Annotated in this window: 47 protein-coding genes (2 of these 47 cut by a window edge); 20 read left to right on the forward strand and 27 right to left on the reverse strand. The window is 65.2% G+C overall.

Going from position 1 to position 57,671, the window contains the following annotated elements; translation table 11 throughout:
• Positions 1-463 carry the 5' portion of a CHRD domain-containing protein gene (locus AC1D02_RS18635; RefSeq protein WP_477319587.1) on the reverse strand. 155 nt of this gene lie to the left of the window's left edge, so only the first 463 of its 618 coding nucleotides appear in the window; the start codon lies at positions 461-463; its stop codon lies off the left edge, out of view.
• A gap of 406 nt (positions 464-869) precedes the next feature.
• Positions 870-2,225, reverse strand: a complete 1,356-nt coding sequence (locus AC1D02_RS18640) for a M20/M25/M40 family metallo-hydrolase (RefSeq protein WP_477319589.1) — start codon at positions 2,223-2,225, stop codon at positions 870-872.
• Between the two features lie 69 nt (positions 2,226-2,294).
• On the opposite strand from AC1D02_RS18640, the gene AC1D02_RS18645 reads away from it, so the two are divergent.
• The 4 genes from AC1D02_RS18645 to AC1D02_RS18660 all read left to right on the forward strand — a co-directional run bounded on the left by AC1D02_RS18645 (position 2,295) and on the right by AC1D02_RS18660 (position 6,377).
• Complete coding sequence (locus tag AC1D02_RS18645; RefSeq protein WP_477319591.1) at positions 2,295-4,088, forward strand: DUF4153 domain-containing protein; 1,794 nt, start codon at positions 2,295-2,297, stop codon at positions 4,086-4,088.
• Positions 4,089-4,221: 133 nt separating this feature from the next.
• Positions 4,222-5,304 (forward strand): DNA topoisomerase IB, encoded by a 1,083-nt coding sequence (locus tag AC1D02_RS18650; protein WP_477319593.1) that lies wholly within the window; start codon positions 4,222-4,224, stop codon positions 5,302-5,304.
• 145 nt (positions 5,305-5,449) lie between these two features.
• Positions 5,450-5,929 (forward strand): VOC family protein, encoded by a 480-nt coding sequence (locus tag AC1D02_RS18655; protein ID WP_477319595.1) that lies wholly within the window; start codon positions 5,450-5,452, stop codon positions 5,927-5,929.
• A gap of 85 nt (positions 5,930-6,014) precedes the next feature.
• Positions 6,015-6,377, forward strand: coding sequence for a hypothetical protein (locus AC1D02_RS18660; RefSeq protein ID WP_477319597.1), 363 nt, complete (start codon positions 6,015-6,017; stop codon positions 6,375-6,377).
• A 7-nt stretch (positions 6,378-6,384) separates the two neighbouring features.
• On the opposite strand, the gene AC1D02_RS18665 is transcribed toward AC1D02_RS18660, so the two are convergent.
• Both AC1D02_RS18665 and AC1D02_RS18670 read right to left on the reverse strand, forming a co-directional pair.
• Entirely contained in the window at positions 6,385-7,056 is a 672-nt protein-coding gene (locus AC1D02_RS18665; RefSeq protein ID WP_477319599.1) for a thiol:disulfide interchange protein DsbA/DsbL, read from the reverse strand.
• Between the two features lie 86 nt (positions 7,057-7,142).
• Complete coding sequence (locus tag AC1D02_RS18670) at positions 7,143-8,321, reverse strand: GAF domain-containing sensor histidine kinase (RefSeq protein ID WP_477319601.1); 1,179 nt, start codon at positions 8,319-8,321, stop codon at positions 7,143-7,145.
• Between the two features lie 148 nt (positions 8,322-8,469).
• Here AC1D02_RS18670 and AC1D02_RS18675 point away from each other — a divergent pair, with 148 nt between their 5' ends.
• Genes AC1D02_RS18675 through AC1D02_RS18700 form a run of 6 tightly spaced genes read left to right on the forward strand, consistent with a single transcriptional unit; the run spans position 8,470 to position 12,691 of the window.
• Positions 8,470-9,516, forward strand: a complete 1,047-nt coding sequence (locus AC1D02_RS18675) for an ABC transporter substrate-binding protein (RefSeq protein WP_477319604.1) — start codon at positions 8,470-8,472, stop codon at positions 9,514-9,516.
• 2 nt (positions 9,517-9,518) lie between these two features.
• Positions 9,519-10,079 (forward strand): SCO family protein, encoded by a 561-nt coding sequence (locus tag AC1D02_RS18680; protein ID WP_477319606.1) that lies wholly within the window; start codon positions 9,519-9,521, stop codon positions 10,077-10,079.
• The gene (locus AC1D02_RS18685) at positions 10,079-10,531 is read left to right on the forward strand and encodes a cupredoxin domain-containing protein (protein WP_477319608.1); all 453 of its coding nucleotides are present in this window, start codon (positions 10,079-10,081) and stop codon (positions 10,529-10,531) included. Before AC1D02_RS18680 ends, AC1D02_RS18685 begins: the two co-directional genes overlap by 1 nt.
• 1 nt (position 10,532) lies before the next feature.
• Complete coding sequence (locus AC1D02_RS18690) at positions 10,533-11,291, forward strand: ABC transporter permease (protein ID WP_477319610.1); 759 nt, start codon at positions 10,533-10,535, stop codon at positions 11,289-11,291.
• Positions 11,281-12,021, forward strand: a complete 741-nt coding sequence (locus AC1D02_RS18695) for an ABC transporter ATP-binding protein (RefSeq protein WP_477319612.1) — start codon at positions 11,281-11,283, stop codon at positions 12,019-12,021. Before AC1D02_RS18690 ends, AC1D02_RS18695 begins: the two co-directional genes overlap by 11 nt.
• A gap of 52 nt (positions 12,022-12,073) precedes the next feature.
• Complete coding sequence (locus AC1D02_RS18700; protein WP_477319614.1) at positions 12,074-12,691, forward strand: LON peptidase substrate-binding domain-containing protein; 618 nt, start codon at positions 12,074-12,076, stop codon at positions 12,689-12,691.
• A 48-nt stretch (positions 12,692-12,739) separates the two neighbouring features.
• Here AC1D02_RS18700 and AC1D02_RS18705 read toward each other — a convergent pair whose 3' ends face one another.
• A complete protein-coding gene (locus AC1D02_RS18705) occupies positions 12,740-13,564 on the reverse strand; it encodes a hypothetical protein (RefSeq protein WP_477319616.1) in 825 nt (274 codons plus the stop codon).
• 106 nt (positions 13,565-13,670) lie between these two features.
• On the reverse strand, positions 13,671-14,945 hold the full coding sequence (locus AC1D02_RS18710) for a S8 family serine peptidase (RefSeq protein ID WP_477319618.1): 1,275 nt from the start codon (positions 14,943-14,945) through the stop codon (positions 13,671-13,673).
• Between the two features lie 145 nt (positions 14,946-15,090).
• On the opposite strand from AC1D02_RS18710, the gene AC1D02_RS18715 reads away from it, so the two are divergent.
• Positions 15,091-15,597, forward strand: coding sequence for an RNA polymerase sigma factor (locus AC1D02_RS18715; protein WP_477319620.1), 507 nt, complete (start codon positions 15,091-15,093; stop codon positions 15,595-15,597).
• Positions 15,594-16,334, forward strand: a complete 741-nt coding sequence (locus AC1D02_RS18720; protein ID WP_477319622.1) for a hypothetical protein — start codon at positions 15,594-15,596, stop codon at positions 16,332-16,334. The genes AC1D02_RS18715 and AC1D02_RS18720 overlap by 4 nt, the downstream gene beginning before the upstream one ends.
• Before the next feature lie 58 nt (positions 16,335-16,392).
• Here the strand turns inward: AC1D02_RS18720 and AC1D02_RS18725 are convergent, their stop codons facing one another.
• Positions 16,393-19,512 (reverse strand): ligand-binding sensor domain-containing diguanylate cyclase, encoded by a 3,120-nt coding sequence (locus AC1D02_RS18725; protein WP_477319624.1) that lies wholly within the window; start codon positions 19,510-19,512, stop codon positions 16,393-16,395.
• A gap of 380 nt (positions 19,513-19,892) precedes the next feature.
• Between AC1D02_RS18725 and AC1D02_RS18730 the strand changes: the two genes are divergently transcribed.
• Complete coding sequence (locus AC1D02_RS18730; protein WP_477319760.1) at positions 19,893-21,371, forward strand: DEAD/DEAH box helicase; 1,479 nt, start codon at positions 19,893-19,895, stop codon at positions 21,369-21,371.
• Positions 21,372-21,375: 4 nt separating this feature from the next.
• On the opposite strand, the gene AC1D02_RS18735 is transcribed toward AC1D02_RS18730, so the two are convergent.
• Both AC1D02_RS18735 and AC1D02_RS18740 read right to left on the reverse strand, forming a co-directional pair.
• Positions 21,376-22,488 carry a glycosyltransferase family 4 protein gene (locus AC1D02_RS18735; RefSeq protein ID WP_477319626.1) on the reverse strand — a complete coding sequence of 371 codons (1,113 nt, stop codon included), beginning with the start codon at positions 22,486-22,488 and terminating at the stop codon, positions 21,376-21,378.
• Positions 22,485-24,710: a glycosyltransferase gene (locus AC1D02_RS18740; protein ID WP_477319628.1), complete on the reverse strand. Its 2,226-nt coding sequence runs from the start codon at positions 24,708-24,710 to the stop codon at positions 22,485-22,487. Before AC1D02_RS18740 ends, AC1D02_RS18735 begins: the two co-directional genes overlap by 4 nt.
• Before the next feature lie 264 nt (positions 24,711-24,974).
• Between AC1D02_RS18740 and AC1D02_RS18745 the strand changes: the two genes are divergently transcribed.
• From AC1D02_RS18745 to AC1D02_RS18755, 3 genes are all read left to right on the forward strand, one after another.
• The gene (locus AC1D02_RS18745; protein ID WP_477319630.1) at positions 24,975-26,093 is read left to right on the forward strand and encodes a class I SAM-dependent methyltransferase; all 1,119 of its coding nucleotides are present in this window, start codon (positions 24,975-24,977) and stop codon (positions 26,091-26,093) included.
• 78 nt (positions 26,094-26,171) lie between these two features.
• Positions 26,172-26,975 (forward strand): ABC transporter permease, encoded by an 804-nt coding sequence (locus tag AC1D02_RS18750; protein ID WP_477319632.1) that lies wholly within the window; start codon positions 26,172-26,174, stop codon positions 26,973-26,975.
• 16 nt (positions 26,976-26,991) lie between these two features.
• A complete protein-coding gene (locus tag AC1D02_RS18755; protein WP_477319634.1) occupies positions 26,992-28,362 on the forward strand; it encodes an ABC transporter ATP-binding protein in 1,371 nt (456 codons plus the stop codon).
• Here AC1D02_RS18755 and AC1D02_RS18760 read toward each other — a convergent pair.
• Genes AC1D02_RS18760 through AC1D02_RS18780 form a run of 5 tightly spaced genes read right to left on the reverse strand, consistent with a single transcriptional unit; the run spans position 28,359 to position 34,629 of the window.
• Positions 28,359-32,054 carry a glycosyltransferase gene (locus AC1D02_RS18760; RefSeq protein ID WP_477319636.1) on the reverse strand — a complete coding sequence of 1,232 codons (3,696 nt, stop codon included), beginning with the start codon at positions 32,052-32,054 and terminating at the stop codon, positions 28,359-28,361. The two genes, AC1D02_RS18755 and AC1D02_RS18760, sit on opposite strands and share 4 nt — an antisense overlap.
• Positions 32,054-32,308 carry a hypothetical protein gene (locus AC1D02_RS18765; RefSeq protein WP_477319638.1) on the reverse strand — a complete coding sequence of 85 codons (255 nt, stop codon included), beginning with the start codon at positions 32,306-32,308 and terminating at the stop codon, positions 32,054-32,056. Before AC1D02_RS18765 ends, AC1D02_RS18760 begins: the two co-directional genes overlap by 1 nt.
• The gene (locus AC1D02_RS18770; RefSeq protein WP_477319640.1) at positions 32,305-33,258 is read right to left on the reverse strand and encodes a hypothetical protein; all 954 of its coding nucleotides are present in this window, start codon (positions 33,256-33,258) and stop codon (positions 32,305-32,307) included. Before AC1D02_RS18770 ends, AC1D02_RS18765 begins: the two co-directional genes overlap by 4 nt.
• Positions 33,255-33,650 carry a GtrA family protein gene (locus AC1D02_RS18775; RefSeq protein WP_477319642.1) on the reverse strand — a complete coding sequence of 132 codons (396 nt, stop codon included), beginning with the start codon at positions 33,648-33,650 and terminating at the stop codon, positions 33,255-33,257. Before AC1D02_RS18775 ends, AC1D02_RS18770 begins: the two co-directional genes overlap by 4 nt.
• Complete coding sequence (locus AC1D02_RS18780) at positions 33,643-34,629, reverse strand: glycosyltransferase family 2 protein (protein ID WP_477319644.1); 987 nt, start codon at positions 34,627-34,629, stop codon at positions 33,643-33,645. The genes AC1D02_RS18775 and AC1D02_RS18780 overlap by 8 nt, the downstream gene beginning before the upstream one ends.
• A gap of 164 nt (positions 34,630-34,793) precedes the next feature.
• Between AC1D02_RS18780 and AC1D02_RS18785 the strand changes: the two genes are divergently transcribed.
• Complete coding sequence (locus AC1D02_RS18785; RefSeq protein ID WP_477319646.1) at positions 34,794-35,759, forward strand: formylglycine-generating enzyme family protein; 966 nt, start codon at positions 34,794-34,796, stop codon at positions 35,757-35,759.
• 70 nt (positions 35,760-35,829) lie between these two features.
• On the opposite strand, the gene AC1D02_RS18790 is transcribed toward AC1D02_RS18785, so the two are convergent.
• The 4 genes from AC1D02_RS18790 to AC1D02_RS18805 all read right to left on the reverse strand — a co-directional run bounded on the left by AC1D02_RS18790 (position 35,830) and on the right by AC1D02_RS18805 (position 42,477).
• Positions 35,830-38,004 (reverse strand): hypothetical protein, encoded by a 2,175-nt coding sequence (locus tag AC1D02_RS18790; RefSeq protein ID WP_477319648.1) that lies wholly within the window; start codon positions 38,002-38,004, stop codon positions 35,830-35,832.
• A 32-nt stretch (positions 38,005-38,036) separates the two neighbouring features.
• A complete protein-coding gene (locus AC1D02_RS18795) occupies positions 38,037-40,877 on the reverse strand; it encodes a type VI secretion system Vgr family protein (RefSeq protein ID WP_477319650.1) in 2,841 nt (946 codons plus the stop codon).
• 110 nt (positions 40,878-40,987) lie between these two features.
• The gene (locus AC1D02_RS18800) at positions 40,988-41,878 is read right to left on the reverse strand and encodes a sulfurtransferase (RefSeq protein ID WP_477319652.1); all 891 of its coding nucleotides are present in this window, start codon (positions 41,876-41,878) and stop codon (positions 40,988-40,990) included.
• A 143-nt stretch (positions 41,879-42,021) separates the two neighbouring features.
• Positions 42,022-42,477 carry a hypothetical protein gene (locus AC1D02_RS18805; RefSeq protein ID WP_477319654.1) on the reverse strand — a complete coding sequence of 152 codons (456 nt, stop codon included), beginning with the start codon at positions 42,475-42,477 and terminating at the stop codon, positions 42,022-42,024.
• 134 nt (positions 42,478-42,611) lie between these two features.
• Between AC1D02_RS18805 and dnaE the strand changes: the two genes are divergently transcribed.
• Entirely contained in the window at positions 42,612-46,148 is a 3,537-nt protein-coding gene (gene dnaE, locus AC1D02_RS18810; RefSeq protein WP_477319656.1) for a DNA polymerase III subunit alpha, read from the forward strand.
• Positions 46,149-46,195: 47 nt separating this feature from the next.
• Here dnaE and AC1D02_RS18815 read toward each other — a convergent pair whose 3' ends face one another.
• Both AC1D02_RS18815 and AC1D02_RS18820 read right to left on the reverse strand, forming a co-directional pair.
• Positions 46,196-47,011 carry a glycosyltransferase family 2 protein gene (locus AC1D02_RS18815; RefSeq protein ID WP_477319658.1) on the reverse strand — a complete coding sequence of 272 codons (816 nt, stop codon included), beginning with the start codon at positions 47,009-47,011 and terminating at the stop codon, positions 46,196-46,198.
• Positions 47,011-48,261: an O-antigen ligase family protein gene (locus AC1D02_RS18820; RefSeq protein WP_477319660.1), complete on the reverse strand. Its 1,251-nt coding sequence runs from the start codon at positions 48,259-48,261 to the stop codon at positions 47,011-47,013. The genes AC1D02_RS18815 and AC1D02_RS18820 overlap by 1 nt, the downstream gene beginning before the upstream one ends.
• A 149-nt stretch (positions 48,262-48,410) precedes the next feature.
• Here AC1D02_RS18820 and msbA point away from each other — a divergent pair, with 149 nt between their 5' ends.
• Together msbA and waaF are read left to right on the forward strand one after the other, a co-directional pair.
• Positions 48,411-50,138 carry a lipid A export permease/ATP-binding protein MsbA gene (gene msbA, locus AC1D02_RS18825; RefSeq protein ID WP_477319662.1) on the forward strand — a complete coding sequence of 576 codons (1,728 nt, stop codon included), beginning with the start codon at positions 48,411-48,413 and terminating at the stop codon, positions 50,136-50,138.
• Positions 50,138-51,154, forward strand: a complete 1,017-nt coding sequence (waaF, locus tag AC1D02_RS18830) for a lipopolysaccharide heptosyltransferase II (protein ID WP_477319762.1) — start codon at positions 50,138-50,140, stop codon at positions 51,152-51,154. Before msbA ends, waaF begins: the two co-directional genes overlap by 1 nt.
• Positions 51,155-51,177: 23 nt before the next feature.
• Here the strand turns inward: waaF and AC1D02_RS18835 are convergent, their stop codons facing one another.
• The 7 genes in view from AC1D02_RS18835 to AC1D02_RS18865 are tightly spaced (at most 6 nt apart) and all read right to left on the reverse strand, a layout consistent with a single transcriptional unit that may run on beyond the window.
• Positions 51,178-51,879 (reverse strand): ABC transporter ATP-binding protein, encoded by a 702-nt coding sequence (locus AC1D02_RS18835; RefSeq protein ID WP_477319664.1) that lies wholly within the window; start codon positions 51,877-51,879, stop codon positions 51,178-51,180.
• Entirely contained in the window at positions 51,872-52,585 is a 714-nt protein-coding gene (locus AC1D02_RS18840; protein ID WP_477319666.1) for an ABC transporter ATP-binding protein, read from the reverse strand. The genes AC1D02_RS18835 and AC1D02_RS18840 overlap by 8 nt, the downstream gene beginning before the upstream one ends.
• Positions 52,578-53,519, reverse strand: a complete 942-nt coding sequence (locus AC1D02_RS18845; RefSeq protein WP_477319668.1) for a branched-chain amino acid ABC transporter permease — start codon at positions 53,517-53,519, stop codon at positions 52,578-52,580. Before AC1D02_RS18845 ends, AC1D02_RS18840 begins: the two co-directional genes overlap by 8 nt.
• Entirely contained in the window at positions 53,516-54,388 is an 873-nt protein-coding gene (locus AC1D02_RS18850) for a branched-chain amino acid ABC transporter permease (RefSeq protein WP_477319670.1), read from the reverse strand. The genes AC1D02_RS18845 and AC1D02_RS18850 overlap by 4 nt, the downstream gene beginning before the upstream one ends.
• Positions 54,389-54,394: 6 nt before the next feature.
• The gene (locus AC1D02_RS18855) at positions 54,395-55,561 is read right to left on the reverse strand and encodes an ABC transporter substrate-binding protein (protein WP_477319672.1); all 1,167 of its coding nucleotides are present in this window, start codon (positions 55,559-55,561) and stop codon (positions 54,395-54,397) included.
• Positions 55,562-57,103, reverse strand: coding sequence for a class I adenylate-forming enzyme family protein (locus AC1D02_RS18860; RefSeq protein ID WP_477319674.1), 1,542 nt, complete (start codon positions 57,101-57,103; stop codon positions 55,562-55,564).
• Positions 57,103-57,671, reverse strand: the final stretch of a protein-coding gene (locus tag AC1D02_RS18865; protein ID WP_477319676.1) for an acyl-CoA dehydrogenase family protein. 586 nt of this gene lie beyond the right edge of the window; 569 of the gene's 1,155 nt are visible here — the last part of the coding sequence; the start codon falls outside the window, past its right edge; it ends in the stop codon at positions 57,103-57,105. The genes AC1D02_RS18860 and AC1D02_RS18865 overlap by 1 nt, the downstream gene beginning before the upstream one ends.

A 57,671-nucleotide genomic window follows, 5' to 3' on the forward strand; every position in this document is an offset into this window, starting at 1 on the left:
GAATATTGAGGTAACTCCCGCCTTGCGCTATCCCGCTCAACAGCGCCGCTTCGGCCGACGCCGTTGTCCCGCCATTGGCCGTGATATAGGCGGGGTTGTACGAGCTCGCCAGCAATAAGTTAAGAGTGTTGTCGTAGGTTCCGGCCGTGACGCCTGTCGGAAATCCGGCAAACGTTGGCGTCGTCGTTGCCACGCCCACGGTGCCTGCGAGCGGTACTGCCGTGCAGCAATGGATATGCGCGGCAGTCGTCGGTCCGGTCAATCCGCTAAAGTCAACTTGCAAGCGCATCGTATTGGCGATGTCATCGATCGTGATCGTCGCCATTCCGGTCGCAGGCGACGCGTTCGGCGGGAATTCGTTGGCGCCGTTCAGCGTAGCGATGTAACTGATGATCGCCGCATCTGCTGCGCCAGCCGTTGCTAGCAAGACGCTCGCAAGGATGGGAGAAAGAAAATTTTTCATGATGTTTCCTCCTTTTTTATCGCGAGCCTGGCGCCCCCGACTCAGAATTAGCAAGCATACGGCATGCCACCCGCCGCTTGCCGGGCATGCGCCCGTGCCGGTCACGTAGTGCGCGCAGAGATGTAAGAAAAGTCGACAGCGCCTGCAGGTCAGCAGGAGCTGCCCCCTTCCGCCGGGCAGCTACTCGCGCAGCGGCAGGCCATTACGCACATAGAACGTGGCGACCGCGTCGATTTTTCCGTTGTCATCGGGGGCGGCCGCATTGCGCATTCGAAGTAGGCCATCGTTGCGGCGTGCAGCAGCGCCGGCAGCGAGTCGGAGTCAGGTCCGGCGGAGCGACCGGGGACGCCGAGTCCCCGTGGTTGTCGCCGGCGCGAAACAGAGCCGCGAACTCACCAATTCCAATTTACCGTCCCGGAATCGGATACGTAGCCGGGCTGACGTTGCCGTCCTTGTCCACCGCCTGCACGCCGAAGAACACGTTGTCCTTCGACAGCGGCATGTTCACCGACGTGACCTTGCCGACGAACTGGCTGCCCTGCCACTGCGCCGCGGTGGTGTCGCGCCACACCACGCGGTAGCCGGCCAGGTCCGGCTCGGTGTTCGCCGTCCAGGCCAGGTCGGTGTGGTTATCCAGCTTGGCGGTGATGATCTTGACGCCCTGCGGCGAGGCCGGCGCCAGCGCCAGCGAGGCCAGCGACGCCGCATTCACGCGCGCCACCTGCGCGATGTATGCCGGATCGACGAACTCCGGCAGGTCGCCGATCTGCAGCGCGCCTTCCTTGCGCACGTTCTGGTGCTGGTGGTTGTAGTTCTCGGCCGGCTCGGTGAAGCGCAGCGCCGCGAAGCCGCGGTCGAGGAAGGGCGCATGGTCGCCGCCGCGCAGGTAGCGGTCGCGCCGGTTCACGATCGTTACCTTGAAGTCGGGGACGTAGCGCTCGCCGACTTCCTTGACGTGGCGCGCCAGCTGGCGCGGCAGCGAGTCGTTTTCGCCGCCGGTCTGGATCAGCGTGCGCAGGTGGTCCGGCATCTCCTTGACCGCCGGGATGCCCTCGGCGAACAGGCGCACCTGGCGGTTGTCGCGCTCGCCCTTTTCGTTGTACGAGCTGCCGATGATGTCGTTGGTGAACATGCCGGCGATGTTGAGCTTTTTCTGCTTTGCCTTCTCGGCGAAATCGGTCGCGCCGTACAGGCCCTGTTCTTCGGCCGCCACGGCCATGAACACCAGAGTCGCGTCGAACTTGTAGCGCGCCATCACGCACGCCATTTCCATTACCGCCGCCGTGCCCGACGCGTCGTCGTTGGCGCCCGGCGCATCGTTGACGGCGTCCGCGTCGTCGGTGTTGCGCGAGTCGTAGTGGCCGCTGACGACGTACATGCGCTCGCGCGACTCGGCCTGCATCCCCGGCAGCGTGGCGACCACGTTGACGATCTCGGTCGGGCGCGACAGGCGCCGGTCGACCGGGTGCAGGTGGCCATCGAACGCGACCTGCAGCTTGCCGGCGCCGCAGCGTTCCAGCTCCGCCTTGATCCAGCGCCGCGCCGCGCCGATGCCGCGCGTTTCGGAGACCGTGTCGGACATCGTGTGGCGCGTGCCGAAGCCGACCAGCTTGTCGATGTAGGCCTGAATGCGCTGCGGCGAGATCTCGCGCACCATCGCGTCAATCTGCGCCTGGCGGGCCGCGGTGTTCGGCTCGGCGGCCGATGCCAGGCCGGCGGCGGCTGTCAATACGGCGATCAGGGCCTTCTGTGAAACGTTCATTGAGCTTCCTTGAAATTAGTTTTCGGCAAGTGTACCCTGCCGTAAGCCTGTTTTCCATATGGAGCATTCATGCAGACGTCTTCCCCTGAAGCGCTGGTTCGTCCCGAGGTCGGCGCGCGCCGGCTGATGATTGGCCTGCTGCAGGGGGCGCTGCTGTACTGGCTGTACCGCGCGTCGCAGGACCAGGTGTGGCCGGCGACGGTGCCGATGCTGTTCATCCCGCTGGTGCTGGTGTCGGTGATGGTGCCGGTGCTGCTGATTTCGAGCCTGGGCCACATGGCCGGCCGGGGCGTGGCGCAATGGGTCGGCGTCGCGACGGTCATCATCGCGGCGCTCGGCGTCTACGATGCCTGGCGCGCGGTGCCGATTGCGGGGCGGGCACCGCCGCCGCTGGCGCCGTCGCATCTGCTGGGCATGTTCCTGGTGGCCGGCTTCTTCATCGCGCACGCGCTGGTGATGACGGGTTCCAACGAACGGCGCCGCATCGCATCCTATTCAGGCTACTTCGAAACGGCGTGGAAGCTGGGCGTGCAGCTGGCGTTCAGCGCGTTTTTTGTCGGCGTGATCTGGGCGGTGCTGAACATGGGCGCCGAGCTGTTCTCCCTGGTGAAGCTGACCTTCCTGCGCGAGCTGCTGCGCGAATCCTGGTTCAATATTCCGGTCATCGCATTCGCCTTCAGCTGCGCCATGCACATCACCGACGTGCGTCCGGCGATCGTGCGCGGCATCCGCACGCTGCTGCTGGTGCTGCTGTCGTGGATCCTGCCGGTGGCGGTGCTGATCGTCGGCGGCTTCCTGGGCAGCCTGCTGTTCACCGGCCTGGCGCCGTTGTGGGCGACGCGCCACGCCAGCGCGGTGCTGCTCGGCGCCGCGGCGCTGCTGGTGGTGCTGGTCAACGCTGCCTGGCAGAACGGCGCTGCGCTCGCGACTACGGCGCTGCCGATCCGCCTCAGCGCGCGCATCGCGGCGCTACTGCTGGCGCCGATCGTGCTGATCGCAATCTGGGCGCTGACCCTGCGCGTCGCCGATTATGGCTGGACCAACGACCGCATCATCGCCGCCGCGTGCGAACTGGTGGCGGCGTGCTATGCCGCCGGCTATGCGCAGGCCGCGCTGCGCAAAGGCTGGCTCGAGCGCATCGGCACGGTGAACATCATCACGGCGTTCGTGGTGCTGGCCGTTTTGCTGGCGCTGTTCTCGCCGATCGCCGATCCGGCGCGGGTGTCGATCAACAACCAGCTCGCGCGGCTGTCCGGCGGCAAAGTCACGGCGGACAAATTCGATTTCGCCTACCTGCGTTTCGAGGGCGCGCGCTACGGCAAGGACGCGCTGGAAAGGCTCAGGCAAAGCGGCGACGTCGCGGTGCGCGGCGGAGTGGATCGGGCCCTGGCTATGCAGGGTCAGGCGCCGCGCTTTCCGCTGGCGGCCCCCGTCACGCAGGCCGACATCGCGGCCAACATCACGGTGTGGCCGAAAGGCGCCTCCTTGCCGCCATCGTTCCTGACGACCGACTGGCGCGAGTGGAACGGGCTGATCACTTCCCCGGCGTGCCTGGTGCGGTCTGGCGCCAAGTGCGACGCTTTTCTGGTCGATGTGACCGACGACGGCAAGCCCGAGGTGCTGGTGGTGGGAGCGGAGGGCGGGGGCGGCGCGGGGATATTCGGCGAGACGGCCGCCGGCCGCTGGACGATGCTGGACCGGCTGCCATTCAGGCTGGCCGGTTGCGCATCGTACCGACAGCGTCTGATCGAGGGGCGCGTGCGCGCGGTGGCGCCTGTGCGCAAGGTGCTCGAAATCGACGGCAAACGGATTGCCAGCGTCGCGGTGGACGAGGGCGGCCCGCAGCTCGCCTGCCCGAACTGACGCCGCGGCCCAAGGGCTGGGTCAGGTCCGACGGACCTGACCCCGGAGTGGCCGACGCCGCTGGCCGAAGCTGCGCGCCCCGAAATTGCCGATTCGAATAGTATCGGGCTGAAATAAACTCTCAGCCCGACCCATGAAAAACGACCAACCATCGGCAGTCTCGCCGGTGCCCAACAGCGAGCCGACCGCCGCGGCCAAATCGGCCGGCCTGCGCTACGTCACCGACAGCATGCGCGGCATCGCGCGCGAGCCGAAGGGCGACGGCTTCCGCTACATCGACAAGGACGGCAAGGAGGTCGACGACGAGGCGACGCTCGCGCGCATCAAGTCGCTGGTGATTCCGCCGGCGTGGACCGACGTGTGGATCTGCCCTAGCGCCAACGGCCACCTGCAGGCCACCGGGCGCGACGCGCGCAAGCGCAAGCAGTACCGCTATCATCCGAAGTGGCGCAGCGTGCGCGACGAAGTGAAGTACGAGCGCATGCTCAACTTCGGCAAGGCGCTGCCGCAGATCCGCGCCGCGGTCGACGAGGCGCTCAAGCTGCCTGGCCTGCCGCGCGAGAAGGTGCTGGCGACCATCGTGCATCTGCTCGAGGTGACCATGATGCGGATCGGGAACGAGGAGTACGCGCGCACCAACAAGTCGTTCGGGCTGACCACGCTGCGCTCGCGCCACGTCAAGGTCGACGGCAAGGAGGTCGAATTCCGCTTCCGCGGCAAGAGCGGCGTCTTCCACACCATCAAGCTGGAAGACCGGCGCCTGGCGAAGATCATCGCGCGCACCCGCGACCTGCCGGGGCAGGAGCTGTTCCAGTACGTCGACGACGACGGCGAGCAGCATACGGTCGATTCGGCCGACGTCAACGAGTACCTGCGCGCGATCACCGGCGAGGACTACACGGCCAAGGACTTCCGCACCTGGTCGGGCACCGTGCTGGCCGCGCTGGCGCTGCAGGAGTTCGAGAAGTTCGATTCGGAGGCGCAGGCCAAGAAGAACATCGTGCAGGCGATCGAGTCGGTGGCGCAAAAGCTGGGCAACACGCCGACCATCTGCCGCAAGTGCTACGTGCATCCGGCCATCCTCGACGCCTACCTGGACGGCACCATCATGGAGGCGCTGCGCGACCGCGCCACGCAGCAGCTGGTCGACGATTTGCACACGCTGTCGCCCGAAGAAGCGGCGGTGCTGGCGCTGCTGCAAAAGCGCCTGCAGTAGCGGGTTTGGGGTCTGGTCCTGCGGACCTGCCCCCGTCTTTTTCGCTGCCGCGTGCCCCCCTCACAACGCCCGAAAAACACGCCCAAAACATGACGCGATTGCGCTATCCTGATCGTCCGTCCACTTATCGACCAGGAGAATAACCATGGCAACAAACGTCAAGCCTATCCCTGAAGGAATGCACACGATCACCCCGCACCTGACCTGCGCCGGCGCGGCGGAGGCCATCGAGTTCTACAAGAAAGCGTTCAACGCCGTCGAAGGCGGGCGCATGCCCGGCCCCGACGGCAAGCTGATGCACGCTCAGATGAAGATTGGCGATTCGCACATCATGCTGGTCGACGAATTTCCCGAGTGGGGCGGCAAAGGGCCGAAGCTACTGGGCGGCACCCCGGTGGCGATCCACATGTACGTGGACGACGCCGACGCCATCTTCAAGCAGGCGGTCGACGCCGGCGCCACCGTCAAGATGCCGATGGCCGACATGTTCTGGGGCGACCGCTACGGCGTCGTGATCGATCCGTTCGGCCACATGTGGTCGATCGCCACGCACATCAAGGACATGACGCCGGAAGAGATGGCGAAGGCCGGCAAGGAAGCGATGAGCGGACGGAACTGCGACTAAACGGCAGGAAAGGCGCGGGCGCGTTCGGGCCCGCGTCTTGATGTATCCGGTTGACTCTCTCCCTTTTACGGACAATGATGGAGAGATGAATACCGACCGCAATGGGCTTGCAAAAGAGTACGACTTGGCGAATGTCCGGTCGGATATTGCCGCAGTCAATTCAGTGCTCGCTGTGCATTCGTCGCAGTTTGAGGATCTAAAAGCTGGCCTTAAAGCTGTAAACTCCAAATTCGACGTGTTGCAAGACGAGGTCACGGTGTTGAAAATCGACGTCGCGGTTATCCGCTCAAATTACGTCACTAACGCGGATCTCGCGAATCTCGAAGCGCGCATGGCGAGTCTTGAAGTATCGCTGCTGAAATGGTTTATCGCCACGTGGCTCGCGATGGCGGGATCGATGCTCACCGCTGTCGGCACCACATTCGTCATCGTCAAGTTCGTCCACTAGGCGCGCCTTATTTGCCGGCGTTCTCGGCCTGCGCTTTCGCCACCAGCGCATCCAGCACCGCGATCGTCGCCGTGTTGGCCGCCTCCACCGAATGATCGACCGACCGGCTGCCGGCCAGCGTCGGCGAGGTCATGTAGCGGCCGTTGACCACCAGCGCCGGCGCGCTTTCCACGCGATACTCTTCGATCGTGCGCGGCAGGCGCTTCATCGCCGTCATGATCCCGAACGAATTCCACACGTTCATGAACTCGTTCTTGTCGACGCCGTTCTTGCCCACCCAGTCGATGATCGCTTCGTCCTTCATCAGGCGAATGCGCTCGACGTGCACCGCGTGCTCGATCTTCGGGAACATCGTCTCACCCTTGCCCATCGCTTCGAGCGTCAGGAACAGGTGCGCTTCGGGATCGGCGGCGCCGGTGTACGGGATGTGCACGCGCCGGAACGAAATCGCATTGCCCTGCTTCTTCACCCATGCCGCCAGTTCCGGCTCGAGCTGATTGCAGTAGGGGCAGTGGTACATGAAGAACTCGATGACTTCGACCTTGCCGGCCGGCGCCTTGACCTCCAGCTTTTGCGGCAGCGTGGCATATTCGGCGCCGTTGCGCGGGTCGCTGGGCGAAGCGAAGGCAAGGGTGGAGACGAGGCCGATCGCGGCCAGGGCAAGGCGCAGCACGAGCATGAAGATTTCCTTTGGGATAAAAACGATCCCGTGAGGGTATTCAAAATTTGCGCGCTTGCCAAGGGAATCGTTGCTGCGACGGACTATCAGGCTGCGGCCGGCATCCGGAACGTGAACGTGGTGGCGGCCGGCGTGGAGACGACCTCGATCCCACCATGATGCGAACGCGCGATTTCGGCGACGATATACAGTCCCAGTCCGAGGCCGCCGGCGACGGTGGCGTTGGCGCCGCGCCAGAACGGCTGGAACAGCGCGGCCATCGTCTCCGCGGCGATCGGCGTGCCGCGATTCGACACGGTCAGGTGCAAATCGCCATCCTGCTTGCGCGCTTCCACCCGCACCGGCTGGTCCGCCGCGCCGTAGAGCAGGGCGTTGACCAGCAGGTTGGACAGCAGCTGCGCGACGCGCCGCGGATCGCAATACACCGTGCCGTCGATCGCGATGTCGCACTCGATCGTGCGGCCAGGATGGATGTCGCGCAGTTCGTCGACCACATGGCGCAGGTGCGGCTGCAGGTCCGGTGTCACCATCGCCTGCAGCGGAATGCCGCCCCCCATGCGTCCGCGCGTGAAATCGACGACGTCGTCGACCAGGCTGGAAATGCGCTTGCCGCTGCGCTCGATGCGGTCGATCACGCGCAGCGCATTCTCGTTCAGGCCGAGATGGCGCAGCAGCGTGACGCCGGTGAGGATGGAGGTCAGCGGGGTGCGCACGTCGTGGCCCAGCACGGCGATGAACTGCTCGCGCAGCTCGGACGTTTCGCGCACGCGCGTCAGCGCCGTCTCGCTTTGCAGCAGGCGCTGTTCGTCGGCGAGCTGGCGCGAGATCAGCTCGGCGAACAGCACCAGCGAATCGACCACCTTGGGCGCCGACACCGCTTTCGGCTCGGGATCGAGGGCGCACAGCGTACCGAAAAATTCGCCCCCGGGACGGTAGACCGGCACCGAGATGTAGCTCTCGAACCCATATATCTTCGGCGTATGGTGGGTCTTGTAGACCGGGTCTTCGCTGGCCTTGTCCATCAGGATCAGCTTGTTGCCGGCGCGCACCTCGTTGCACAAGGTCGTGGCCAGGTCCAGGGTGTCGCCCGGCTTCAGGCCGAGACCGAGCTGGTCATGCACGGCGCAGGTGGTCCAGGTTTCCTCGTCGACGCGCGCGATGCACGCAAAGCGCATGCCGGTGGTCTCGGCCACCACGCGCAACATGGTCGGCACCGCGCTGATCGATTGCACGGCATGAACGTCGGCGGCGGTCATGGATGTCATGCCGACCATTTTACAGCGGATTAATTCGCCCCGGATTATGCAATATTTTGCATAATTGGCCGGGTGTAGATTTACTACACGCAATACGCGCTGATGTACAATGAGCGCCACCGTATTGAACCTGCCGCGACCGACGTTTCCGCCCTCCATGTCCCCTGAAAATCCCGTCACCGAGCCCGCCCCGCGCCGGCGCCAGGTCCTGCGCGCCGCGCTCGCCGGCGCGCTGCCGCTGCCGCTGGCGCTGCCGGGACTGGCGCGCGCGGCGCCGGAGCCGCTGGTGGTCGGCGGCCTGCCGGTCACGTGCAACCTGACCTTGCCCGTCGCCTGTACCGCCAAAGCCGTCGCGCTGAAGCAGGGCGGCGGCCAGCCGGTCGGCTTCGAATACGCCAAGTACAGCGGCTGGGCCGAGATCAAGGAATCGCTGATGACGGGCCGGATCCAGGCGGCCTATATGCTGGCGCCGCTGGTCATGGGCCTGGCCGACCACCGGATCCCGCTGAAGATCGTCTCGCTCGGCCACCGCTCGGGCGCCGTGATCATGGTGCGCACCGATTCGGCCTACCGCAAGTTCGGCGACCTGCGCGGCAAGCTGATCGCGATCCCGAGCCGCTTCGCGGTCGACTACCTTTTCCTGCGCAAGATGCTGGCCGCCGCCGGCATGGGCGCGGCCGACATCGAGATCATCGAGATGCCGCCGCCCGACATGCCGGCCGCGCTGTACACCCGGACCATCGACGCCTACTGCACCGGCGAGCCGTTCGGCGCCGCCGCGCAGCGCGCCGGCTACGCGCGCCCGCTGGCGATGACGCGCGACGAATGGCGCAACTACATCTGCTGCGTGCTGACGGTGCGCGAAGACCTGATCCGCGACCAGCGCCCCCTGGTGCAGGACCTGGTCAACCACGTGCAGTCGGCCGGCAGCTGGCTCGATGGCGGCCCGGTCAACCGCGAGAAGGCGGTGCAGATCGCCGCCGGCCGCAACTTCTTCAACCAGTCGCCGAAGATCATTCGCTTCGTGATGGACAACCCGTCCGACCGCGTCACCTACGGCGACCTGCGCATGCTGCGCACCGAGTTCGACGACCTGATGAAGCTGTCGCTCGAAGCGCGCACCCTGAAGCGCCCGGTCGCCTACGAGCGCTACGTCGACGAGAGCTTCGTCAAGAACTTCAAACCCGTGCCGATCGCGCTGTGACCATGAAACGACTCGCCGCCATCCTGTTGTTTGCATGCGCCGCCGCCGGCGCCACGCCGATCGCCGGCATGAAATCCGGCCTGTTCGAGCCGCCGCGCGTGGCGCCGGCGCTGGGCCTGAACGTCGACCTGGCCGCCTACCGCGGCAAGGTGGTGGTGCTCGAATTCGGCTTCACCCGTTGCGCCGAAGTGTGCCCGGTGTCGCTGGCGTCGCTGGCGCAGGCGCGCAAGCTGCTAGGCGCCGACGCGGACAAGCTGCAGGTGGTGTTCGTCAGCGTCGATCCGGCGCGCGACACCGCCGCGGTCCTTCGCCCCTACCTGGCGCAGTTCGATCCGTCCTTCGCCGGCGCCACCGGCACCCAGAAGCAGGTCGACGCCGCGCTCAAGGCCTACGGTATTTCGGCGACCAAGAAAACGGCCGGGGGCGGCAAGACCGACTACACGATGCACCATTCGTCCTACCTGTATTTCGTCGACCGGCGCGGCATGCTGCGCGCGCTGATGCCGTTCGGCCGCCCCGCGGCCGAAATCGCCAACGACGTGCAACTCCTGCTGCGCAACTGATGGAGAGCTTGCGCCGCCATCCGGTCGCCTGGCCGCTGTGGACCGCCATCGCGCTGGCGCTGGTGTGGGCCGCGCTCGCGCCGTTCTCGCATGCGACGCGCGACCAGCTGTTCGAGATCCCGAAAGGCACCCATGCGCGCCGCATGGCCGGCGAACAGGTCGACATCCTGCCGAAGGTGGTGACGCTGACGCTGGGCGTGCAGGACGTGCTACTGCTGCGCAACAGCGACACCGTGCCGCAGCTGTTCGGCCCCGTGCTGATCATGCCGGGCCAGGACTTCCGGCTGCCGTTCGAGCAGGCGTCCGATTACCAGTTCGCCTGCACCGCGCACGCCAGCGGGCAGATGACGGTGTCGGTGGTGCCGACGCCCGACCCGGGCCTGGAGCGCCTGCGCTGGCGCTTCGCCGCGCTGGTTCACGCGATTCGTTATTTGGAAAAGACAGTAGGCTAATGTGGAAAAACTGAAGCAGATAATCGCGCCTGTGGCGCTGATATGCGCGGTGCTGGCGCTGTGGACCGTCATCGTGGTGCAGTCGGCCAGCGTGATTTTCCCGACCCCGATGCAGGTCCTGAGCGGCACGATGGAGCTGGTCGAAGACGGCAGCCTGTGGAAGCACATCGGCAATTCGCTGTTCCGGGTCGGCACCGGCTTCCTGGTCGCGGTGCTGGTGGCGCTGCCGATGGGCCTGTGGATGGGCCGCGTCGACGGCGTGTTCCGCACCTTCAATCCTATCTTCCAGATCCTGCGCCCGATCTCGCCGATCGCGTGGATCCCGCTGTCGATCCTGTGGTTCGGCGTCGGCAACGTGTCGCCGATTTTCCTGATCTTTATCGCCGCCGTGTTCCCGCTGATCGTGCAGACCGCCGCCGGCGTGCACACCATCGAGAAGCGCTACCTCGACGCCGCCGAAAACTTCGGCGTCTCGCGCGCCACGCTGTTCCGCCGCGTGGTGATCCCGGCGGTGCTGCCGGAAGTGGTGACCGGCATGCGCATCACGCTCGGCGTCGCGTGGCTGGTGGTGGTTGCGGCCGAGATGATCGCGCCGCGCTCCGGTCTCGGCTACCTGATCATCGATTCGCGCAACGCCGGCAACCGCTACGACCTGGTCATCGCCGGCATGATCATCATCGGCCTGATCGGCCTCCTGCTCGATGGCGCCATGCGCCTGCTCGAGGGACTCGACTCGGTAAGGTGGCGTTATGGCCGATAAGATCGCCGTCGTTGGCGTCAAGAAGAATTTCGTCTCCGGCAAGCAGGTGCTGTCGGTGGTGGGCGGCGTGTCGCTGCGGGTGGCCGACGGCGAATTCGTCGCCATCGTCGGGCCGTCCGGCTGCGGCAAGTCGACCCTGATGAAGATCCTGTCCGGCTTCGTGCCGGCCGACGAGGGCCAGGTGCTGGTCGACGGCGCGCCGCTGCGGCGCCCCAGCCCGAAGGGCATCGTCATCTCGCAGCACGGCTCGGTGTTCCCGTGGCTGACGGTGCAGGAAAACCTGATGTTCGGCCTGAACGGCGACGACCATGGCGACAAGGCGGCGCTGGCCGACCACTACGCCGCGATGGTGGGGCTGAAGGGCTTCGAGAGCAGCTATCCGCGCGAGCTGTCGGGCGGGATGCTCAAGCGCGTCGAGATCGCGCGCGCGCTGGTGGTCAAGCCCGAGATCCTCTACATGGACGAGCCGTTTTCGGCGCTCGACGCGCTGATGAACCTGCGCATGCGCACCGAGCTGCTGCGCATCCTGCAGGAGGAGCGCCACACGGTGCTGTTGATTACCCACGACGTCGAGGAAGCGCTGTACCTGGCCGACCGCATCATCGTGCTGTCGCCGCGGCCGACCACGATCCAGGCGACGTTCATGGTGCCGCAGCCGCATCCGCGCAAGCTGTCGAGCCCCGAGCTGCAGACGCTGAAGGACGCGATCCTGGCGGAACTGGGGCTGTAGCGCGTCCGCCTCGCGTGCGCCGAGCCGGCTCGCGATTTGTCATCATGTATCCATGACGCATATCTCGATCCCCTTGTTTCCGCTGAGTACAGTGTTGTACCCGGAGGGCGTGCTGCCCCTGCAGATCTTCGAAGTCCGCTACCTCGACATGATCCACAAATGCATCGCCGACGGCACGCCGTTCGGCGTCGTCATGCTGCTGAAAGGACGCGAAGTGCGCACGCCGGAGACGCTGGAAAAATTCTCCGACGCCGGCACGCTGGCGACGGTCTCGACCAGCCATGCGCCGTCGCCGGGGCTGATCCAGGTGGTGTGCCGCGGCGGGGCGCGCTTCAAGGTGCTGTCGTCGCAGCGGCGCGCGAACGGACTGTGGGTGGGCGAGGTGGAATTGCTGCCGGCCGACCTGCCGGTGAGGATACCGTCGGAGCTGCGCGGCGCCGCCGATGCGCTCGAGCGGGTGCTCGAATCGCTCAACGACGTGCCCGAGGAACGCTGGCCGGTGAAGCTGCCGTTCCGGCTCGACGACTGCGGCTGGGTGTCGAACCGCTGGTGCGAACTGCTGCCGCTGCCCCCGTCGCAGAAGCACGGCATGCTCATGCTGGACAATCCGCTGATCCGGCTGGAACTGATGCACGACCTGCTCGACGAACACGGGCTGATTACGTCGTGAACGTCGCAGCATGGGTGTCAGGTCCCGCGGACCTGACACCATGCTGGATTAGCGCGATACGCCGCCCTGCGCATCGGCATTGCCGTTCGCCGATCCGCTCGCGCTGGCATTCGCCGCCGGCAGGTTCACTGACTTCGCCGCGTGCGCCGACCGCTGCGCCGCGCCCTTGGCCGAAGCGGCTGAGCTGACCGCGGCTCCGCGTGCATTCGCCGCCGTGCCCTGCGCATAAGCGCGCGTCATGTCAGCCTGCGAGTTCGCCGCCGCGCCGGCCGGCTGCGCCGCATCGCGCGCCGAGCCGGCGATCGAGCGGGCGCCGCTGCCGATACCGCTTGGCGCAGTGATGCCGCCCGAAGCGTTTGCGCCGCCGTCGCCGGATGCCGAACCGCTGGCGCTGGAGCCGCCATTCAGCGCGCCGCCCAAAGCGCCCGAGCCGCTGCCGCCGGCGTTGGAGCCGCCACCCAGAGCGCCGCGCAAACCGCCCGAGCCGCTGCCGCCGGCGTTCGAACCGCCGCCCAGCGCGCCGCTCAATCCGCCCGCGCCGCTGCCGCCGGCCTGGCCCTGCGTCGATGGCGCGGCTGGCGGCGCAACGCGGCCCAGCAGCGAACCTTCAGCATTGCCGTTGCCTTGCGCGCTGCCCGATGCGTTGGCCGAACGGGTCACGTTGCGGGTGCTTTCCAGCTGGCTGCGGCCGGCCATCGAACCGAGGGTATTCATCTGCATCATCGGGCCCATCGAGCCGCCGCCGAGCGAGCCGGCGCCGCCGATCATGCCGCCGACGCCGCCGCGTCCGCCGAGCAGTTGAGCGTTGGCCGATGCGGCCACGCCGAGGGAAACAACGAGAGCGATATGGGAAACGATTTGTTTGGTTTTCATGGTGGATCTCCTCAGTTTGGCGCGGCTGATTCCGCTGCCGTTACTGGGATAACGAGCGGGCTCGGCCGTTTAATCCACGCCATCCAAAGAGAGTTGTATCCAAACGTTACCGCAGGCTGGACGGATCGATCCTGAACGCCGTGCCGACGATGCCGTAGCCGGTCTCGTTGCTGACGGTGCTGCCGTCCGGGCGCAGCGCCTGTTTGGCCAGTGCCGCGACGGCCAGCGGCGCGCGCGCCTTGTCTGGCGCTGCCAGCGACTCGGCCAGCAGGGCGGCCACCAGCGGCGCGGCGAATGACGTGCCGCGCACGGCGCGATAGGCCGGCGAGCCGGGCGCCGCGCTGACCATGTGGTTGCCGGGCGCGGCGAACATCACCTGCGGGCCGCGCGCCGCTTCGGGCAGCGGGCGGTTGTTGCGGTCGACCGCGCTCACGCCCACCACGCCGGGATAGCTGGCCGGGTACAGCGGCGGCGCGGCGGGGCCGTCGTTGCCGACCGCGGCGACGATCAGGTGGCCGCGCTGCTGCATCGCGCCGACGATGCGTTCGAGCGCCTGGTTGGGCGGACCCACGAGGCTCAGGTTGATCACGCCGACCTGCTGCCTGGCCATCCACGCCAGCGCGCCGGCGATCTGGTCGGCCGCGCCGCCGGTGGGGCTGTCGCAGTAGATGTCGGCCGCGTATAGACTGGCCTGCGGCGCCACGCCATGGAAGCGCGCCGAGCGGCCGACCATCAGCGCGGCGACTGCAGTGCCGTGCGCGCTGGGGTAATCCTTGCCGCCGCAGCCCCAGCGTGCGATGCGCGCCTCGCCGAACACGTCGTGAGAAGCGTCGACGCCGCTGTCCACCAGCCCGACGCGTACCCCTGGGGTCAGGTCCGCCGGACCTGACCCCGCCTTTGTCGCCGCCGCGTGTCGCACCGGGGTCTCAAGCGGACCGGCGGAGCTACCGGTATATATATGGTTGAAGTCATACACTCCCTCCGGGTCGAGCGCGCGCAGCCTTTCCAGCACCGCCGCGGTATCGGCGCCATCCGGCACCCGCAGCACCACCGTCCTCAAGGCGTCGTCGCCCGAATCCCGCACCACCCGCAGTCCGTCCGCCTGCGCCGCAGCCAGCGCCGCCGGGCTCGGGGCCCACGCAAATATCTCGTGCCGCACCGCCGGCTCGCCGCGCGGATCGGCTTCCAGCACGTCGCGGTGCCGGCGCAGCAGGCGACCGACCTGCTCGAGGCGCAGGCTGCGCACGTCGGGCAACTCGCGCAGCGGCGCGATCAGCCGCTCGCTGTCGAGCCCCCCGATGCGCGGTGCCTGCGGCAGGTTGATCGACGGCAAACGCAACTGCGCCTGCGCACCGGCGGAGGCCACAGCGAGAGCAAGCACTAACAAATAACGCCAGCGGCGGGGGCGGAATAGGGTGTGGGATGGCTTCATGGGCGGATGATAAACTAGTTGTTCGGAACACCTGACTCAATAAACGTTTGGCGGCGGGATTAAAATCCCTGCGTCCGGCGTTTACTTCATATCCATGACACATCAAGCCGTCCCCCTGCATGTCGAAATCGCCAAACTGCTGCCGCGCCTGCGCCGATTCGCGCGCACCATCGTATGGAACCGCGAAGACGCCGACGACCTGGTGCAGGCCGCCGTCGAGCGGGCGCTGGGCCGGTCGGAGCAATGGCAGGCGGGCACGCGCCTCGACAGCTGGATGTTCCGGATCATGAAGAACGCCTGGGTGGACGAGGTGCGCAGCCGGATCCGGCGCGACCGCGTGATGGCGCCGGAGGAAGCGGGGGAACACGTGGGCGACGAATCGGCCGAGGCGCAGCAGCAGCGCATGGCGATCGAGAAGGCGATGAGCATGCTGTCGGACGATCACCGGGTCGTGATCGGCCTGGTGCTGGTGGAGGGGCTGCCGTACAAAGAGGCGGCCGAAGTACTGGACATACCGATGGGTACCCTGACCAGCCGCCTGGTGCGGGCGCGCGAAGCGCTGCAGGGGTTCCTGTCCGATCAAGCGAGGACCGTACCATGAGATTTAGCGAAGAAACCCTGATGGCCTACGCCGACGGCGAACTGGATGAAGCCACCCGGGCCCAGGTCGAGCGGGCGATCCGCGCCGACCCGGCGCTGGCGGCCAAGGTGCGCCAGCACATCGCGCTGCGCCAGGACGTGTTTCGCGCCTTCGCGCGCACGCTCGACGAGCCGGTGCCGCAGCGCCTGCGCGAGGTGGCCAGCGCGCCGAAGGTGATCCAGCTCGACGCCGTGCGCGCCGCGCGCAAGCAGACCGTCGAGTTCAAACGCCGCTGGTCGTGGCCGGAGTGGGGCGCGATGGCGGCGACCCTGGTCGTCGGCGTGATGGCGGGCGTGCTGGGGCTGAAGGGCGTGCAGAGCGAAACCACCCTGGCGCAGGCCGATGCCAGCGGCACCTTGCGCGCGCACGGCAAGCTCGAGACCGCGCTGACCACGCAGCTGGCCAGCGCGGAGGCGCCGGAGAACGGCGTGAAGATCGGCGTCAGCTTCGTCGCGCGCGAGGGCCAGTATTGCCGCACCTTCGACACGGGATCGGCGGCGGGGCTGGCGTGCCGCGCCGGCGCCGGCTGGAGCATTCCTGTGCTGGTGGAGGGGAAGGGCGGCGGGCAGGGCGAGTATCGCCAGGCCGGCAGCGCGATGCCGGCGGCGGTGCTCGAAGCGGTCGATGCGCGCGCGGTCGGGCCGTCGCTCGACGCGAAGGCCGAGCAGGAGGCGAAGCTGCGCCGCTGGGTGCGGTAATTCAGGCGGCGGCGTCAACGGCGGGGTCAGGTCCGCCGGACCTGACCCCTGAACTACCTTACATCCCGCTGCGCACCGATTCGATCGGCTGCAGCACGGGTTCCGGCGCCGGCAGCATCGCCCGGTTGCGCCCGGCCTGCTTGGCGCGGTACAGCGCCTGGTCGGCGCAGCGCACCAGCATCCCCGAATCGTTTCCGTCCGCCGGCACCAGCGCCGCCACGCCGATGCTGATCGTGACCACGCCGTACGGTGATTCCGCGTGCGGCAGCGCGAGCCGTTCGAGCTCGCGGCAGATGCCCTGCGCCAGCGCCAGCGCTTCGTCGGCGTCCGTCGCCGGCGCCAGCAGCGCGAACTCCTCGCCGCCGTAGCGCGCGGCCAGGTCGCCGGTGCGCCGTCCGAACTGTTCGATCACCGCGGCCACCGCGCGCAGGCATTCGTCGCCGGCCTGGTGGCCGTAGAAGTCGTTGTAGCTCTTGAAGTGGTCGACGTCGAGCATCGCCAGCGCCAGCGAGTGGCCGTTGCGCATCGCGCGGCGCCATTCGGCCGCCAGCGCTTCGTCGAAGCCGCGCCGGTTGGTGATGCCGGTCAGGCCGTCGGTCGACGACAGCGTCGCCAGCTTGGCGTTCGATTCTTCCAGCTCGCCGGTGCGCGCGGCCACCAGCGCCTGCAGCTGCTTCTGGCGCCGCGTCAGGCTGCGCACGCGCGCGCGGTAGGCCATCGCCAGCAGGCCGATCACCACCACGGCCATCAGGAAGCGGAACCACCACGCCTGCCAGAACGGCGGCAGGATGCGGATCGACACGCTGGCCGGCTGCTCGCTCCACAGGCCCTGTTCGTTGGCGGCCTTCACTTCGAACACGTAGCTGCCCGGATCGAGATTGGTGTAGGTCGCGGTGCGGTGATTGGCGTCGGTGACCACCCAGTCGCGGTCGAAGCCGACCAGCCGGTGCGCGTAGGCGTTGCGCGACGGGTCGGTGTAATGCAGCGCCGAGTACTCCAGCGAGAATACCGATTCGCGCACCGACAGGGTCACTTCGCGCGGCGCCGTGACGGTGCCCGACAATTCGACGCCGTTGCGCTTGGCCTGTTCGGCCAGCGAGCGGTCGAACACGCTGATGTCGGTGATCGCCACGCGCGGCGCCACCGACAGGCTCCGCACCTGCTCCGGGTGCACGCCGGTCATGCCCTTGACGCCGCCGAAGTACAGAACGCCGTCGGGCGCCGCGGCCGCCGAGCCGATCGCGAAGCCTTCGGTCAGCCCGTCGGAGGTGCTGAAGCGGCTCGCCGCGCCGGTCGCCGGATCCATTCGCAGCAGACCGCCCGCGGTGGACAGCCACAGCATGCCGGCGCGGTCGCTGCGCATTGCCAGGATCTTCACCGGCCCGGCGCTGTCCTTGCCGGCGTAGGCGCGGAAGCTGATCGCGCCGTCGGCGCCGGTGATCACCTGGTTCAGGCCCTTGGCGGTGCCGGCCCAGATGCGGCCCTGCGGATCCTGCCACAGGCTCGAGACGTTGTCGTCCGCCAGCGAGGCCGGGTTGGCCGGATCGTTGCGGAAGTGACGGAACTTGCCGGTGGCCGGGTCGAGCAAATCGAGGCCGCCGCCGCTCCAGTCGGAGCCCATCCAGACCCGCCCCAGCTTGTCCTCGATGATGCAGGTGGTGCCGGTGACGCTGCGGCTGGCCGGATCGGCCGGATCGGCCGCGAAGATGGTGGAGGCGCCGCTGGCCGGATCGAAGCGGATCACATTCAGGCCCGTGCCCAGCCACAGCTTGCCGTCGGCGGCCGGCGCGATGGCGTTGATGAAGTTGTTGGCCACGCCGCCGCCGAAGCGGAAGCTGGCGAACGGGCCGTCCTGGCGGTCGAGCCGGTTCAGGCCCGCCGAAGTGCCGACCCACAGTGCGCCGCCCGGCTGCTGGTACATGCTGTAGACGACGTCGTTGGACAGGCCGCCGGCGCGTTTCGGCTCGCCGCGCCAGGTCTTGAGGACGGCGCCGTTGGCCGGGTCGAACAGCGAGAAGCCGGTATTACTGCCCAGCCAGAGGCGCCCGTCCGGCGCCGGCTCGATGTTCTGCACCGAGTTGTTGGGGACCGTGTTCCCGGTGGCCGCGTCGAACGGGATGAAGCGCTTGAAGCCGTGGCTGGACAGGTTGACCAGGCTGATGCCGTCGGTGAACGAGGCCACCCACAGCATGCCGCCGCGGTCCTGCATCACGGCGCGGATATGGTCTGACTGCAGGCTGTGCGGATCGTTGGCGCGGTGGACGTAACGCTGCGGGTGCGCGCTGCCCTTGTCCCAGCGCAGCAGGCCCGCTGCCAGGGTGCCGGCCCATACGGCGCCGCGCTTGTCGCCGTACAGCGCGTTGACGCGCGCCGGCGGCGAATCGACGCGCTTGCGCGCCTGCCACGGCTGCGTGGTGTCCCAGGCGACGACGCCGGTCTCGGTGCCGATCCACAGCGTGCGGTCCGGCGCATAGTACAGCGAGCGCACGATATTGAGCTTGTCGTCCGGCGCCTCGGCCGAATCGACGCGGTGATGCACGAACCGGGTCGCGCCGGGCGCGAGGTAATCGAGCCCGCCCGGCCAGGTGCTGGCCCACAGGCCGCCGCCGGCGTCGAGCGCCAGCGCATTGACGTCGTTGCTGCCGAGGCTGGCCGGGTCTTTGCTGTCGTGGGCGTAGCGCCGCACCCTGGCGCTGGCGCTGTCGACGTGCAGCAGGCCGCCCCAGGTGGCCACCCACATGCCGTCGCCGCCGTCGCCTACGATGGCCTTGACGATCTGCTGGCTGGAAGGGCCGGGCGGCAGCTTCGGTGCGATGAAGTCGCCGCTGGCCGGATCGAAGCGCGCCAGCCCGCCCTGGGTGCCGGCCCAGATGCGGCCCTGCCTGTCCTCGAACAGCGCCGAGACGCGATCGTTCGGCAGGCTGCGCGCATTGCGCGGGTCGTGCGTGTACTTCACCGCCTGGTAGCCGTTGTAGCGATACAGGCCGCCGCTGTGGGTGCCGATCCAGACGAAGCCCTGGCGGTCCTGCAGCATCGACAGGATCGACAGGTCGTCGGCGTCGAGGGAGGCGAGGCGCTTGAAGCGCAGGTCCGAGGTCGGCGTGGCCCACGCCGCCGCGGCGAACAGGAAACAGACGACCAGCAGGCGCAGCGTTCGATAGGCAAACAGGGGGAGCATCGGGGATCCAATGGCGCGGCGGCGCCGGGGGGTTAAGTGTTGCAACGAAAACAACGGTACTGTGCCGCTTGCGATGTTTCATGTCAACAATTTTTGGCGTGACGTTGTTGCAATAGAGCTACGACTGGGCGATCCCGGCCGCGCGCCGATGCGACGCCCCGGCATATACAGTGGCGTCAAATTAGGGTATCGTGTAGGGCCTGTAAAAGTATCGTCGCCAGCCGCGTGCCCGCGCTTGCCGGGGCCGTCCGCGAACCCGGCGCAGCCCCCTTTTCCATCCCGAGCCGCCTGCCGGCGCGGCGCTGCCGGCGATGCCGCGGGCCGGCCTGACATGAATATCTATTGAAGAAAGCGGGCGCCCGGTGCGCCAACCAAACCTGATGCCTGAAATCGACGTAATCGCTCCCACCGACGCCGCGCCCGAAGTGCGCTTCGACCAATTCGGCCTGTCGCCACTGATCCTGCGCGCGCTGACCGACCAGGGCTACACCAGGCCGACGCCGATCCAGGCGCAGGCGATCCCGGTTGTGCTGCAGGGCCGCGACGTGATGGGCGCCGCCCAGACCGGCACCGGCAAGACCGCCGGCTTCTCGCTGCCGATCATCCAGCTGCTGATGGCGCATGCGAACACCAGCATGTCGCCGGCGCGCCACCCGGTGCGCGCGCTGGTGCTGACGCCGACCCGCGAACTGGCGGTGCAGGTGGCCGAAAACGTCAAGGCCTACGCCCAGCACACGCCGCTGCGTTCGACCGTCGTCTTCGGCGGCATGGACATGAAGCCGCAGACCGTGATCCTGCGGGGCGGCGTCGAAATCGTCATCGCCACGCCGGGCCGCCTGCTCGATCACGTCGAACAGAAGAACGTCTCGCTCGGCCAGGTGCAGATGCTGGTGATGGACGAGGCCGACCGCATGCTCGACATGGGCTTCCTGCCCGACCTGCAGCGCATCATCAACATGCTGCCGAAGCAGCGCCAGAACCTGATGTTCTCGGCCACCTTCTCGCCGGAGATCAAGAAGCTGGCCAACAGCTTCCTGAACGACCCGGTCACCATCGAGGTCGCGCGCAGCAACGCCACCGCCGACAAGGTCACCCAGGTGGTCTACAAGGTGCCCGAGTCGAACAAGGTCGAAGCGGTCGAATTCCTGATCCGCCAGCGCGAACTGAAACAGATCCTGGTATTCTCGAACACCAAGATCGGCGCTTCGCGCCTGGCGCGCCACCTCGAACAGGCCGGCAACAAGGCCACTGCGATCCACGGCGACAAGACGCAGCAGGAACGCATGGCCGCGCTGGACTCGTTCAAGAAGGGCGAGATCGACGTGCTGGTCGCGACCGACGTTGCCGCGCGCGGCCTCGACATCTCCGACCTGCCGTGCGTGATCAACTACGACCTGCCGTACAACGCCGAAGACTATGTACACCGCATCGGCCGCACCGGCCGCGCCGGCGCCTCGGGCGACGCCATCTCGGTGTATTCGGACAAGGACGAGCGCCTGCTGGTCGACATCGAAAAGCTGATCAAGCAGACCATCACGCGCGGCGAACTGGCCGGCTTCTCGCCGTCGTCTGCGTCGTCCGGATTTTCGTCTTCCTCGCCGCGTTCGCGCGACGGCGCGCCGTCGGAACGCCGCACCCGCCGTCCGGAAGTGGCCGAAACCGGGCCGCGCCTGGGCGAGCGTGCGCCGCGCAGCAGCAGCGCGCCGGCGCCGCGCCGCGACAAGGTCGATCCGTGGTTCCTCAAGCCGTACGAGCCGGCCACGCCCGCCGTGCCGACCGTGTCCAAGTCGGCCAACCCGTCGATCAAGCCGGGCAAGCAGAAGGTCGCGGCCCTGCTGGGCGGCATGCCCAAGTCCTGACGCATTAGCAAAGGCGGTTCAGCCGCCTTTCCATGAAGTCCAGGTACTGCTCCCTGACGCAATCGGGAGCGAACCCGCCGAGATGCCGTTTCGAGGCGCTCACGCGATCGCGGTAGGCGGCGCTCTTCCAGGCGTCGGAGGCGATGGTGTCGATTTCCGTCCCGATGGCCTGCTCGAGCGCAGCGATATCGCCGGTAGGGACCAGCCGCGCCAGCGCTCCTGACACCGTTGGCGTATTGCTGTTGTCGTAGCAGACGACCAGGCAGCCGCTGGCGATGGCCTCGAGGATGGGGACGCAGAACCCCTCGTGATAGGTGGGAAGCACAAACAGGTCGGCGTTCCTCAAGATTTCCTGCTTCTGCGCTTCCGCGGCATTCCCCACGATATTGACCGCCAGCCGCCTGCCGAAATCGGCGCCCATCCGATCGATGAGCTCGCGCATCCGCTCGAGCACCCGGTCATCGGAAAACTTCAAGTTGCCGATCATGTCGAGTTGAACGACGAGCCCGGCCCGTCGTTTCAGCAGGTCGCCCAGTGCGCTCAGAAGTTCGGTCGGCCCCTTCGATTTGACGAACCGGCCGAGGAAAACAATGCGGATGACGCCGTCGGAGAAGCTTGGCTTCGCCGGTGGCGCGCTCAAGGTCGCATGCACCGGCAGCGGGATGACCGTCGACGGCGTCCTCACGCCATTTTCCCGAAGAACCATCTGATTCACTTTACTGACGCAAATGATGTGATCGGCGAACGCCATATTGGTCAGTTGCGAGAACGAACGGTCGATCAGGTCATGCGCCGACGCCGGCATAAACTCTCGCGGCGTAATATTGTGAAATACGACCACCTTTTTCGCGCGGTTGCGCACCAGCGGCAGCACGTTGAACAGGCTGTAGAACACGCCGAAGTGGAACACCGCGACGTCGCATTGCTGGAAAAACGGGTGGAACACAATGTCCGCCTCGCGCTCCGTCGGGACGAACGGCAGGTCCGGGTAATCGCAGGCATAGGCGAACAGGACCACCTCGTGGCCTGCTTCGCGCAGCCAGCAAATCTCGTCCCTGACCGCGGTCGATAGCGCATCATGCGCGACACATACGCCGGAAATGTACGCAAGCTTCATGCTGCGCGCGCGCCGTAATTTCTGACGGCCATTTCGTACAAGGGCTGGCTGCGCTCGGCCATTTTTGCGGCGCTGAAATCGCGCTGAAACAGCGCGCGGCCGCTGGTCCCCATGCTGATTCGCCGATCCGGCCGCTCGAGCATGTCGCAAATGGCCTGGACCAGCGCATCGATATGGCCCGGCTCGATCAACACGCCGTTGATGCGATCGGTGACGACCTCGGGCATGCCGCCGGCGAGGCAGCCGATCACAGGTTTCCCCTCGCGCATCGCTTCGAGGAACACCAGGCCGAACGATTCAAAGCGGCTGGGCGCCACGAACAGGTCGCACCAGCGGTAGGCGCTCAGCAAAGTTGCGGTGTCGACCCGGCCCTCGAAGCTGACCCGGCCGCTGCTGCGGCGCCCTTCCGGGGAAGCCAGGAATATCTCCTTGTAGGTCTTGTCGCTGCCCGCAGCCAGGATCGAGTCGTCGCCCAGGATGCGGAAGCGCGTATCCGGATGCCGCGCCAGCACTGCTGGAATCGCATTCAGCAGGACATCGATCCCTTTTCTGTCTTCGAGCCGTCCGACAAACAGCACCTTGTTGCCGTCGCCTTCGCTCGCGGGCGCGGCGCTATCGCTGGCGGCCGGCGCCATGCCGAGTGGGGAAACCAGGATGCGTCCGTCATCGAACCGGAAGTCGTAGGCGGTTTCGATTTCGCGGCGAATCGCGGCGCTGATGGAACGCACGCCGTCCGATTTTTGCATGACTTCTTTCTCCAGCTTCAGCATGGCCGTACCAAAATCGGCCATCCATCGACTGTCGCTGCGCAACTCCGGGTGCGACTCCAGCCAGAAGTGCAAGGTCGTCATCAGCGATGTGACCAGCGGCCAGGCAGGATTGATGATGAACGCGACACCCTGGCAATCCCAGATTGGCGCCTCGACGACGGCGATATCGCGGTGTGTCGCAATGCGCTCGACTTCCGCGCGCGCGGTGGCGGACCAGTTCCAGATGCGCTGCGGGACCTTGAGTTTCTTCGCCGCCGATGATAATGGATGTTCGACGTTCAGCACCCGGTGCACCCACACGCCGTTCTCCAGGTCGACGCGATTGATATCCGGACTTTGTGTGACCACATGGACAATCCGCCCTTCGGCCGCGAGGGCCTCGCCCAATTCCTTGGTCAGCGTCGGAATGCCTCCCTCCTGGGTAGGGGGATAATGCTGCGATATCAGCACCACCGCCGAACGGTCGGTATTGCCGGTAGTCTCGAACTTGAGAAAGTCGCCTTGCGCAGCGCTGTCTCTCCTGTCGAGCAGTTTGGGATCGTTCGCCAGCCCGCGCGTCAACGCGCGTTCCCACGCGCTCTCCTGCTGGGCTTCGAACGCTTTCAAATCGTCCTGGGTCAGCAGGCCGGAATCGACTTTGAATCGGACGTCGTTTTCCCAGCCCGCGCAAAACGCTTTGTTATCATCAAGAATTTCGGGCAAGCTTAAATGGCTGCGCCCGTTCTTGATGGCGAAATACATTTTATTCTTCAGTATCGGATACCAGTTCCTGATCAAGCGCTGATTGTTCCGGATATTGCTGGGAGCGGATTTGTGGTGAATATAACCACCGACGATATTTCGAATCAAATAGCCGGCATCCACCAGGCGCAAAGCGACGTCTGTTTCGTCGCCATAATATTCGATTTCCTCGTCGAATCCGCCGAGCTCGATTAGCGCGCTGCGGCGATAAGCGGCATTGCCGCCCGGCGGATAGGGAAACTCGAACGAATACGGAAAACACAGGTGTTCCGCATTATTCTTCGCCGCCCAATCGCAATTCAATAATCGGCTGGCGGTCCGATATTCGTACTGATAGGAATAGCCGGTATGGTCATAGACGATTCCGCCCACCGCGGCCACCGTCGGGCTGTCGAACGGCGCCAGCATCTGGTCCAGCCATTCGGGCTCCGGATACGCATCGTCGTCGATGAAGACGACGAATTCGCCGGCGGCCATTTTGATGCCGATGTTCCTCGACTCGGACAGGTTCGCCCGGGCGCAGTCGGCAACGCGGATGGCGCCCCGGAACTCACTCAGCACGGCTTGCGTATTATCGGTGGATGGACCATTTACGACGATTACCTCAAATGGTCCGTCATAGCGCAGCGATCGGAAGCTTTTTAACACCTGCCGCAACATTTCCGCGCGGTTCCAGGTATTAACAATCACAGAAACTGTGGGCTTCATCATTTCCGATTTTCCGATTTCAGCAGCAACTGCCAACAGCGACAGCGCAGGCGTCGAAATTAGCAAACAAATGCGCTGACGGCAAGGCCATCTGTCAATGTCCTTGACTCCGATCGTTGCAACACGCTGTAAAATTCATCATGATATTTTTCCGTGAATATGGAATGGCAGGTGGATCGACCGGCGCGGGAGAGCCGATGCAGTCGCGCCCGCCGCGGCGGTGTGGGATAGCGTCACCATGCCGCTTTCGAGTGCATTGACAAGATCATGAAATCACAACTTCGGAACATTGCGCGCGCCGCCGCCGGCTGGCCTGTCGTTGGCCGTTTCGTGCGGATCGGCGTGGCGGTCATTCGGTTGCCGGAGACCCGCGACGCACACAACCGGCTCGAAGCCGAGGTGTTGCAGCGTCTTGTCGGGCCAGGCGGCGCCGAACCGGCTGGAGGAAGCTTCGCCACCGAACAGCTGCCATCCCTGCTGCAATCCCTGTCGGATTTGAATCAACGCATGATCGCTGCCGACAACGATCAGCTCAATCTCGTCAAATCGGTACCAATTGCACTGAGAAAATTGACGCGTGACCTGGTGGAAGTGCGCGATCAGTGCTCCCAGGTATTGCCGACGGTTGAGCAACGCCTGACAGCAGACGCCGCGCAGATCGACCTCCGGCTCAAGGAGCTAGGCGCAACGGAGCAGCGCGTCGCAACCCTGAACCAGCGAGTCGAAACGCTGGCCGATTCCATGACCTACCTGCTCGGTCGAGTCGAATTCGTACGGCGCGAACTGATGTTCGAAATGCGTTACGGCGCCGCCGCGCCTTCGGGCGAGAAAGAGCAACTGCAGGCGAAAACGGAAATTCTCGACCCGCAAAAAGTCGAAGCGGCGCGCGCGGGTGGACTGAGGTTGAATCTGGGTTGCGGGCACATTCCGCTCGACGGCTATCTGAACGTGGATCGGCGCGCCCTGCCAGGGGTGGATATCGTTGCGGAAGTGGATAATTTGCCGTTCGGCGAAGGGGAGCTCAGCGAAATTTGTTCTGCGCACCTGCTTGAACACTTTCCCGAGGAACAGATGCGGCGCGAATTGCTGCCATATTGGGTTTCCCTGTTGAAGCCGGAGGGCACGTTCCGCGCGATTGTCCCGGACGGGAAAGCAATGACGCAGGCGTTCGCCGCGTCGGAATATTCCTTCGAAACGCTGCGGCGCGTGACCTTCGGCGGACAGGACTACGACGGCGACTTCCATTTCAATATGTTTTCGCCGGAATCGCTGACGCACATCCTGCATGAGGCCGGATTGTCGCAAGTCGACATCATCGCGGAGAACCGCGAAAATGGCGGCTGCAAGGAATTCGAGGTCATCGCCCGTCGCCGACTGACCAGGTGAGGGCGGCCTGCGCGGCTGCGTGCTCGCATCGCCGCGCTGTCGTTGCGTTAAAGCGTCGGTCGACGCACAAAGGGCAGAATGCATTATTCGGCACTGAAAAAGCACCTTGCACTGGCGTGGATGCTCGCCTGCCGCGATTTCAAGAATCGCTATGCGACGAGCTATGCCGGCATTGCGTGGAACATTCTGGTTCCCCTGGCCTATGCGCTGATTAATGTCGTGGTGTTCTCCATCCTGATGAAGGGCCGCATGGGCGAGCGTTACGGAAATATCCCATTCGCCCTGTTTTATTTTGTTCCATTTGCGCTCTGGTCGTTTTTCGCGGAGGTCACCGGCCGCAGCACGGGCATTCTTCGCGAATACAGCTACCTGATCAACAAGATCGCGTTTCCTTTCTGGATACTGCCGCTGGTGCCGCTCCTTTCGGCGCTGGTCAACCAGGCGATCTTGTTCGTCATTGTGGGCATCCTGATGCTCACCAAGAACGTCGGACTTGGCGCCTCGGCGTATCTGTTCATCCCGGTCTGGCTTGCCGCGGTGGTCCTGACGGTCGGTGTCGCGTATGCGGTGTCCGCGCTGTCAGTGTATGTGCCCGATTTTGCCCAAATCGTCCCGGTCGTCGTCAATATCATGTTCTGGCTGACCCCCATTTTGTATCCGGCCACGCTGGTGGAAGCCGAAGGGGCGCTGTGGGTGCGGCGCGTGGTGATGGACTACAACCCTTTCTATTACATCGTTGAAATGGCGCGCCATACGGCGTTCGGCACCGCGCGGATTTCCTTGATCGAGCTGATGGGGGTGGCGGCGCTATCGCTGCTCGTCCTGGGCCTGGGTCTGGCCATGTTCAGGAAATTGAAGGCCGGATTCGCGGATGTACTCTAAAACAGGCCAAGCCACCATGACGACGACCGCACCTGGTACTGCAATCGAGCTGCAGAATATCTCCAAAATTTATCATAGCTATTCCACGCCGCAGCACCGTTTATTCGAGATTCTCGCGCGCGGCAAAAAGCGCTTTGCGCGCGAGACGCGCGCGCTCGACGATGTATCGTTTTCGCTGGAGCAGGGCGGCCGGCTTGGCATCGTCGGAAGCAACGGCAGCGGGAAGAGCACCCTGCTGAAGGTATTGGCGGGCGTGTTGACGCCCAGCGCCGGCCGGGTCAGCGTGCAAGGCCGGGTTTCCGCGCTGCTCGAACTGGGCGCCGGTTTCAATCCCGAACTGACGGGACTGGAAAACATTCGCCAGTTTTCGATGCTGCACGGGATGCAGCGGGCCGAAATCGACGAGGCGCTGCCGGAAATCGTCACATTCAGCGAGTTGCGCGATGCGATCAACCACCCGGTCAAGAGCTACAGCAGCGGAATGGCGGTCCGGCTCGGTTTCGCGTGCGCCGTCAACGTCAAGCCCGACATTCTCATCGTCGACGAGGCGCTCAGCGTCGGCGATGCGTATTTTCAAAACAAATGCCTGCACAAAATCAAATCGATGCTCGACCGGGGAACCACGTTCATTTATGTGACCCATGCGGCCGACTCCATCCGGGCGCTGTGCGATCGGGGCTTGTGGCTGGAACAGGGCAAGGTGCGCCTGCACGGCACGGCGAGCGACGTCGGGGCGGCCTACCAGAGCGATGTCTTCAAGCGCATTGTGCGCGCCGGCATGGCCGATGGCGCGGTGCCCGCGCCGCTCGGCGTTCCTGATCCGGTCAAGCCGGTCGCGGCGGCGGCAACGGTCAATGCCGATCACGCGCGTCACCTGGCGTTCGAGGAGCGCGTTTACGCGCTGCGTACCGGCAGCGGCGAAGCGCGGATCGTCGATATCGTGTTGATCGACGCGAACGGCGACGATACGGACAGCGTGGCGATGGACACGACCTGTCGCGTGCGCGTGTTCTATCGCAACAATGCAGCGCTGCCGGAGGAATGCGCGCTGACGCTGGGCATCACGGACAGCGCCGGCCGTCAGTTGCTGCACTTTAATTCAGCCGTGTCGCAAGTATTCCTGCCGACCGATGGCGCCCAGGTATTGCGCGTGGTGGAGTTTCAATTCCTCAATCCGCTGTCGCCGGGGGAATACGGGTTCATGGCCGGCGTGGGCACCTTTGCGCTCAATCCCCAGAACCACGGCCAATACCTGACCGATACCATCGTCGACTACGTGGCGGGCGGTGCGCGCTTCGCGGTCCGCTTTCCTGACCAGCCGTCGAATCACGACCTTTGGGGCGTGGTGCACACGCCTTTCACGGTCATCGAATATTCGGTGGACTAGGCGCCCAACAGTCGCAGCAGGTCGGCCGCGTGCCGGCGCCACGTTTGCCAGGGCAGTGCGTGAGACGGGGGCGCGGCGCCGCGCGCGTGCTGCGCGAGCCAGTCGCTCACGGCCTGCGCCAGGTCGGCGCCATCGATGCCGGAGAAGTAGCTCGCGTGCGCGCCGGCGACTTCGCGAAATACTGGCAGATCGCGCGCGAGAATCGGGATGCCGTGGCGCGCCGCCTCGATCAGCGGCAGTCCGAAGCCCTCTCCCTCGCTCGGCGCCAGCAAGCATGTGCATTGACGGTACAGCGCATCGAGCCGCGCGTCGTCGACGCCCTTGAGCCACGTGAGCCGCTTGCCCGCCTCCGCATGGTTCTGCAGGCGCTCGACGATTTGCGGGATCGTGCGCCGCTCGGCACGCGCCAGCGGCTTCCAGCCTTCGGCGCCGACGATGACCAGGCGCGCCTCGACGCCTTCCGCCCACAGCTGCTCGAACGCCGTCAGGACCTGCAGGTGTCCCTTGCGCGGCTCGATCGTGCCGACCATCAGGAAGGTGGGTGCGTCCGGATCAAGGCGCGGCGCGGCTTGCGACAGCGCGCCATCCAGGTCGGCGCCGAGGTGCAGCGCGCCGACCTGCGGATGTGGCGCTGCGATCGACTGGGACGCAATCCATCCGCGCGTTTCGTCCGCCACGGCCCCTGAAATGCAGACCAGCCGATCGGCGTTGGCGCAGACGCTGCGCAGCCACTCGGCGTGTACCCGGTCGGCGCCCGCGGGGAAGAACTCCGGCCGCAGCACCGGCAGAAAGTCATAGACCTGGAAGCTCACCTCCACGCCGCGGGCGCGCCAGGCCGCATAGATTCCTTCGTGCGCCGCACCGGCGACGGCGGCCGGCGCGTAATCGGCGCCGAAGAAAATATCGCCGGGGCCGACGTCCACCGGAAGGTCCGGCGCCACGCCGCCGATGTCGAGCAGTCTGGCGGCAAAGGCGCGCGCGTAGCGATATTGCCAGCGCCCGCCCTCGGCGCTCAGGCGCACCGGCTCGACGCGCATGCCGGGAAGCGGGCGGCGCAGCAGTTCGGCCAACTGCGCCCGCACGACACGTTCGATCCCGGTACGCAGGTCGTTGTGAGCGATGTTGGTAACGTCCACCAGAAGCTGGCGCTGCGCCAGCGGATCCGAAACCCGGGCCATGCAAGCCGCCAGGTATTGCAGCGAAGCGTCGTCGGCCGCGGCGCCGGGCACGCTTACCAGGCGCGCCGCCAGCGCGCGGCGGCTGGTGGCCGCGTCGCTCCAGTCCTGGTCGAGCGCGCGCGCATACAGTTGCGCGCACCGCTCAGGGCTGTGATCGGCCTGCAGCAGCGCGCGCGCATTGCGTCCGAGCTGCGCGCGATACAGCCGGTCGCCGCGCACGCGTTCCAGGGCGGCGCTCAATTCCGCCGGCGCGAAGTCCTCGCGCAGCTTGCACACCGTGGCGTCCGGAAGATCGGCCATCGAACCGCTGGCGTTGACGATCGTCGCCAGCCCGTAGTTCATGCAGTCTAGGGCGGCAGCGGAAGTTTCGCCGCGCGACATGCTGCGCAACTGCACGCCCGCGTCCGCGGCCTGCAAGTACAGGTGATACGTTGCATCGTCGGTCCAGCCGGTAATCCTGATACGGTCTTCCGCACCGGCCGCCCGAATCGCGCGGGCGATATCGGCGCCGTACGCGCCGCCATGGTTCGCGCCGACGAACACCAGCTGGCATGCGCGATCGGTATGCAACGACGAGTCCAGCCAGGATTGCAGAACGCGCTCGCTCAGTTTGGTCGGCGCGATAAAGCCGAAGCTGCATACGAGGAACGCGTCAGGATCGATGCCGAGGGCGGCGCGCGCAGCGGCGCGGCCCGTTTGTTCCGGCGCCGCGCGCGGCAAGGGGACGATGTCCCAGTTGTCGGCGGCGCCCTGCCCATACCACTCGCGGGCCAGCACGCGCGCATGCTGCGAGTGGACGATCACGCGGGTCGCGTTTTCCAGCACCGCGAGGTTGCACGGGTAGGCGTCCTGCGCATCCTCCATGTCTGCGCCCGGCGCCGCGGCGCGCAGCGCTGGATAGCCGTGCGAGTGGTGCAGGGCCGCGGTCCAGGCGCCGGGGAGGGCGCCGCTGACCTGCTCGTACGCCACCACGCGGCTCAGGAAAAAATCGTGCAGCACGACGACGCCCGGATGCGCCTCCAGCAGCGGGAACATGTGGCCGTGAAGTGGGCTGTTCCCGAACTGGTAGAGGATCTGGTCGTAGCTGCCTCCATGCCGCATGAACCAGTCGGACGAGTGCCGGGGCAGCGCGGCGAGTGCGGGAGGAAGGTCGATCTGCTCCTGCTGGACGATCAGCTCGATGTCGAAATAGGGCAGCAGCGCGGGCAGCAGTTGGACGGCGTAATCGGCGATGCCGCTGCGGGCCGGCGGAAACGGCGACACGAACGCGAGCCGCCGCCTGGTGCGGGGCGGCGCATCGGCCGCCGGCGCCTGGCGCGCTTCGAGCGCCCGCAGCGCGCGGCGGGCCGACTCGTCCCACGAAAAGCGCTGCGCCTGGTGGCGGCCATGCGCAAGCAGCCGCTCTCGCAGCCCAGGATCTTCCAGCACGCGCGCGATGCAGTCTGCGATGGAAGCGGGCGACCCGGCATCGAACAACGCTTCGCTCAGGCCGATCACTTCGGGAATGCTGCTGTTGTCGGCGCCGATCACCGGCGCGCCGCAGGCCATTGCTTCGAGCGCAGGCAGGCCGAAGCCCTCGTGCAGGGATGGGAACACGAAAAGCGCGGCGGTGCGATAAAGGTCGATCAGCGTGCCATCGCCGACATGCCCGGTCAGCAGCAGTTCGTCGGGCGCCAGGCCGCTGCGTGCGGCGAGCGCGCGCAAGGACTTGCGCCGCTCATCGTCGATGCCGCTGGCGATCAGCAGCTGGTGCCTCGCGCGCAATGCCGCGGACAGCAGGGCGTATGCCGCGATCAGGCCTTCGATATTCTTGCGCGCATCCGTGCCGCCGGGGGCGTACATGACGATCTCGCGCTCGATTCCCAGCTGCTGGCGCAGCGAGGCGCTTGCCGGCGGGCCAGGATGAAACGCCTCGTCGACTGCGCTGGAGATCGCGACGATGCGCTGTGGGTCCAGCCCGAGCGCCGCCAGTCCCTCGGCGCGCGCATGGTCAGAAATGGCCAGCAGCAGTCCGGCGCGGCGCAACGACTCGATCTTGCGCGCATAGTATTCGCGCTGCTCCAGCGCGCCGAGGTAGGTGTCCGGCTTGAGGAAAGGGATCAGGTCATACAGGATCACCGCCGTGCTCGCGCCTTCGGTGAAAGCACCCACCGAGGTGACGGCGTCGTCGACGAAGCCTTCGAACAGGCTGGTAAGGAGCACAGCATCCGGCTTCAGTTGATGGACAAAATATTCGCGCAGCAGTTCGGCGCCGCGGCTGCGCGGCGAATTGTCCGGCGCGATCTCGGCGACCGGGGTGGGGACATCGAACACCCGCATGCGCTCGCGCGGCACCATTCCTTCGAAGGCGCGCTGCAACGCATCCAGGCCGTCGAACGCGCCGTTCATCAGCAGCCAGATCTCGTGTTCGCCGGCGTTGCGTGCGATGGCCCGCGCCAAGGCCAGCGAATAGCGTCCGATGCCGCGCATGCGGCTTGCCGACTGGGCGCCCTGGAGGTCGATGAGTATGCGCATCAGAGGTCGCGCTCCCGTTGCGCGCGCCGCAGTTCGTTCAGCATCCGCTGCGAACGAGGCGACAGGTCGCCGTCGGCTTGGGGGCGGGTCGACCATTTGGCATGCGGCGCAAGTGTCGAACGGAACATCATCGCGCGCACGCGGCCTTGCAGGGCCGGGAAGCGCGCGAGGATTCGGCGCGCGACCGACTTCAACCTGGGACTACGCAGCACGGCGCGCCCCAGGCGAACAGCGATTTTCGTGGCGGCGCTCATGGCGCGATGGCGGGGCGCGCGGCCACCGTGCAGAGTTGATTGGTCCAGCGGTTTCGGCCAATCGCGAAAATGAACGGCCACAGGAATTTTTCGGCGAGGCCTTTGGGCAGCCAACCGGAATCGCCGATGCCGATCGGCGCTGCGAGCGGGCCGTGGAATCGATCGTTACATTGCGGGAACAGCGGATTGTCGAACACGGTCCACATTTTCCAGTACCAGTGACCCGCGCTGGCGGCGATCCCGGCGAGGACGCCGACGCCGAAGATGAACGCGGCGCGCAGGCGCGGCCACACGGCGCCGGGCAAGGCAAACAGCGCAAGGCACAAGGCGAGGGCGTAGGTGGCGTTGGTGAGCTTCAGGCCTGCGCCCAACCCCATGACGATGCCGGCGCCGATGGATGGCGCGGCGCCGCGCCATCCGCCCAGCGCGAGCCGGTCGAAGTTCGACAGCACCATCAGCACGGCGCTGAGCACCAGCAGCGACGTCATGTTGTCGCCCATGCTGTTGCCGATCTGGGTCAGGAAGCCGGCGCCGAGCGTGCCGGCCAACGCGAGCAGCATCGGCAGCCGATAGCCGGCGCGCGGCAGCGCATGGCGGGCGATGGCCGCAGCCAGCACGAAATTGAGCCCGTGTAGCCAGCCCATGATGAATCCGGCCGCGGGAGCCGGCAGTGCATGCGTCAGGCCGTAGTACAGCAGGTCGAGTGTCGGATTGAAGTAGCTTTGCCATTGGGCGGGCGCCAGGTCGAACCCGATTTTCCCGTTCAGCAGCGCGAAGGGGTTATACAGATGGTAGTTCTTCAGATCCCAGTTGTCGTCCTGGCCCAGGCGCAGCGACATCAGCCCGAACACCAGCGGCATGGCGATCATGGCGAAGCGCCAGGCCGATGGACGGTCGAGGCGCTGCCACGCGGCGTTGACGAAGGAGGGAAGGCGCTGCGTGAACGTCATCGGGGTCGGAACACAAAGTGTTTGGCGTTGATGAAATTGACCGTCATCCCGGCCAGCGAGCCCGCGGCGACGGCGATCAGCGGCAGAAGCGGTACGTCGCGGAGCATCAGGATGAAGGCGCTGTAGACGCCGTAATTGACCGCGCCGCCAAGCAGCATCGCGCCCAGGTAGCTCCACCACTCGCGCCAGGCTGACATGCCGGAACGGCGGGTGAAAGTGTAGCGGCGGTTGAATTGCCACGTCACGAAGACGGCGCACAGGAACGACGCCACGCGCCCGGCAAATGGTCCCATGCCCAGCGCGAGCGCCAGGTACAGGGCGGCGACGTCGGTGATCAGTCCGAGCACGCCGGCGACCGCGAAGCGGGCCAGTTCGGCGCGTGAATCAGCCACGGTTCGACGGTCCCGGGATCGCCAGGTAGGCGAAGCGCTTCTGCTCAAGCCGGCCCTTGGTGACCGTGTCGAGAATCAGCCCGCAGGACAGCAGGATCACGCCGAACAGCACCAGCGACGCGCACAGGATTGCGGTCGGCTGGCGCGGCACCAGGCCGGTGGCGAGGTAGGTCTGGATCAACGGGATCGCCAGCGCGATGGCGAGCAGGGTGCAGGCGAAGAAGCCGATCGAGAAGAATAGCAGCGGGCGCGCGGTCTTGAACAGCCGCAGGATCATCCTCATGATGCGCATGCCGTCGCGGTAGGTATCGAGTTTGCTGATCGATCCCACCGGGCGCGATTTGTAGACGGTGGCCACTTCGGCGAGGGGCATGCGCAGTTCGAGCGCGTGCACGGTCAGTTCGGTTTCCGTTTCGAAGCCGGAAGAATGGGCGGCGAACGACTTGACGTAGCGGCGCGAGAAAACGCGATAACCGGACAGCATGTCGCTGAAGGTGCGGCCGAACAGCATCGCGACGCAGCCGGTGAGCATGCGTTTGCCGAAGCGGTGGCCGAAGCGGTACGCGGCCTGTTCGCTCGACACGCGCGAGCCGACCCGCATGTCAAGGCCTTCATCGACCATGCGTTGCGCCAGTTGCGGTGCGACGCTGGCGTCGTAGGTGTTATCGCCGTCGACCATGATGTAGATGTCGGCTTCGACGTCGGCGAACATGCGGCGGATGACATTGCCCTTGCCTTGCAGCGGGACGCGGCGTACGGTGGCGCCGGCGTCGGTAGCGGCGCGCACGGTGTCGTCGGTGGAGTTGTTGTCGAAGACGTAGACCTCGGCCTGCGGCAGGCAGGCGTTGAAGTCGCGCACGATGGCGCCGATCGTCAGCGCTTCGTTGTAGCAGGGGATCAGGATGGCGATGCGCTGCCCGGCGAGGCAGGCCCTTGGATCGATCGGTCGATGCAACGCTTGGTCGAAGGTGGCTGGCATGTTCCTGGATGAGGAATATCGACAGTGGCCATTATAACTGCCTGATTTCGTGCCGGCTTCGATCTAGCGCGGGGAGAATGATTCCTAATTGTTGCCTCGCAAGAATCATCCACGATGCTAGTGCGATGATTGCCCATTCCAATTTATACGCGAATGGATAGATCATGCAACGGCTCTTTAGGTCACTTATTTTGGTAGGAGCGGCGGCAGCAACAATTCAAAACGCAGCGGTGGCTCGGGCACCAGATCCGCCGCGCCCCGTTGAAACCCTTGCGGATGGAAATCTGCGTGACCCCGCCCCCACTGTTGCTGAATTGAAGATTTTTGCTGCCACTGCCAGGCGAAATATGGTTGCGATGCCCGCCGGTACCTTCGAAATGGGGGACTGGGGTCCCGAAGTCAATCCAGGAGGGCTTCCGTTCGATGGTCCTGACTCGAAACCTTTGCACAAGGTCGAACTAGATGCTTTTTCGATTTCGAAGTTTCCTGTGACGTACGCTGAATTTGACATTTTCACAGCCGCGATTCGGCTACCTCGGATCAATCAATCGCCTTACATCGGAAAAATACGCAAGCCGAAAAATCCTTCTTCCGCTACATGGGAAGGCGCTCGGGAATATTGTCGTTGGCTCGGAAGATTAATCGGCGCGCCCGTGGATTTGCCGACCGAAGCCCAATGGGAATATGCTGCCCGGAGCGGCGGCAAGCGCGCGCGTTATCCAACCGATAATGGTGAGTATGAGCCGGGAAGGAATCTGCCATCCTATGAGCAAAAGGAAGCCGCTGGTGGACTTGTGGAGGTCGACAGTCTCCCTCCAAATCCTGCAGGAATTTACTATATGAGTGCGGGAGTGCGTGAATGGGTGGCTGACTGGTACGATCCTGATTATTATCAGCATTCTCCCGTGAAGAACCCGGCGGGGCCCTCCACAGGCACCGAGCACGTAGTTCGCGGGAACTTCGGCGACGGAGGCAGTGAAATGAGCTTTAAACGCTGGTCGGAGAGGCGTGATGAGCAGGTGGGTACCTGGTCGAAGTACGATGAACAGAGTGGTCGCAAAATCCTCGAAATTCCCCACACGAAGTATTCAACTAGCGGCGAACCCGCTTTTCGTTGCGCCCGGAACTAAGCGCTCACTAGAGTTTGAGCGGGGGAGAGCATCGGACAGGATAATCGATAATGTGCTTCCGAAGGGAGTGCTAGGCTACGTACATCGGATGCTCGACGCCTAGCCGTGCGGTTATAAATTCCGGCTGATCGTTCCAGACAAATGCTGCGCTGAGAAAGGGCTCTGCTCCCGCCAAGCGGCGCTTCGCCTTGGCGCACGCATCTGCGTCGGTGGTCCTGGCCAAACACCTGTCAATCATCGCGAAACCGAGGTCCGCATTTTGTTTATCTCCAAGATTATTTGTCATTCGTTCAGCAATCGTTTGAAGATGGTTTGGCGTTTGTGCCGCGGCGAGTGCCAAAGCGACGGCCTCCTGGGATTCCACTCGGACGTTGCTGTCGAGGGTATCAGCTGCGGACACTAGTTGGTGTTGAATCTTTCCCAAAGTTTCGGGAGGCATATATGTCAGCCAACTTCCGGAAGACTTTCGCAACTCATTCCGAATGCGCAGCACGAAACTTTCCGCCTCTTGTGTCCCAGCACGGATCGCTTGATCAATTGCTTCGCTGGTGGCTGTGTATGCCTGTAATAGGTCGCGTTGAGCCATTCCCGCGAACTCCTCAATGGGTCGCGCAGCGACAGTCATCAAATAATAAATGAAGCACAGCATTTTGTACGCCGTGCGATCGATGAGTTCCACAATCATTCGATAGTCGGCACGCTTCAATTGATACGCGATGCATTTGAAGAATTCCCCGATCGTCTCTCCGCCGACTTCAAATTTCAATGACGTTTCAGCGCCTTGGCCCAGCGATGCGCCCATCTTGTAATACACTACAAACTTGCCGCTTTCGTGGCGCACGTGAAACGCCCATTTGACGCCAGCCCCGAGCAAGTATGCGACGCCCGCATGCACTTTCGCTACATCTTTATATTCCGCGACCGCGTCGTTCGGTTTCGTTTTTAGTGGTTTGCCATTGCTGATGGCGCCTTCGGGGTTGAGCCATTGAAGAACGCCGGTTACGTCAGCGCCTATGCGAACACCGGCGAAAACATCGATCTCGGTGCCGGCAGCAACACGGGCCTTGACCCCGGATTTATCCTTGTTGGCAGATGGGATCCCATGCACGCCCTGTTTTCCACCTGTGTAGGTGACGCCGATATCTGCCTCGATTAAGACGCTCGCACCCACTGATCCGGACAAAACGACATCCAATTCGCACCTCCAATATCCGAGTTCGAGGACGCCGTGGGGAAGTGTGGCGGTTGCATGCCAACCGGCGAAATGCGGCACATACAGCGAGGTACTGACGCGACCTTCTGCTAAGGCCATCGATGCCTTTGCGTTTGCCTTGATGCCGAGCTCCCCAGACTTAGCGCCGCGAACGATCTTCTTCGCCCAGTTCCGGTCGCGCTGGTCCTCTAGGTTCCCTTTGAACGGCTTGAAATTGACCTCCAGACCTGCGCCTGCGGTGAATCGCATCAGCTGCGCGGCAGCTGAGAAGTCGCATTTTCGCGTCGGGTCGTTCCTCAATTCCGCGTTCATTGTTGAGGTAAATTCCTGCAGCGCCCAACTGAACTCGTCGGCGTTCTCTGGCTTCCATTTCCATTTCTTTGTGAATGCCGCCTTATCCTGCACTTTGTCTGCGATTTTCCTCTTTAGCGCGACGGGGTCGACCTTCCCGTCCTTGAAGATTTTTTCTGCTGGTGGCTTCTCCTTTTCTCCATCCAGCAGATAAATTCGCTTTTCGGCCAGCGCCGTTTTCAGGGATGTGTTCTTGACATAGATTGGGACCCCCAGTTTCGGGCCAGCATCTTTCGAACCTTTATTTTTCTTGGCTGCGAGCAGCTCCAGCATCTTTATCCCTTCTTTTGCGTCCAGATTCGAAAGCGGCTTTATTGTCTTTTTCACCTCCTCGCTGGCAATCGTGGCATCATTCGTCGCCTGTTCCAGCGCCTTTTCGGCTGCATTGATGTCGGCCGCTACTCCGCTCTCATGTGCGGCGCGGAGGGAACCCGCTGATTCCGTCACGCGACGATTTGCATCCTGTAGTGCCGCCACCTTCCGGCTGTGTTCATCCGCCTCCGCCAGCACTGCTCGATATTCATCAGGGTAAAGGGCGACCAGCCCGTTCAGTTCGGGATAAAAAATGATGTGCCCGTCGCCGTTTGGGATCGTCACTTCGTGGAAAGTGTCGCGAGGTGGCGTCGTCGTTGAAGTCGCATGGGGTTTTGCGTCGTTCACTTCACTTTTAATTGCACTCACTGTCGCCTCGCCATCTAAGCTGACACATTCAATTAAGCTTCATCTGTAAGGAACAGCTTTAGCTCTTCCTTGTTTCGAGTGAACAGGCGTTGCGTCCGGCCTTCCGCATCCGTGATCCCGGTGAGGACTTGCCCTGAGTCGCTTTCGATTCGATAAGGGACATGCGCCATGGGCTCACCAGATTCTTCGCTTCGTACGATAAAGGCCTGATTGAAGATTTCGGCTGGGTTCTGCATAGCGACGGCGCCAACGCTACCGTCTTTCGGCCCCGCCAATTCCTTCTTGACCGCCTTGAACTCCACCTTCCCCGGACAGTGCAGCATGATGTTGCCGCCCTCGATCTTCAGGTACGCGCCTTGCGCGGTCATCAGGACATGCTCCTTCGCGCCGACCGTCACCGATTGCGCGATGCTGGCCACGGTCACCATCTTGTCCGCCGTCAGCCGCGTCTCGCCTGACTGGCTCTGGCTGCTGACTTTGCCGCTGGCCGCATGCAGCTTGATGCCGGTTTCCTGGTTCGGCTTGTCCTTGTTGCTGGCCTTCCCGTACGTGAACAGGCTGATGCCGGCCTTCACCGCGTAAAAGGTCCCGCGCTGGCTGGCGAAGTTGATGTCCTGCTCGGCCGTGATGCTGCAAGTGGCGCCCGCGCTGACGATCACGTCGCACGGCGTCGCCGCCGCGATTCCGGCCGGCGCCGATAGTTGCAAGCACGGCTCGCTGTACTCTGCGACTTCGCGCTCGCCGACCGCCTTGAGTAGCTGCGCCGCGTGATCCAGCTGCGCGATGGCGGCCAGCTTCTCCGGCTCGGCATCGCCTTCGAATTTGGCGTTGTGCGCCTGCGCCGTCGTCGCCAGGCGCAATTGCAGCTGGTGGCTCTGCTCGACCTGCATCAGCGCGTCGCGCGAATCGAGCTGGCTGCCGCTCGCGCCATTGCGAGCATCCGCGGACAGCAGCATGCCCTGGCCGGCGCGCAGCGCGGCGGCGCCGTCGGTCTTGAGCTCCGCGCCGAAGCCCACCGTCTGCAAACGCTGGTTGTCGCTCTGGTGCCGCAAGAAGCCCAGATTCAGTTCGGCCGTTCCCCGATGCGCGCTTGCGTGCTGCTGCAGCGCGATGCGCGCCTGGCCCGGGCTGTCGTCGAACACCAGCTGGCCATAAGCGCCGGCGCCGCCCTGGCTGGTGCTCATGGCCTGGCTTTTGATGCCCGACAGCGCCGCCGGATGCGCGTGCGCGCCGGACTCGCCGGGGAACCACGCCGGCGCGTTGCCGGTCGCGGCGCCCGCGCCATAGCTGAACTGATTGTGCTGTTCATCGCGCTTTCCCTGCCCGTTGTACAGCGCGCCAACCACCACCGGCCGATCGATATCGCCCTCCAGGAAGTCGACCAGCACCTCCTGGCCGACCCGCGGCACCGCGTTGCCGCCCCAGTTGGCGCCGGCGATGGCTGCGAGCGGCGACGCCACGCGTACCCAGCTGCCGGCACGGTCGTCGGCCGGCGCGCCGGCGTGACCGGTCGGGGCAGGGTGCTCCAGTCGGCTGTGGCTCCTGTCGCCGCGCTGCCAGTGAAACTGCACCTTGATGCGATGATCGCGGTCTGTGTGGACCATTGCGCCCGCCGGCCCGACCACGATGGCGCTTTGCTGGCCGCCGGCCGACGGCCGCGGATAGCGCGCTCCGCTGCGATATTCGACGCTGCTGCGGATCGCCTCGACCTCATTGCGATACAGCGGCCGCTCAGCGTCATCGTTGTCGGCGGTGTCGAGCGGACTGCGTCCGAGCGCCGCACGGGCTGCAGCGCCCATCTCGGCGCGCAGATTGTTGTGCATGGTGTGAGTTACGCGCACCGCCAGGAAGCGTCGGCCGTCGGCGTCGCCCGCGTCGAGCAGGGCGTGGTCGGCCAGGGTGAAGGTGGTCCCTGGCGTCAGCGTGCGAACGGTGCCCTCTCCCGAGCAGGTCGCGCGGCTCGCTTCGAGCGCTTCCATCTGGCGCGTGACAATCCGCTTGCCATGCTCCTGGCTTGAATACGCATACACGCCAGGCACGTCGCGGCTGGCCAGCGCAATGGCGCCCGCATCGAGCGCGGTTGCGCTCACCGGCCGCATGCCGATCGTGCGGTAATCCCAGCTTGCCAGTTCAAGCGCGGTTGCGCCGATGGACGTCGCGCTGCGCCAGCGGTCCATGCTGTCTTCCTTCATCACCGCGCCCGGCTGGGTGAAGCGGATGACGTCCTGCGCGTTCGGCGCGAAGGCGCCATTGTGGTCGGCGATGACCAGTTCGTGGCGTTCGCGCGTGTGGCGGAAAAAATAGAACAGGCCTTCCTCGGCCATCAGCCGCTGCACGAAGGCGAGATCGCTTTCCTGGTACTGCGTGGTGTGGCTGCGTCTCAGGTAGGCCGCGCGCTCGCGCAGCTCGAAGCGCCACGCCGGCGTCAGCTTCCCCTGGCACTGGTAGCGCGCGAACACGGTGTCGATGATGTCGACCACGCTCGCATCCTGGAAAATGCGGCTGTCGCGCGTGTGCGCGAGGAAGGATGTCCACGGTTCGACGGTCAACCGGTAGCGCGCGAAGCCGCCGTTGGCGCCGCTGATCTCGATGCGCGTGACGTGGCCGTGAAACGGCCGCCGCACGCCGCTGCGCGCGGTCAGCAGCTCCAGCAGCACCGGCTGGCCGATCAGCGACTTGAGCGGAATGCGCGCGTCGGTCGACAGCGCGGTGATGTGCAGCGCGAATCCCTCGCTCAGGCCTTCGACCGCGCGCACGGATTCGGCCAGCAGCTGGTTCGGGCCGGCCGGCGTGGTCAGTTGGAGAAGTCGGGACTCTTGCGTGAAACTGCCGAACAGCGCTTTGACTGCCGCGGCGGCACCAGGTGCTGGCATGACGAATCCCCCGTGTTGGCGCGAAAGCGCGGCGGCGCCGCGTTTCCAGTGCACAAGGTTAGGGGGATTCTCGGATCCAGCTATTAAGCTGGATCATGCCGGCGGGGGATTTATGCCGATTCGGCTTCCGGCTTGCAGTGCGGGCACGACTCGCCGTACACGTAGTTCGGCGACAGCTGCTGGCGCGGCGTCACCACGGCGCGGCAGGCGAAGCACTGCACCGTTACGGTCGGCTCGAGCTTCGGATTGAGCGCGGTGCGGTAGTCGAATACGAAGCAGTCGCCCGTGTAATGCTCGCCGCCGACGTCCTCGAAATACTTCAGGATGCCGCCTTCGAGCTGGTACACGCTGTCGTAGCCGATGTTCTGCATGTGGATCGCCGCCTTCTCGCAGCGGATGCCGCCGGTGCAGAACGTCACCACGGTCTTGTCGGCCAGCGCGTCCTTGTTCGCCGCGATCACTTCCGGGAACTCGGTGAATTTTTCGATGCGGTAGTCGATCGTGTTGTTGAAGGTACCGACGTCCACCTCGAACGCATTGCGCGTGTCGACCATGACGACCGGCTTGCCGTTGTCGTCGTGGCCCTGGTCGAGCCAGCGCTTGAGCGTTGTAGGCGCCACCGCCGGCGCGCGTCCCAGCTCCGGCTTGATCAGCGGCATGCGCATGGTGATGATCTCTTTCTTGATTTTCACCAGCATGCGCTTGTGCGACTGCTCCTCCGAGTAGCTTTCCTTCACTTCCAGGTCGGCGAAGCGCGCGTCGCTGCGCACCCACGCCAGGAACTGGTCGATCTGCCCGCGCGGGCCGGACAGGAACATGTTGATGCCTTCCGGCGTCAGCAGGATCGTGCCCTTCAGGCCGAGTTCTTTGCAAATGTCCTGGTACAGCGGTCGCATCTCCTCGGTGTTGTCGAAGGTGATGAATTTGTAGGCGGCGATATTGACGTGCGCCATGGCTGCGGCGCTGGCCTGCGCCGCGGCGAGGTCGGTGGTGGCTTGCATGATTGCTAACAGAAGATTTCGGGCGAAGCCGCTATTATAAACCGCCCGGTTGCGGCCGTCAGCGGCGTCCCGGGGGCTGCTCCCGCGTCCGAAACGAAAAAAAGACAGGGCGAACCCTGTCTTTTCGATTACGCGGCGACCGATTACTTGGCGGCTGGGGTAGCTGGCGTCGCTGGGGTTGCTGGCGTAGCGGCTGCAACTTCAGCTTTTGCCTTGGCCTTTGCCTTGACAGCCTTGTGCTTTGCCTTGGCCTTGGCGACTTTGGCATCGGCCTTGACTTCAGCGGCATCGGCCTTCACTTCAGCGGCGGCGATTTTTGCGTCGGTTTTGGCTTCGGTCTTGGCGACTTTGGCGTCGGCTTTGACTTCGGTCTTGGCGACTTTCGCGTCGGCCTTGACTTCGGCTGCTGCTGCTTTGGCGTCAGCCTTGACTACGGCGGCCGGCTTCACTTCGGCCTTGACGGCTGGCGCCTGGGCGAAAGCGGCGGATGCGAACAGAGCGACGGTCAGAGCGGCGAGTACGTTTTTCATGGTGTGTCCCTTGAGTAGTTGTGAATAAATCGGTGCTGCTGAGCCTATAACGAGATTGTCAAACGACACGTTGACGATACTTACAACTTATTACAGTTGGGCAAATGCCACGGTCGGGCCGATCGCAGGGGCGGGGCGGGCCGGGCGCGGTAAAATAGCGCCTCTTCGCACAGCAGGGTGAATCGCAAATGAGTATGGATGTCATGGAACTTGGTACTGAATCGGTGGCTGCCCCGGCAAAACCGGCGGCTCCGGCGTTTGTCCACTTGCGCGTGCACTCCGAATACTCGATCGTCGACGGCCTGGTGCGCATCGACGACATCATCGGCGTCGCCGCCAAGGACAAGCAGCCGGCGCTGGCCATCACCGACCTGGCCAACCTGTTCGGCATGGTCAAGTTCTACAAGTCGGCGCGCGGCAAGGGCATCAAGCCGGTGATCGGCGTCGACGCCTGGATCAGCAACGACGACAACCGCGACCGCCCATCGCGCCTGCTGCTGCTGGCGAAGAACCACACCGGCTACCTGCAGCTGTGCGACCTGCTGTCGCGCGCCTGGCTGACCAACCAGAACAAGGGCCGCGCCGAAATCCGCCCCGAATGGCTCGAAGCGCTGGCCACCAGCCAGTCGACGCTGCATCCGGAGCAGAGCCAGGCCAACGGCCTGATCGTGCTGTCGGGCGCCCACTTCGGCGACGTCGGCATGGCCATCGAAAACGGCAACCTGGAGCTGGCCGAGCGCTGCGCCCGGCGCTGGGCCGGGATATTCCCCGGCCACTTCTATATAGAGGTGCAGCGCGCCGGCCAGCCGAACCAGGAGCCGCAGGTGCGCCATTCGGTCGCGCTGGCGGCCAAACTCGGCCTGCCGGTCGTCGCCACCCACCCGATCCAGTTCCTGTCGTCCGACGAATTCATCGCCCACGAAGCGCGCACTTGTATCGCCGAGGGCGAGATGCTCGCCAACGCCAAGCGCGTCAAGCGCTTCAACGAGGAGATGCGCTTCAAAAGCCAGGCCGAGATGGCCGAGCTGTTCGCCGACATGCCGGCCGCGCTGGCCAACTCGGTCGAAATCGCCAAGCGCTGCAACGTCGTCCTCACGCTGGGCAAGCCGCAGCTGCCGAACTTCCCGACGCCGCCGGGCATGACGATCGACGAGTTCCTGGTGTCCGAATCGAAGGCCGGGCTCGAACAGCGCCTGATCCAGCTGTATCCGGACCCGGTCAAGCGCGAGGCCGAGCGCGAGCGCTACGAGTCCCGCCTGAAGTTCGAGACCGACACCATCTGCAACATGAAATTCCCCGGTTACTTCCTGATCGTGGCGGAGTTCATCAAGTGGGCCAAGGAAAACGGCGTGCCCGTCGGACCGGGCCGGGGTTCGGGCGCGGGCTCGCTGGTCGCATACTCGCTGCTGATTACCGACCTCGATCCGCTCCAGTACAACCTGCTGTTCGAGCGCTTCCTCAATCCTGAACGCGTCTCGATGCCCGATTTCGACATCGACTTCTGCCAGGAAGGGCGCGACCGCGTTATCCAGCACGTGAAAGACCTGTACGGCAAGGAGGCAGTCTCGCAGATCGCCACCTTCGGTACCATGGCGGCGAAGGGCGCGATCCGCGACGTCGGCCGCGTGCTCGATTTCGGCTACAACTTCTGCGACGGCATCTCCAAGCTGATCCCGTTCAAGCCGGGCAAGCCGGTCACCATCGCCGACGCCATCGCCGAAGAGCCGCAGCTGGCAGAGCGCCTTGAGAACGAGGACGAGGTCAAGCAGCTGCTCGACCTGGCGCAGCAGGTCGAAGGCATCGCCCGCAACATCGGCATGCACGCCGGCGGCGTCCTGATCGCGCCGGGCAAGCTGACCGACTTCTGCCCGCTGTACACGCAGGGCGGCGACTCGGGCGTAGTGTCGCAGTACGACAAGGACGACGTCGAAGCCGTCGGCCTGGTCAAGTTCGACTTTTTGGGCCTGACCACGCTCACCATCCTCGACCGCGCGGTACGCTACATCAAGCAGCTCGATCCGGCCAACGCCGACTTCGACCTGGCCAAGCTGCCGCTCAACGACCGTGCTTCCTACGACCTGCTGACCAAGGCCAAGACGGTCGCGATCTTCCAGCTCGAGTCGCGCGGCATGCAGGGCATGCTGAAAGACGCGCGCCCCGACCGCTTCGAGGACATCATCGCACTGGTGGCGCTGTACCGTCCGGGCCCGATGGACCTGATCCCGGACTTCTGCAAGCGCAAGCACGGCGAGAAGTTCGACTATCCCGATCCGCGCACCGAAGTCATTCTGGCCGAGACCTACGGCATCATGGTCTACCAGGAGCAGGTGATGCAGATGGCGCAGATCGTCGGCGGCTACTCGCTGGGTGGCGCTGACATGCTGCGCCGCGCGATGGGTAAAAAGAAGGCCGAGGAGATGGCGGAGCACCGGGAAATCTTCCGCGCCGGCGCCGCCAAGGACGGACTGTCTGCCGAAAAGGCCGACGAGATCTTCGACCTGATGGAGAAGTTCGCGGGCTACGGCTTCAACAAGTCGCACGCCGCCGCGTACGCGCTGCTGTCGTACCACACGGCCTACCTGAAGGCGCACCACACCGCGGCCTTCATGGCGGCCAACTTGTCGCTGGCGATGGACGACACCGACAAGATCAAGATCCTGGTCGAAGACGCGATCGACGTCTGCAACCTGACCTTGCTGCCGCCCGATATCAATCACTCCGACTACCGCTTCATGCCGGAAGGCGAGGCGCCGTCCGTCACCGGCAAGCGCGTCACCAACATCCGCTACGGACTGGGCGCCGTCAAGGGCTCGGGCCAGGCGGCGATCGAGGCGATCGTCGCCGCGCGCGCCAGCGGCGGCAAGTTCACCGACCTGTTCGACTTTTGCAAGCGGGTCGACCGCAAGCAGATCAACCGCCGCACGATCGAGTCGCTGATCCGCGCCGGCGCGATGGACTGCTTCGGCGTCGACCGCGCGATCCTGCTGGCGTCCGTCGCGTTCGCGGTGGAGTGCGCCGACCAGGCGTCGGCGTCCGCCAACCAGGTCAGCCTGTTCGGCGGCGACGACAGCGACTTGGTGGCGCCGCCCGAGTACGTCAAGGCCACGCCGTGGACCGACAAGCAGAAGCTGTCCGAGGAAAAAATCGCGCTCGGTTTCTACCTGTCCGGCCACATGTTCGACACCTACGCGGCCGAAGTGCGGCGTTTCGCGCGCACCAAGCTGAAGGACCTCGACCCGTCGCGCGAGGCGCGCATGCTGTGCGGCGTGATCACCGGCGTGCGCAGCCAGATGACGCAGCGCGGGCGCATCCTGATCGTCTCTTTGGACGACAAGACGGCGGTGGTCGAGGTGACGGTCTACAGCGAACTGTTCGAAGCGAACAAGAACATCTTCAAGGAAGACGACTTCCTGCTGGTGGTGGGGAAGGTGTCGGAAGACCGTTTCAACGGCGGGCTGCGGATCACCGCGGAGAAGGTGTTCGACATCGCCTTGTCGCGCATCCAGTACGGCAACCGCCTGTCGATGACGATGGAGTGCAACGTCAGTCCGGCCAAGGTGGCCGAAGTGCTGCAGCCGCACCGCAATCCCGACGGCCTGCCGGTGGCGATGCGCGTGGAGCCGCAAGGTATCCCGTGCCTGATGCAACTGAGCGACGACTGGCGCGTCGCCCCGTCCGACGCCCTGCAGCTCGCATTGGAGCGCGTCCTGGGCGCCAAGGAAGTAGCGGTCGAATACTGACGCGCCACCTGAAAGATGGGGGGCATGTCCGCCGGACCTGACCCCGCTTACAAGTGCTCGCGCAAGCCCTTGGCCGCCTGCGTCGTCCGGTCAATCTCCCGCTCCAGTACGATCTTCTTGTTGCTTGTCGCCTGGTCCCGCTGCGCCTCCCGGTGCCACAGGTGGAACACCTCGGTGGCGAACGCTCCGTCCTTGCGCATCACGCCCGCATTAAACAGCCGCAGCACCATGTCGGCGTCCTCGTGCCCCCAGCCCTTGAAACTCTCGTCGAACCCGTTCACCAGCACCAGGTCCGACTTCCACATGGCCATATTGCAGCCCTTGATGCGGCGATAGCTGAAGCGATGCTTTTCGCGCCCTGCATCCGGCAGCTTCACCATCAACTGCAGTGCCTTGTTCAAATGCCCCGCCGCGCGCAGCCGGATCATGTCCGCAAACCGCAGCGACTGCAGCGCGATATGCCGTTCCAGCACCTGCCTGGTGTACGCCTCGTCGAGCAAAATCCGGCTGCCGGTCACCATGAACCCGCGCCGCGCCAGCTTGCGGTGCTGCGCGATAAAGTCCTGCTGCGGCACGCAATCGCCATCGAGGACCACGATGTACTCGCCCCGCGCCGCTTCGATCCCGCGGTTGCGCGCGCCGGCCAGGCGGAAGCCGATGTCCTCCTGCCACACATGCCGCAGCTGCACCGGCGAGCGTGCCGCAAGCCGCTCCACGCAGTCGCGCGTGACATCGGTCGAGCCGTCATCGGCGACGATGATCTCGAAGTTCTTGTCGCTCTGCGTGAAGCAACCCTCGATCACCGCCGCGAGCGCGTCGGGCCGGTTGTAGGTAGTGACGATCAGTGTGATCAGCGCGTCCATCAATGCATCCCTTCGCGGCGCCGAAGCGCGCCGACATACAAACATCCCGACATCAGCAGGAACCAGTGCGCCTCGGTGGTATCCCACAGCAGGCTGTTGAACGCCGAAGTGACGACGTAGATCACCCACAGCAGCGCCAGGCTGTCGCTTTCCAGGCTGCGCGCGCCGAGCGCGGCGCCGCCGAGTGTGCCGAGCATGGCGAAATAGACCAGCGATCCGACGATCCCAAGCTGAATGGCGACGAGCAGGAATTCGCTGTGCGGCTGATGCCGCGCCACCGCCATGTCGTGGCCGGCCGGCCAGTTGCGCTGCGCGGTCGGCGCATACGCCTCGGCGAAGCCTCCGGTGCCGATCCCCAGCAACGGGTGGGCCGCAACCAGTTCCAGCCCGACGCGCAGGAAGCTCACGCGCAGGCCATTGGGCGATTGCACGCGCTCGTTCCGGATTTCGTTGACCATGTCGTCGGTTCGCGATTTGACGTTGGGCGACGCCAGGTAGAAGCCCAGGAACAGCGCGCCGATCGCGGCCACCCCCGCGATCGTGCGCAATGGCGTCATTCGAATGCGGATCAGGAACAGCGCCAGCATCCCGATGAACAGCGCGACGTAGCCGGTCCGGCCCTGGCCGAGGAAGATGGTCGGCACCGCGAACAGCACCGCCCCGGCGATCCACAGCGCGCGCGCGCGCCAGGTTGCGCCGTAGCTGGCGACCATCAAACTGAGGCAAGCCGCGAACCCCAGCAGGATGCCGATCGCGATGTGGTTCCTGAACACGTAGGCGTCGCGCGCATCCGTGCTCACTTTCCACCAGCCCAGGCTCGACTCCGGCATCACGCCGAATTTGACCAGGTAGCAGGACAGGGCCAGCACTGCGGCGCCGCCGAGGAACCAGAACACGGAGCGCGGCGCGAGTTGCGGGTCGCGCCAGCTCATCGCAATCGCCATCGGCAGGATCAGCAGCCGCGAATACTTTCTCAGCGCGGTGACCAGGTCCGCGTGCGGCGCGATCGACCAGCTGGCGCCGACGATGAACAGCGCCAGCAGCGCGAGCGCGAGCAGCGCCGGTGGCGAGCGCAGCACGCGCCGCAGGGCGGGGCTGGTGCACAGGGCGGCGATGAAGGCGATATAGCCGAAGCCGACGAACAGGTTGGTCAGCGCGGTGGAGAAGGAAACCGCAAACAGCGCGAGCAGGATCAGGTAGCGGACAATGTGCTCGACCCGCGTCAGCGGAGCTGGTGTGGCGAATGTCATGTGCAAGCGGCGGACGCCCCGGTGAATATTGTCCGATATTCTACCGCACGGTGCCGCGCCCCAAGGGCGTCCGCCGGCATGCGGTTTCGTGCGAAAATGCCGGGCTGGCGCGGTATCCGGAGCGCCGCCCGAACACGAAAGACAAATCGATGGAAAATAGTAGCATTGCCCGACGCCTGATGGCGGTGGTCTGGCCTTACCGCACCCGCGCCCTGCTGTCGCTGCTGGCCATGGCCGGCACCGCCGCGACCCAGCCGATGCTGGGCAAGGCGCTCGAACTCCTGCTCGACAAGGGCTTCGGCGCCAACAAGATGTCGTTCAGCCTGTGGCTGGTGCCGCTGGTGCTGCTGTCGATCTTCATCCTGCGCGGCCTGTTCACCTTTTCCACCGCCTATTTGAACAACTGGGTCATGAGCCGCGTCCTTAACGACATCCGCGGCATGGTGTTCGAGCGCGTGCTGCGCTTGCCCGTCGCGCGCTTCCAGCACGAATCGACCGGCAAAATCATCAACACCGTCATCGGCGACGTGCGGCAGGTAGTCGACATGATCAACTCCGTGTTCCTCGCCTTCGTGCGCGACACGATGGTGGTCGCCGGCCTGCTGATCGCGCTGCTGTTCCTCAACTGGAAACTGACGCTGGTGGCGCTGGTCGTCGTGCCGGCCACCGCCGTCATTGTGCGCACCACAACCGGGCGCCTGCGCAAGCTCAATCGCGACAATCAGCGCGTGACCATCGAAATGACCCAGGTGGTCGAGGAGGCCGCGCGCGGCCACCAGGTGATTCGCGTGTTTTCCGGCGAACGCTACGAGCGCAAGCGCTTCGAACAGCGCAGCGACGCCCTGCGCGGCTTCTCGCAGCGCATGACCGTGGCCCACGCCGCCACCGTGCCGATCACCCAGATCGCCACCGCGCTGGCGGTGTCGGTGGTGATCGTGCTGGCGATCCGCTCGGAGATGAGCGTCGGCGAATTCACCAACTTCATCACCATGATGCTGATGCTGCTGCAGCCGCTCAAGGCGCTGGTCGAAGTCAACGGCCCGATGCAGCGCGGGATGACCGCCGCCGAAACCGTATTCGCGATGATCGACGCCCCGGCCGAACACGACACCGGCACCCAGGTGCTGGGCCGGGCCAAAGGCCACCTGAAGTTCGAGAACGTGTCATTCCGCTATCCGGAGAGCGTCCCGATGGCGCTGTCGAACGTGTCGCTCGAGATACTGCCCGGGCAGACGGTCGCGCTGGTCGGCATATCGGGGGGCGGAAAGTCGACCTTCGTCAATCTCGTCACGCGCTTCTATTCGCCGGAGTCGGGCCGCATCGTGCTCGACGGCGTGCCGTACGAGGACATCGCGCTGACCAGCCTTCGCGCGCAGCTGGCAATGGTCAGCCAGAACGTGGTGCTGTTCGACGACACGCTGGGCGCCAACATCGCCTACGGCGCCGAGCAGGTCGATCCCGCGCGCCTGGCCGCGGCCATCAAGGCGGCGCACCTGAGCGAGGTCGTGGCCGCGCTGCCGGACGGCGTCGACACGCTGATCGGCGAGAACGGCATGCGCCTGTCCGGCGGCCAGCGCCAGCGCGTGGCGATCGCGCGCGCCATCTACAAGGACGCGCCGATCCTGATCCTGGACGAGGCGACATCCGCGCTCGACAACGAATCCGAACGCGCCGTGCAGGCTGCCCTCGACACGCTGATGCAGGGCCGCACCACGCTGGTGATCGCGCACCGCCTGTCGACGGTGGAGCGCGCCGACCGCATTGTCGTGATGGAGCAGGGCCGCATTATCGAATCGGGCCGCCACGACGAACTGCTGGCCGCCGGCGGCATGTACAGCAACTTGTACAGGCTGCAGTTCTCGGAGGTCGCGGCGTGATTCGGCGCACGTTGGTGATTTCGCCGAACTGGATCGGCGACGCCGTGATGGCGCAGCCGCTGCTGCAGCGCCTGAAGCAGAAGCATCCCGAACGCCCGATCGACGTGCTGGCGCCGCCGTCGGTGTCGCCGGTATGGCGCGCGATGGCCGAAGTCGACACCGTGCTCGAAACCCCGTTCCGCCACGGCGCGCTGCAGTTGAAGGAACGGTGGCGCTACGCGCGCGAGCTGCGCCGGCGCGGCTACGCGGACGCCTACGTGCTGCCCAATACCCTGAAATACGCGCTGATCCCCTGGCTGGCCGGGATTCCCGAACGCGTCGGCTACAAGGGCGAGATGCGCTACGGGCTGCTCAACGTGATGCATCACGACGATACGCCGCAGCGGCCTATGGTGCCGTTTTACGCCGCACTGGCGCAGGACCCGTCATCGCCGCTGACGCCGGCGCCGCGCCCGCGCATGCAGGCAAGCAGCGAAGAGATCGCGGCGGTGTGCGCCAGGACCGGCATCGCGCTGGATCGTCCGCTGGTCATTTTTGCACCCGGCGCCGAATTCGGCGCTGCCAAGCGCTGGCCGGCGGCGCACTTCGCCCAGCTGGCAAAAGAGATCTTCGCGCACGACCCGACCGCGCAAATCGCGCTGCTAGGCTCGCCCAAGGACCGGGAAGCCTGCGACGAGGTGATTGCGGGCAGCGGCAAGGAAGGCATGTTCAACGTGGCCGGCGCCACCAAACTGGGCGAGGCGATTGCGCTGATCGCGCGCGCCGACGCGGTGGTGGCGAACGATTCGGGGCTGCTGCACATCGCATCGGCGCTGAATCGGCCGGTAGTGGCGCTGTACGGACCGACCGATCCCGATCACGCGCCGCCGTTTTCCGACATGGCGAAATCGATTTCGCTGCGCCTCGCGTGCTCGCCGTGCAAACAGCGCGAATGTCCGCTCGGTCATCACGACTGCATGAATAAAATGGACGCCGCGTTGGTTTGGGCGGAACTTCGGCCGATGATCAAGGTCTGACCATAGGTCAGACCCCGATTCATTTAACGAGCGAAGTACAGCTCGTGCAGATGTTCCAGGTCGACTTCCGCCGCCACCTTCGACATCACCACTTTCCCGCTCTGCATCAGGTACACGTGGTCGGCCACGCCGACCGCGCGCTGGGTGTTCTGCTCGACCAGGACGATCGTGCGCTTGCCGTCCTTCAGCCGCGCCAGGATCTCGAACAGTTCGTTGACCACCAGCGGCGCCAGTCCGAGCGACGGTTCGTCGACGATCAGCAGCTTCGGGTCCGACATCAGCCCGCGTCCCATCGCCAGCATCTGCGCCTCGCCGCCCGACAGCGAGCCGGCCAGCTGCTTGCGCCGCTCGCGCAGCCGCGGGAACATCGCAAACGCTTCCTCGAGCCGCGCGGCCAGATGCGAGCGGTGCGCCTTGGGAAAGGCGCCCATGATCAGGTTCTCTTCCACGCTCATGTCGCGAAACACCATGCGGCCTTCCGGGATCATTGCCACGCCCAGGTCCGCCATGTCCCACGTGCGCGTGCCGGTGAGCGATTTGCCGTCGATGGCGATCTCGCCCTGCGTCACCGGCACCAGTCCCATGATCGCGCGCAGCAGGGTGGTCTTGCCGGCGCCGTTCGGCCCGATGATGGTGGTCAGCTGGCCGCTCGCCGCCGACAGCGACACATCCCACAGCACGTTGATCGCGCCGTACCCCGCGCGCACCTGCTTCAGTTCAAGCATCCGAGGCTCCCGTGTAGCTCTTGATGACGGCCGGGTCGCGGAACACCGCGTCGGGCGTGCCGTCGGCGATCAGCTGGCCAAAGTTGAGCACCGCCACGCGCGGGCACAGCGCGGAGATGATTTCGATGTCGTGTTCGATCATGACGATGCCGACGCCGAATTTGGTGTGCAGGTCGCGCAGCATGCCCATGAAGCGCCGCTTGCCGGTGGTTTCGAGGCCGGCCAGCACTTCGTCGAGCAGCAGCAGCTGCGGGTCGGTCGCCAGCGCCTTCGCCACTTCCAGCGCCTTCAGTTCGGTCAGCGCCAGCTCGCCCGCGGCGTCGCGGCCGGCCTTGTCGAGAAGGCTGGTGAAGTCGAGGATCTCGTCGATCTTTTTCTGGTCCACCCGGCCGGTGCCGAAGCGCTGCGCCACCAGCAGGTTCTCGCGCACGGTCAGTTCGTGCATCGGCTGCGGCACCTGGAAGGTTCGGCCGATGCCGAGCCGCGCGCGGCGGTACATCGGTGCGCGCATCACGTCCTTGCCGTCGAAGCGGATCCGGCCCGCGGTCGGCTGCACCAGCCCGGAGATCGCGTTGAACAGCGTGGTCTTGCCAGCGCCGTTCGAGCCGACCAGGCCGATGACGTCGTGGCTGCCGATCTTCAGGGTGACGTCGTTGACGGCGGTCAGGCCGCCGAAGCGCACCGATATGTTTTCGAGTTCAAGCATGGGGCGCCGCCTGCTTCTTTTTCATCACCAGGGACATCAGGCCGGAAGGGCTGAACACGATCATCAAGACCAGCAGCACGCCCAGCACCAGCTGGTGCCCCGTCGGCATGAGCGTCTTGAACACCAGCTGGTCGGCAAGGTACACGACCAGCGCGCCGATTACCGGCCCGGAGATGGTGCGATAGCCGCCGAAGATGGCCGCGACGATCGGCAGGGTCACCCACAGCGCGTTGAACGCGTAGTCCGGCTCGAGGAAGTTGATGTAGTGGGCGTTGACGGCGCCGAACACGCCGGCCATGAAGGCCGACACCATCAGCATCGCTGCCTTGAGCACAGTGCTGTTGACGCCGACCACGCGGGTTGCGTCCTCGCTGTCGTGCATGGCGCGCAGGGCGATGCCGTAGTAGCTGGCGCGGATGCCGTGATATGCCCATGCAAAAAGAAACACCAGCGTGACCGCGACCAGGTAGGAAGCCATCTTGTTGTTCATGTCGAACCAGGCGGGGAAGCCCGGGATGCCGGAGACGCCGCCCGAGCCGCCGGTCACTGAGCTCCATTCGGTCGCGAGGATGCGGAAGATGTGCGCGTACGCCAGGATCGCCAACGCGAAGTAAGGCCCGCGCAGGCGCAGCACGGGCATCATGACGATGGAAGCGAGCACCGCGCCGACGCCGCCCAGCGGCACCGCCATCAGCACCGGTATCCCGTGTTTGGCCGACAGGATGGCCGAGACGTAGGCGCCAATGCCGACAAACGCGGAGTGGCCGAAGCTGACCATGCCACCCAGGTTGCCGAGCAGGGCCCACGACAGCGCCACGCCGCCGATGATCAGCGCGGCGACCAGCATGCTCATATAGTAGTTGTTGGCGCCGACCGCCAGCGGCACCACGGCGTAGGCGAAGACCAGGATCGCCAGGATCTTTGCGTACTTCATCCGCGCCTCCGCGCCGCGCCGAACAGGCCGTTGGGCATCACGAACAGCACCAGCAGGAACAGCGTCATGCCGGCCAGTTCCTGCAGTGCCGAACTGGCGAGGGTGACGGTGAGCGCTTCGGCCACGCCGAGCAGCACGGCGCCGAGCAGCACGCCGGGGATCGAGCCGACGCCGGCCAGCACGGTGATGATGAAGGCCTTGACGGTCAGCGCGCCGCCGTAGGCCGGCTGGATCACGCCGTAGCTGAATAGCGCCACGCCGGCGAACGCCGCCAGCACGCCGGCGACGAGGAAGGACACCAGCTCGGTGCGGCCCGGGTCGACGCCCATCAGCTTGGCCGCGTCGCGATTGCTCGACACGGCGCGCACCGCGCGGCCGTACCAGCTTTTCGACAGCCACCACCACAGCGCGGCCATCAGCACGATGCTGACGCCGAAGAAAATCAGTTCGCTGCGCATCGAGAACAGCGGGCCGACGACGAAGGCTTCCTGCAGCCAGGTGGAGCTGGTCGAGCGCACATCGGCGTGCCAGACCAGCAGAATGACGTTGGTCAGGATGACGCCGATGCCGTAGGTAAGGATCAGCGAGTTGATCTCGCGGTCCTTCTTGATGCGGCTGACTATCAGGTAGACCGATACCGCGGCGATGCACACCACGACCAGCGCGACCGGGATCGCGAGGATCGGGCCCCAGCCCAGGCCCGACTCGACCGCGTAGGCGACGTAGGCGGCGAGCAGCACCAGTTCGCCGTGCGCCAGGTTGATCACCTTCATTGTGCCGAACACCAGCGCCAGGCCAAGCGCGATCAGGGCGTACGAGCCGCCCTGCAGCAAGCCCGAATACAGCGCCTGCAGTATCAGTTCAGTCATGTCGGCTTACCAGGGCAAGGCTGGATAGGCGATCTTGCCGGTGGCGGTTTCCTTCGGCCAGACGATGACGATCTTCTTGTCCTGGTGCTGGCCCATGCGGTGCACGAAGTTCGGGTTGTCGCCGTTGGCGCCGAACTGCACGCGGCCGATCAGCGTCTCCTTGTCGGTCTTGCGCATTTCGTCGGCGATGCCGCCTTTCTTCAGCGTGCCCTTGTCGGCCGCGCGCGCGATCGCTTCGAACAGCAGCATCGACTGCACGTAGCCGAACTGGCCGAGGTAGTCCGGCTCCTTCTTGTACAGCGCCTTGTAGGCGTCGGCGAAGGCCTTGCCGTCGGCGGTCTTGAATTCGGCCGGGAACGGCAGCAGCGCGGTGCCGAACACGTTTGGCATCAGGTCGGGGAAGTCGGCGGCCATCTTCGGCGTCGCCAGCGACCACACGCCGACCATCGCCTTGACCGTCGGCTTGAGCACGCGGGCGGCGCGCAGGATGCCGACGTAGTCGTTTTCGTAGCCGACCATGGCGATGACTTCCGATTTGTCCTGGAGTTTGACCTTGTTGATGATCGGCTTGAAGTCGGTGATGGCCGGGTCGAACGAGTGCATCGCGACCTTCACGCCCTTGGCGGCGAGCGCCTTCTCGACGTCCTTGGCCAGCCCAGAGGTGGCGTCCTTGGTGGAGTAGACGATCGAGACCGACTTGGCGTTCACGTCCTGCAGCAGGCCCACCAGCGCCTTTTCGTAGCCGGCCGAGTTATTGATGCGGAAAAAATTCTTGCGGCCGGCGGCGACCAGGCTGTCGTCGACGCCGCCCGAGGTGATGTAGACCAGGCCGAGCTTGTTGGCGGCGTCCGAAGCAGGCGAGATGTTGTTGCTGCCGTAGCCGCCGGTGATGGCGACCACGCCGTCGCTGGCGAGCTTTTCGACCGCGGCGATGGCCTTGGCCGGCGCCGATTCGTCGTCGATGGTGATGACCTTGATCGTGTGCTTGCCGTTGGTCTTGTTGAAGACCTCCTGCGCCACCATGATCCCTTCCTGCATGCCGGCGCCCACGCGCGCGAGCGATCCGGTCAGCGGAAGTTCCGCGCCGACCTTGATCTCCTCGGCGCTCGCGCCGCCGATGAATGCCGCCGAAACCAGCGCTGCCATTGCCAACCGCTTGAAAGTCGTTTTCATCTACTTGTCTCCTGTGTCAGTTTTTATGTTTGGCGTTTCTTGCGCCAGTGTTTTCAACCGGCCTTTCAAAATTTTTCCGGTGGCCGCCGCCGGCAGCGCCGCCATGATGACGATTCGGGACGGGCACTTGTACGGCGAAAGCCGCTGAGCCAGAAAGTCCCGCAGTTCCTGCTCCTTCGGCGCCTGGCCCGGCGCGGCTTCGACAAACGCCACCACTTCCTCGTTGCCTCCGGCGACCGCGCGGCCGACCACCGCCGATTGCGCGACGCCGGGATGCGCGTTGAGCGCCGTCTCCACTTCCAGCGGATAGACGTTGAAGCCGGAGCGGATGATGAGCTCCTTGGTGCGTCCGACAATGAACAGCGCGCCGTCCGCATCCCGGCGCGCCATGTCGCCGGTATTGAGCCAGCCGCCCGGGCGCATCGTTGCCGCGGTCAGCGCCGCTTCACGATAATACCCCTTCATCACGTTGGGACCGCGGACCCAGAGTTCGCCCGCTTCACCGGCCGGCACGTCGTCGCCGCCGGCATCGACGATGCGCACTTCGACGCCGGGGATCACGGTGCCGACCGATGTGTCGGCGCGCGGCGCGTCGAGGCGGGTCTGGCTGATGGTAGGCGAGCTTTCCGTCATGCCGTAGCCGTTATGCAGCGGCAGGCCGAACACCGCTTCCACCTGGGCCTTCAACACGGGATCGAGCGGCGAGCCGCCGGCGTAGAGGAAACGCAGATGCGATGCCAGCGGCTTGCCTGCGAGTTCCAGCAACCGCGCGTACATCGCCGGCACGCCTTGCAAGATGGTGAGCTCGTCTTCATCGATCGCGCGCAGCATGGCGTCGGCGGAGAAGCGCGACGCCAGGTACAGGCAGGCGCCCGCGTACAGCGTGCCGAGCATGACCGAGGCCAGGCCGTAGACGTGCGAGATGGGCAGCACTCCGTAGGCGCGGTCCCGCGGCGTCAGGCCGCGCAGGGTGCTCGACACGGCGGCGATGAAAAGCAGGTTGCGGTGCGTGAGCATCACGCCCTTGGGATTGCCGGTGGTGCCGGTGGTGTAAATCAGCGCCGCAACCTGGCCGTTGCCGGTTTCTACCGGCTCGGGAGTGCAGGCTTCGTTCAGCGGTCCGGCCATGATGTCGCCGTACGCCTGCGCACCGTCGCGTTGCGCATGCTGCCTCGCGTCCGGCGAGGCGCTCACCGTATACAGCACGCGCCGCGCGCCGCTATGCTCGCGGATATTGGCGATTTCGGCGGCGGAAAGGCGCGCGTTGACGTTGACGATCCAGGCATCGAGTTCGGCCGCGGCGAAGATCAGCGCGACCTGCGCGACGCAGTTCTCGCCGACCACCATCACCCGGTCGCCGCCGCGCACGCCCAACTGGCGCAGCAAGGCGACGCTCGCCTCGACTTCGCAGGCCAGTTGCGCATAGGTCCAGGTGCGGCCGCCTTCATTGAGCGCCGGCGCATCCGGCGCGCGCGCGGCGCCATTCCGCACGATCGCGCTGATGCGGTCGGGCAGGGCGGCGAGCAGCGCAGCGGTGTCCATTACTTCTGCGCCGCCTTGATCATGTTGCGGGCGATGACGATCTGCTGGATCTGCGAGGTGCCTTCGTAGATTCGGAACAGGCGCACGTCGCGATAGAAGCGTTCGGCCGCGTATTCCGAGATGTAGCCGGCGCCGCCGTGGATCTGCACCGAGCGGTCGGCCACGCGGCCGCACATCTCGGAGGCGAACAGCTTGCAGCACGATGCCTCGGTCGACACGTCATCGCCATTGTCACGCTTGCGCGCGGCGTCGATCACCATGCTGCGCGCGGCGTAGATCTCGGCCTTGCTGTCGGCCAGCATCGCCTGGATCAGCTGGAATTCGGCGATCGGCTGGCCGAACTGCTGGCGCTCCATCGCGTAGCGCAGGGCGTCGTCGAGCATGCGTTCGGCGGCGCCGACGCACACCGCGGCGATGTGCAGGCGGCCCTTGTCGAGCACCTTCATCGCGGTCTTGAAGCCGACGCCTTCCTTGCCGCCGATGACGTTCGCCGCCGGCACGCGGCAGTTCTCGAACACCACGTCGCAGGTGTGGGCGCCGCGCTGGCCCATCTTCTTGTCGATTTTGC

Source organism: Massilia sp. P1_C10 (genome assembly GCF_056406475.1).

Coding starts and splice junctions, on each gene's coding strand:
- AC1D02_RS18850 (WP_477319670.1), bottom strand. CDS start 54,388: ATGACTGAACTGATACTGCAGGCGCTGTATTCGGGCTTGCTGCAGGGC.
- AC1D02_RS18755 (WP_477319634.1), top strand. CDS start 26,992: ATGACGACGACCGCACCTGGTACTGCAATCGAGCTGCAGAATATCTCC.
- AC1D02_RS18795 (WP_477319650.1), bottom strand. CDS start 40,877: ATGCCAGCACCTGGTGCCGCCGCGGCAGTCAAAGCGCTGTTCGGCAGT.
- AC1D02_RS18815 (WP_477319658.1), bottom strand. CDS start 47,011: ATGGACGCGCTGATCACACTGATCGTCACTACCTACAACCGGCCCGAC.
- AC1D02_RS18765 (WP_477319638.1), bottom strand. CDS start 32,308: ATGAGCGCCGCCACGAAAATCGCTGTTCGCCTGGGGCGCGCCGTGCTG.
- dnaE (WP_477319656.1), top strand. CDS start 42,612: ATGGAACTTGGTACTGAATCGGTGGCTGCCCCGGCAAAACCGGCGGCT.
- AC1D02_RS18665 (WP_477319599.1), bottom strand. CDS start 7,056: ATGCTCGTGCTGCGCCTTGCCCTGGCCGCGATCGGCCTCGTCTCCACC.
- AC1D02_RS18740 (WP_477319628.1), bottom strand. CDS start 24,710: ATGATGAAGCCCACAGTTTCTGTGATTGTTAATACCTGGAACCGCGCG.
- AC1D02_RS18645 (WP_477319591.1), top strand. CDS start 2,295: ATGCAGACGTCTTCCCCTGAAGCGCTGGTTCGTCCCGAGGTCGGCGCG.
- AC1D02_RS18820 (WP_477319660.1), bottom strand. CDS start 48,261: ATGACATTCGCCACACCAGCTCCGCTGACGCGGGTCGAGCACATTGTC.
- AC1D02_RS18735 (WP_477319626.1), bottom strand. CDS start 22,488: ATGAAGCTTGCGTACATTTCCGGCGTATGTGTCGCGCATGATGCGCTA.
- AC1D02_RS18835 (WP_477319664.1), bottom strand. CDS start 51,879: ATGCTTGAACTGAAGCAGGTGCGCGCGGGGTACGGCGCGATCAACGTG.
- AC1D02_RS18715 (WP_477319620.1), top strand. CDS start 15,091: ATGACACATCAAGCCGTCCCCCTGCATGTCGAAATCGCCAAACTGCTG.
- AC1D02_RS18675 (WP_477319604.1), top strand. CDS start 8,470: ATGTCCCCTGAAAATCCCGTCACCGAGCCCGCCCCGCGCCGGCGCCAG.
- AC1D02_RS18685 (WP_477319608.1), top strand. CDS start 10,079: ATGGAGAGCTTGCGCCGCCATCCGGTCGCCTGGCCGCTGTGGACCGCC.
- AC1D02_RS18840 (WP_477319666.1), bottom strand. CDS start 52,585: ATGCTTGAACTCGAAAACATATCGGTGCGCTTCGGCGGCCTGACCGCC.
- AC1D02_RS18670 (WP_477319601.1), bottom strand. CDS start 8,321: ATGACATCCATGACCGCCGCCGACGTTCATGCCGTGCAATCGATCAGC.
- AC1D02_RS18745 (WP_477319630.1), top strand. CDS start 24,975: ATGAAATCACAACTTCGGAACATTGCGCGCGCCGCCGCCGGCTGGCCT.
- AC1D02_RS18695 (WP_477319612.1), top strand. CDS start 11,281: ATGGCCGATAAGATCGCCGTCGTTGGCGTCAAGAAGAATTTCGTCTCC.
- AC1D02_RS18655 (WP_477319595.1), top strand. CDS start 5,450: ATGGCAACAAACGTCAAGCCTATCCCTGAAGGAATGCACACGATCACC.
- AC1D02_RS18700 (WP_477319614.1), top strand. CDS start 12,074: ATGACGCATATCTCGATCCCCTTGTTTCCGCTGAGTACAGTGTTGTAC.
- AC1D02_RS18855 (WP_477319672.1), bottom strand. CDS start 55,561: ATGAAAACGACTTTCAAGCGGTTGGCAATGGCAGCGCTGGTTTCGGCG.
- AC1D02_RS18780 (WP_477319644.1), bottom strand. CDS start 34,629: ATGCCAGCCACCTTCGACCAAGCGTTGCATCGACCGATCGATCCAAGG.
- AC1D02_RS18800 (WP_477319652.1), bottom strand. CDS start 41,878: ATGCAAGCCACCACCGACCTCGCCGCGGCGCAGGCCAGCGCCGCAGCC.
- AC1D02_RS18845 (WP_477319668.1), bottom strand. CDS start 53,519: ATGAAGTACGCAAAGATCCTGGCGATCCTGGTCTTCGCCTACGCCGTG.
- AC1D02_RS18680 (WP_477319606.1), top strand. CDS start 9,519: ATGAAACGACTCGCCGCCATCCTGTTGTTTGCATGCGCCGCCGCCGGC.
- AC1D02_RS18760 (WP_477319636.1), bottom strand. CDS start 32,054: ATGCGCATACTCATCGACCTCCAGGGCGCCCAGTCGGCAAGCCGCATG.
- AC1D02_RS18650 (WP_477319593.1), top strand. CDS start 4,222: ATGAAAAACGACCAACCATCGGCAGTCTCGCCGGTGCCCAACAGCGAG.
- AC1D02_RS18705 (WP_477319616.1), bottom strand. CDS start 13,564: ATGAAAACCAAACAAATCGTTTCCCATATCGCTCTCGTTGTTTCCCTC.
- msbA (WP_477319662.1), top strand. CDS start 48,411: ATGGAAAATAGTAGCATTGCCCGACGCCTGATGGCGGTGGTCTGGCCT.
- AC1D02_RS18725 (WP_477319624.1), bottom strand. CDS start 19,512: ATGCTCCCCCTGTTTGCCTATCGAACGCTGCGCCTGCTGGTCGTCTGT.
- AC1D02_RS18640 (WP_477319589.1), bottom strand. CDS start 2,225: ATGAACGTTTCACAGAAGGCCCTGATCGCCGTATTGACAGCCGCCGCC.
- AC1D02_RS18720 (WP_477319622.1), top strand. CDS start 15,594: ATGAGATTTAGCGAAGAAACCCTGATGGCCTACGCCGACGGCGAACTG.
- AC1D02_RS18660 (WP_477319597.1), top strand. CDS start 6,015: ATGAATACCGACCGCAATGGGCTTGCAAAAGAGTACGACTTGGCGAAT.
- AC1D02_RS18770 (WP_477319640.1), bottom strand. CDS start 33,258: ATGACGTTCACGCAGCGCCTTCCCTCCTTCGTCAACGCCGCGTGGCAG.
- AC1D02_RS18750 (WP_477319632.1), top strand. CDS start 26,172: ATGCATTATTCGGCACTGAAAAAGCACCTTGCACTGGCGTGGATGCTC.
- AC1D02_RS18860 (WP_477319674.1), bottom strand. CDS start 57,103: ATGGACACCGCTGCGCTGCTCGCCGCCCTGCCCGACCGCATCAGCGCG.
- AC1D02_RS18730 (WP_477319760.1), top strand. CDS start 19,893: ATGCCTGAAATCGACGTAATCGCTCCCACCGACGCCGCGCCCGAAGTG.
- AC1D02_RS18785 (WP_477319646.1), top strand. CDS start 34,794: ATGCAACGGCTCTTTAGGTCACTTATTTTGGTAGGAGCGGCGGCAGCA.